This window comes from Chelativorans sp. M5D2P16, assembly GCF_034427935.1.
GTDB lineage: Bacteria > Pseudomonadota > Alphaproteobacteria > Rhizobiales > Rhizobiaceae > Chelativorans.
The window spans coordinates 280,644-337,915 of the sequence record NZ_JAXQNM010000008.1; the positions used below are offsets into that span (position 1 = coordinate 280,644).

Consider the following 57,272-nt stretch of genomic DNA (forward strand, 5'->3'; position numbering starts at 1 on the left):
TCCGAAATGGAAAGCACCGGCCGCGCCAGGCGCGGAACGCGGATAAGGGGCGCCAAAATTGCCGGGACCCTTGGTCTTCTATCTCTTTCCGTCGCTGTCACTGTCGGGTTCTTCGAAGCGCTTCTTGCGGCCTTTCCCGGGCTTCAGGTCCAGGCCAATGAAGGCGAGTACATCTTCTGTTCGCCTTACACCCGGCATGTGGAGCATCCGCGGTTCGGGCATACCGAAACGCCGGGCGCGAGCTATTTCGAGCGCAACAGCCCGCGCGATCCCTGGTATTACGTACATGTCAACGAGGAAGGCTTTCGCGACAATCAAAGGCATTCGGGCGAGCGGGTGATCGTCCTGGGCGATTCCATGACTCGGGGAACACTGGTCAACGAATATGAAAGCTACGGAGGCCTCATCAACCAGTGGCATCCCGATATGGGCTTCCACATCTACGGCGTCGGCGGCTATGGCCAGGCGAACACGCTGAGGATCTATCAGGACAAGGGTGCCGAAATACCCCATCGGCTGGTCATCCAGCAGATCACCCTTCCCAACGATTTGGACGACAATGTCGAACGCACCAGACGGGTCGGCGACGGCTTCGAGGTGGATTTCGCAAAGGTCACAGCCAAGACGACCGAGAGCACGCTGCTGCTTCTGAGAGTGCACCAGTTCCTCTGGCAGACGAGCAGCCTCTACCGCATTGTCTACGATGCAACTCTTCGCGCCTCGGTCCAAAACTGGGATGCCCGCCGCGACATCGACAACGCCCTGGACCTGACACGGCGGCTTCTTGCGGGGCTGGCGGCGGAAGCTGCGGCCAATCAGGCCGATCTGCTGCTTTTAGTGATCCCCGGCTGGCCCGAAATCGTCGGCCGCGACGACGGCATGGCGCCAGAGCGCCAGCGCGAGATGCTGCGCGCCTTTGTCGAGGACGTACCGAATGCCCATCTTCTCGACGCTACGCCCAGTTTGGCGCGCGCCGATCCCGATCTCACCTTCGGCGTCATCGACAAGCATTTGACCGCCTACGGCCACTTCCTCCTCGCCGAAACGCTCGACCAATGGCTTTGGCAAGACTGGCAGGGAAAATCGAGCGACGTCAGGCCACGGCGGACCTTCGTCCAGCAGCCCGCCATCGCGCCGGACTGCGCTCTCACGGAAGACTATCTCGATTGGGTAAGGTCTATCTGATCCAGAGCCGGTGTCTTCTTCTTTGCGGCGGCCGGTCCTTCACCTGCCGGATTCCAGATGGCCGGCTTGTGTGAAAATGCGCGCGGACGGCGTTTCGGCGGCGCATCCCCTGGACTTGCGAAGGCTCTGCCCCGCCTCCAGCGCTCGCGCAATGGTTTCAGCGGCGAGCATGGCACCCGCGCGGCTGAAGTGGGCATCCGGAGCATACATCTGCGCCGGCGTCGGGTGGTTGCGGAGAACCGGACTGAGATCGATGACATCGATCCCCTCCAGAGCGGCCGCATCGAGGACCTTTGCACGCAGGTCGTCGAAAGCCGCGTCCGACGGGAAGAGGCCGACATACCGGTCGATGCGCGGTATGTACATGAGGGAAAAGCAGCCGCCCCAGCTCTCGGCGATCTCTCTGGCGCGCCGCAGCGTTTGCCGAAACTCGGGGATATCGCCCGAGATCTTCGGATAGAGAAGCCCCAGCGATGTCCCGGTCATTTGCAGAGCGGCGAAATTGCGCAGGAACGATTTCTGCGCGACCAGGTCCGCCATCGTGACCTCGTCCTCATCGATCCGTTCGAGGATGGCGCGGGCCTTGTCGACGGTCTCGGTTGCGCCTGACGGCGCGCCGAAACGGGCGTTCGGCCGGAGCGCGGCCCTGAGCCAGGGTTGCTTCAGCGAATATTCGAGGTTTTCCCAGTCGTTGCCCTCGAAGAACGCCATCACGACATTCCTCGGTCGCAGCAGCGGACCGTAGCGGCCGAGCGTGGCAAGCTCGATCAAGGGGCCGTTGCCGCGTATTCCCATGCTCACGGTATTCGGACCGCGCCGGCGCAGTTGCGAAGCCAGGTCATCGCCCGGCTTGAGACAGAAGCCCTCCACGAAGGAATCGCCGAGAAGCATCACGTCGATCGGGGCATCATAGACCGTATTCGGATTGTTGAAGCCGTAGCGGTCGGCCTTGTAGGTAATGACCTGCCCGGGCGGGGTGCACAGAAGTGTCGTCGAACCGGGGAAGCCGGCCAGCATCGTTTCCGGCAGGCCGTCCACGCCGGCAAGAATGTTGAGCCGCCGCAGGGTGAAGCCACGGATGAAATCGTCCTCGTGCGACAACATCGCACGTTGGTCCTCGTCGAGGCGGCCGAGCATGGTGAAGTGCACCGAAAGCTGACGCGCCGTCAGGAACCCCTCGAAGAGAAACAGCCCGGCAAGCAGGCTCACGCCGTAAATGCCGACCGGCCTTGTCCATCGCGGTCTAGCAAACAGGGCGATCGCCAGAATGCCCATCCCCAGAAGTCCGGGTACGAGAACATAGCGCAAAAACTGTGGGGTGGCCGAGGCGTAGTGGTCGAAATTCAGCAGCGCATATAACGTGCTTCCCAGCAGGTAGAATGCGACGAGCATGCAGGCCGCAAAGGAAAGTCGGCTCTTTCCCTGGTGATCTTCGGTTTCTGGCATTCTTCCCCTCGCTGCGCCTGGGACCGGTCGACGGGTCTGCAACTTCGCGGTTCGCCGCCCGGAAACAGGAGAACTACCGTTCTGCCTTCGGCAGCGGTAAAAGCTTGGTGCGATCCGGAATGGTGCGGCCTGCCGCGTGCGCGACGAAACCGGCGAGCCGTTCCAGATGTTCGACGAAAACGGCGGAACTGATCTTCCCATCCCCGACCCAGCGCCCCTCCCGGTCGGTCGCCGCGAGGATTTGTTCGATCTCCGCCTCTGTCGGGATGTCGCGAGGCTTTTCGTCCTTGCCTGCCGCGTCCAGGCGCGCAAGCACGGGGGCGATGTCGAACCCGGCCTTGAAGCTATAGTGATCGGGAGCATCATCCACCGCGTAGGTGAGCCTGTAGTCGGTATCGAGATAAAGCGGCCTGTCGGTGCCGAGCTCGTAGAAGCGTGCCCAGTCTCCGTCGGGAAGGCGGACGGCGCGCAGCCATGCGGCGGCTTTCCGCGCGCCGGCAAGATAGCGGCGCTCCCCGGTTACTCGGTGAAGATCGATGAGTGCATCGACCGCGCCTGCCGTCTCGTTGGAGGCGATCGCCGGCGGCTCGAACCGGCGCCCCCAGATCGGCTCCAGATCGGCATTGTAGGTTTGTGCCCATCCGGGCTGCGGATCCGGCAATTGTGCGCGTAGCAGAAACTCGCCGCCGCGCCGCGCCGCGGCGAGGTAGTCCGGCTCTCCATAAAGACGATGGGCGAGCAGGAACGTGCGGATGACGTCGCGCTGGAGGTGGTCGTTGAGGATATAGACCTCTCCCTCCGGTTCGACATATTCCCGCGGCCAGCTCTCCGGCATGCGAGCCTGCCACGCCGACACCGTCAGCGCATCCGCCACCCGCCGGTCGGAGCGGACCGGCCAGGCACCGTTGGGATGCTGCATGGCGATGAATGCGCCGAGGCCGTAGACCACGGCCTCATGGACACGCTCGTGGCCACCTTCCAGCGTTTCGTCGACCAGCATCAGGAAGGCAAGCGCACTCTGGGACATGTTGTCGTCAAGGATCGTGGCGTCGCGTTCCTTGTTGCCGTCGATTGCCGTGCAGGGCGGGCGTTGGGCGCGGTTGGCGCGATAGCACCAGGATTGCCGCGCGGCAGGATCGAATTCGAGCAGAGCCCACCAGCCGCCGGATTCGAGCTGCGTTTCCACGAGCGCCTCGGCCGTCTCGACCGCCGCATCGAGATAGAGCCGCTCGCCCGTCGCATGAAACGCGGCGAGATAGGCCCGGCCCACCGCCGGCGTGCCCGGCGGCTGAAGCCAGCCCTGCGTCTCGGTGGTGACCCCTTCACCCGACCGCCAGGAAAGGTCCGTCGAGACCTCCCAGACATAGCTGCCGTGGCGCGCGACCCGGTCACGGAAGAAGGTTGCCGCCCTCAGCATGTGTTCCTGTGCGCGCGCGGCGAGATCGTCCGTGGTCGTTTGGGACCAGCAAGGCTGCGTCAAACCGGCCAGAACGATTGGAACCAGGAGCCATCGCATGAAAAACCGCCGCTGAGGTTGCTCGCCGCTGATCGGTGATGGTGACCTCGCGCATCCCCGAGGGCCGAAGTCGCCCAAAGTCGTCTTGGTGGAGTCTAGTGAAACCCATGCATGCTGCCCTTGCAAAAAGGAAAAACCTGACACCAGGCGCGGCTGATCCTAGTCGTTCGTGCACCCGTCTTTTCCGTAGCATCGTGAAACGCTCGGTTCGGCCTGCGCCCCATTGGCGGCATCGCCTAGGTGGCGGTCGGATGCAGTGTTACCCGGTCAGAGGCGGCCATGCAGACTTGCGACGTAGTGGAGATCAGCAGGAGAAACGGCCACATACCCTCCGGGCTGATCGAGGCCTGTTATAGGGCCAGTCAGAGTGGCCTCGTCGTGCTCGCCCTTCACGGCATCTCGCCGCAGGCCGTCAACCGCATCCTGGATCCGGTGGTTCCGACACTCCCCCTCGACATACCCGGCGTCCTCTACATCGACGCCGCCGATGCGGCGCGCGTGCAAGAGGCCGTTTTCGCCGCAGAGAGGATCTTCGTGGCGACGATCGCCTTCCGCGGCATGGTCCGCGCTCTGGGCGTCGCACCGCGGCTGATCGCTCCGGTCGACCTGGCGGGAAGCCGCCTGCTCGGCCTCGGCATGGGGCCGCGCACCGGCCATGCAACCGAGCCCCCGGGGGAACGGAACGGCGCCCGCGATCCCGTGCCGGCACGCGTCCCCGCGCAGTCGCAACCGGCGCCTCTCTATCTCGGGCGGTATTACGCGCTTTAGGTCTTGTGGACATTATGGTGGTGGCGGCGGCGCGGCCTGCAAGGCCGATGGCGAAGCGCCAAAAGACGCCGTAATGCCAGCCGCTTCAGGATCTTCTTCAACGGCCTCCATCAACCTCGCGTGCCTTGAGAGGCAGGCGAGCGAAGACACGCTCGGCAAAACCGAAATGCCGGCGGGGTTTTACTGACACGGCTTAGGTTTCGCGCTCCTTTGCAAGTCCAGGCGGTTCTCACAGGATGATGCAAGCTGAAACACGCCTGGGACCAGGCACGCATACGACATGCCGGCCCGGGAGGCGCGTGTGAAGGCACAGCACCGAATCTTTCCGCTGTTCGACAGAGGAGCCCGTCATGATGGACAACAATCTGGCTGCCAAGGATGCACGGGCGCACCCCTATGGCGCCGGCGCGCAGCAGCCGGTGCGCGACATGACGACCGCAACACGCTGGCCGCATTACGACGAGGAGCAGATTGGGGACGTGATCGCCGTCCTGCGCTCGGGGAAGGTCAATGCTTGGACGGGCGGCCGGGTGACCGAATTCGAAGCCGCCTACGCGGCACTGCTCGGCCGCCGTCACGCGATCGCGCTCGCCAATGGAACGGTCGCCCTCGACGTCGCGCTGCACGCGATCGGCCTGCAGCCGGGTGACGAGGTGGTGGTCACGCCGCGCAGTTTCGTCGCCTCGGCGGCTTGCGTGCCGATGGCCGGCGCCACGCCGGTCTTCGCCGATGTCGACCCGGAGAGCCAGGCCATCACGGCGGACACGATCGCTGCGGTCCTGACGCCGCGCACCCGTGCCGTGATCGTCGTTCACCTGGCCGGATGGCCGGCGGACATGCCGGCGATCATGCGCCTTGCCCGCCAGCATGGCATCGTCGTGATCGAGGACTGCGCGCAAGCGCACGGCGCGTCAATCGCCGGCCATCCGGTCGGCAGCTTTGGCGATATCTCCGCTTTCTCCTTCTGCCAGGACAAGATTCTCAGCACTGGAGGCGAGGGTGGCCTGCTTGCCATGGACGATGAGGCGATCTGGTCCAAGGCATGGAGCCGCAAGGATCATGGCAAAGCCTATGATGTGGTGCACGAGAAGGGGCATGCGCCCGGCTTTCGCTGGCTTCATGAAAGCTTCGGCTCGAATTACCGCATGACCGAAATTCAGGCTGCAATCGGGCTCCGGCAGCTCGATCGCCTTCCGGAATGGCAGGCGCAGCGGGCGGCCAACGCGGCGATCCTGATCGATGCCGTGCGCGATCTGCCCGGCCTGAGGACCCCCCTGCCGCCGCCACATATGCGCCATGCCTGGTATCGTTTCTACACCTTCGTGCGCCCCGAAAGGCTGAAGGCCGGCTGGAGCCGCGATCGGATCTTTTCGGCGCTCAACGTCCTCGGCGTTTCCTGCTTCACGGGCAGTTGTCCGGAGATCTACCTGGAAAAGGCGTTCCGGGAATCCGGCATGGCGCCCCGAAGACGGCTCCCGGTTGCCGCCACGCTCGGTGAAACGAGCCTGGCCTTCCTGGTGGACCCGTGCCAGAGCCTGGCTGCCATGCGCAAGACGGCCGTGACCCTGCGCGGGATCATGGAAGAGGCCACGGCCGAGGTGGCGCCGGGCATCGCCAGGAGGCGAGCGGCTCTCGCTTCGTGAGGACCGCGGAGACGGGGTGAGGCGAAACGGATGCGCATGACTCTTCTGGTTTCGTCGGCCGGGCGACGTGTCGGACTCGTCGAGTGTTTTCGTTCATCGGCGGCGGCGATCGGCATCGAGCTTGAGGTGCTCGCCTGCGATCGCGACCCGCAGTTCAGTGCCGCCTGTCAGGTGGCCGATCGGGCCTTTGCCGTGCCGAGATGCGACGATCCCGAATTCGTGGAAACGATGCTGGAGATCGTGCGTGAAAACGGCGTCAACCTCGTCGTGCCGACGATCGATCCGGAGCTGGCGCCGCTTGCGGGCGCGGCGCATCGTTTCAGGGCGAGCGGCGCCCACGTTCATGTCAGCCCGCCCGGCGTCATCGAAGTGGTCCGCGACAAGCTGAGGACGGCCCAGGTAATGGAAGCGGCCGGCGTGCCGGTGCCATGGACAGTGCCGCTCGAAGCGGCGCATGCCTCCGCCTATCCGATCGTTTGGCCGATGTTCCTCAAGCCTTCGGGCGGCAGCGCCAGCCGCAACATCAAGGTGGCGACCAGTTCCGCGGATCTGCCCGAAGCGCCGGAGGAGCCGATGATCCTGCAGCAACTCCTCATCGGCCCGGAATACACGGTCAACATGTATATCGACCGCGAAGGCGATCTGCGCAACGCGGTGGCGCACCGGCGCCTGCGCGTGCGCGCCGGCGAGGTGGAGAAGGGACGGACCGAGCGTGACCCGGTGCTGCGCCGTCTGGCCGAAGGAGTGGCACGAGCGCTCCCGCTGGCACGCGGCGTGCTGTGTTTCCAGGTAATTGCGGACGAGCGAACCGGGCCATGCGTCTTCGACATCAACGCGCGTTTCGGCGGCGGCTATCCGCTGGTTCACTACGCGGGAGGGGAATATACACGCTGGCTTCTGGAAGAGGTGGCCGGCTTGCCCTCCACCGCCCACGATAATTGGCGCGCAGGCGCATTGATGCTGCGCTACGACGCGGCCGTCTTCCAGGGGTGAGGAGGCATGGTGGCGCCGATCCTGGTCGTCTTCGATCTCGACGATACCCTTTATCTGGAGCGCGATTTCGCGTTGAGCGGCTTCGCCGCGGCCGACGCATGGCTGTGCCGGGCGGGTGGTGTGAAAGGGCTGGCACCGGTCTGCCGCGATCTCTTTTTCGCCGGGGAGCGCTTGCGCGTCTTCGACCGGGCGCTAGAGATGCTCGGCTTGCGAGCAGACCCGGCCCTCGTCGCCAGCCTCGTCTCCGTCTACCGCTCGCATGCGCCGGACATTCGCCTGGCCGACGATGCGGCACGCTATCTCGCATCGCGCTCCCCTGCGTTTCCCTGCGCCATGATCACCGACGGGCCGACCGCCATGCAGCGGGCGAAGGTGCATGCCCTGGGACTCGGCGAGGCTCTCAAGTGCATCGTCTGCACCGGCGCACTGGGTGAGGGTTTCGGAAAGCCGCATCCGCGTGCCTTTGCCATGGTCGAGCGCTGGGCAGCGCCGACGCGGCTCCCGCTCGTCTATGTGGCCGACAATCCGGTGAAGGATTTCGTGACGCCGCGCGCCCGCGGCTGGTGGACCGTACAGATCGCGCGTCGCGAGCGGGTCCATCGCCTGCCGGCGCCGGGTGCCGCTTACGAAGCGCATGCGCGCGTCACGACCCTCGACGCCCTGGACGATTGTCTTATCCGGTTGCAACGGGAGTCTGAGGATGCCCGGCCGGCGGCCGCCGTGGACCCTTAGGGTTTTTCCCGACGGCGGGAAGGTCCCGGCTGGTTTCCGTTGCGGTGCAGTTGGCCATTTGCCTGCTACAGTATCTTGCGGGGCAGGGCTCGCTGCCGTGCCCTTTAAGACGCGGCGCAGCCCGGCCGGACGCGGGCAGGACGCATTGTGGGGGGAGTAAAAGGTGTCTTCCTTGACTGGCTCCATGCAGACCATCGGCCGGCGTGCCCGCAGGTTCTGGCGCGACGAGGAGTCCTTGCGCGCGCGGCTCGCCAACATCGGCCATCTGGTGACCGGCAATATGATGGGCTCCGCGATGGGCCTACTCGCCTTCATCGTGACGGCCCGTGCGCTCGGTCCGAACGATTTCGGCATCCTCGCCCTTACGCTCAGCTACGCCCGCTCCATCCAGCTCCTGATCGCGTTCCAGACATGGCAGCCGCTCATCAAGTACGGCGCGGAGGAATGGGGCAACCAGGATAAGGGCGCCTATCGGGCCCTGATGAAGTTCGGCTTGCTCGTCGACGTCTCGGCCGCCTTCACGGCCTATGCGCTCGCCGTCTGCTTCGCCTTGCTATTCGGGCCGCACGTGGGCATCGGCGAAAGCAACCTGCAGCAGGTGCTCATCTACGCCACCGTACTTCTGTTTCAGATCGAAGGGTTTCCGACGGCCGTTCTGCGCCTGGCCGGCCGGTTCAGACTGGTTGCCTACAGTGCGTTGGTGGCGACCGTGCTGCGCCTTCTCCTTTGTACGATCGGACTCCTGATGGGCGCCGGCCTGTTCTATTTCGTGATCGCCTGGGCGGTAAGCCAGATTGCCGGCTCGCTCCTCTTCCTCACTCTGGCGCTGATCGAACTGCGCCGCCAGGGAGTGGGAGTTGGAGGGCTTCTGACAGCGCCGCTGGCGGGCATCACCAAACGCTTCAAAGGCCTGTGGACCTTTACCCTCGGCAGCAAGATCGAGCTGACGGTCCGCTCGAGCACGATGGAATTCGATACCCTCCTCGTCGGTGCGCTCGCCGGCGCGCCAGCAGCCGGCCTCTACCATGTCGCCAAGCGGCTGGGCCGACTCGTCCTGCAGATCGGCGTTCAGGTGCAGGCGGTGGTCTATCCCGACATCGCCAGGCTGTGGGCGCAACAGGCAATGACGGAATTCCGCCGCACGATCGTCCAGACGGAGGTGTTGCTTCTGACCTTCGGCGTGGCGGTTTTCGCCGCGACCGCTCTGTGGATCGGGCCGGTGCTCCACTGGACCGCCGGTCCCGCATTCGAGGCGGCGGGGCCGCTGGCAACCGTGCAGATGATCGCCGTGGCAATGCTGTTGAGCGGCAGCGCGGTGCGCTCGGCCCTGCTGGCGATGGGGCGCCAGCCCGTCGTTCTGAAGATCGTCGTCTTCTCGGCCGTGGCTTTCCATCTGACGGCCCTTGCGGCCATCCCGCTCCTGGGCGCCATGGGTGCCAACATCGCCCATGGCGTGATGGCGGGCCTCTGGCTCGCCGGCCTCATGACCGCCTTTCACGCAGAGCTCAGGTCCCACGCCGCCGCAACATCCTCCGCTACCGCAAGCGGTTCCGCGAGCGGGTGAGGGAAAGCAAAGGCGGCTTCGCGAATTTCCGGCCACAAGCTGCTGATTTTCCTGACGGAGGAACGGTTCCGGGTGAGGAGCATTCCACGTATCGTGCGGCACGATGACCGGCGTGGTCTTGCGCCGGCTTATTCATGGACGCACCGCTGCCGCGAGGAATTCCATGCCCGATCGGCCCATCTCCGTCTGTTTCCCGTTCATCGGCGACGAGATCGGGGGCAGCCATGTTTCGGCGATCAAGCTGATCCGGGCGCTCGATCGCCGGTCCGTGCAGCCGCTCGTGGCCCTGCACGTGATCAACGGCCCTCTCGCGGACTATCTGCGCGATTGCGGCGTGCCGTTCGTCGAGGCGCCGGCCGGAGCGCCGCCGGGGCGCGCAGGGCAGGGCGGCCCCTTTCCGCTCGGTGCCGGAACGCTCGCCTACGCCGCCCGTGCGACGGGGCCGCTGACACGCTTCCTGAAAAGCCGGACGGTCGATCTGGTCCATACCAATGACGGGCGCATCCATGCCGTGTGGGCCCTGCCGGCACGCCTGGCCGGGGCCCGCCAGGTCTGGCATCATCGCGGCGATCCCGAGGCCCGCGGGGTCAACTGGCTGGCGCCGCTGGCGGCGAGCCACATCGTGACGGTTTCCCGCTTCGCAAGGCCACAGCGGCCCCTTGTCGACGTTTCCCGCCGGATTTCCGTCGTTTACAGCCCGTTCGACACGCCGTCGGGGCATGACGACCGAACCGCCGCGCGCGCCATGCTGGTCGAGACGCTCGGCTGCCCCGGCGAGACGCGCTTCCTCGGCTATTTCGGCCTGCTTATCGAACGCAAGCGGCCGCTGGCCTTTGTCGAGGCGGTCGCCGCCTATGCGCGGCGCCATCCCGAGGTCCCCGTCATGGGCCTGCTGTTCGGCGTGCCGGGAAGCGAAGCCCCGCATCTGGCCGAGGCGGTCGTCCGGCGAGCCGAAGCGCTCGGCATCGGTGACCGGGTCCGGCTGATGGGCTTTCGCAGCCCGGTGGAGCCGTGGATGCAGGCGATCGATGTCTTGTTGATCCCGGCCGTGCGCGAGCCGTTCGGCAGGACACTGATCGAGGCGATGTTTCTCGGCACGCCCGTGGTGGCGACCGACGACGGCGGCAATCCGGAAGCCATCGAGCACGGTGTCACCGGCCTTCTCGTGCCGCCGGAAGCGCCGGAACAGTTCGTTGATCCGGTGCATGCGCTCCTGACCGACGATGCGTTTCGTGAACGCATCACCAAGGCCGCGCGCGACCGCGCGTTCGCCACCTACGGCGTGGCGACGCACGCACGCAAGCTGATGGCGATCTATCGCGCGGTTCTGAACGGCAGCGAACACACGCGCAGTTTCCGGCGCAGTCCCGACCAAAGGACGGTCCCATGAGGTTCGAAGATATCGATTTCCTGATTATTGGCGCGACCAAGAGCGCCACCACCTGGCTGCAGAGATCGCTTCAGGCCGATCCCATGGTCTCGATGCCCAATCCCGAGCTGCACTATTTCAGCCGTGAGTTTGCCCGGGGCGACGAGTGGTACCTGGCGCAATTTCCGCCCGATGCGCCCGAGCGCGTGGCCGGGGAGAAGTCGAACTCCTACCTGGAGCAGCCGGAGGCCGCCGAGAGGATTGCCCGCAAGGTTCCGGACGCCAGGCTCGTGGTGCAACTGCGCAATCCGGTCGAGCGCGCCTATTCCGATTATTGCATGATGTACCGGCGCGGCGACGTGAACGGCGATATCGAGCGCTATCTCGATCCGACCTGGTCGCACGACACGCGCCCGATCAGCGCCGGGCACTACCACCGGCAGCTTCAGGCCTATTTCGACCGGTTTCCGGCCGACCGCATCCTCGTGACCTTGTACGAGACCGCGACGGCCCGTCCGGAGGAGCACCTCGCCGCTGTCAGGCAGTTCCTGAGATTGCCGGGGAACGGTGCGACCGCCATAGCGCGCGGCAAGGTGAAGGACAAGACCGTCCCGATGCTGAGCCCCACCATGCGCCGCCTGCTGCGCCCGCTCAAACCGGTCGTCGCACCCTTGCGCGAGACGCTGCCGTTCCGACGCCTCCACACCGCACTGGCGAAGGAGATACGTTACCCGGCTTTTCCCGAATCCCTGCGGCAGCGGCTGATCGACCATTACGAACCCGAGGTCGCCGCCCTGGGGCAACTGCTGAGCCGGGACCTGTCCCATTGGCTGCACGGCTCGCCCGGGGACGGATCGGCTTACAGATGGAAACCATCGTCGGCGAGCGGCGCGGCAACTGCGCAAAACCGGAAATCCTCGCAGGGCTTTAACTGACGCGCCTTGGGCTTCCCGCTGCTTTGCAGACGTCTGCATTTCGCCCAAAATACTTGCAGTTACAACGGCTTCGGAAGAGCTGTTCGTTACATGGGGCAGGCCCGCACAAGATCCCGGAGCCTTCCGAGGCGAAGACGCGGCGCGCGCGGAGATTTTCACCAGGGGCCGGTGGCTGAGAAGCGCCGACGTCCTCTTTCGCTTCATGCTTCGAGGGCCGTCTGAAATGGAAAACGACTTGGTCGCCAAAGGGGCGCATTCGAGAAACGTTCACAAGATTCCTCTACCGCTTCCGCCGCTTGCCGGCGGGCCGGGCTTTTATCGCACGATCCGCTCTAGGGTCGATTCCCTCGTAAAGTCAGTCATCCGCAACCGTCATCTTTTCGCGGTCGACCTCGGACTGAGCGCACTGGCGCTCGTGCTCGCCATGTGGTTGCGGGTCGGTTCGCAGGCTCTTCTGGCAGACACCGCGATCCTCGGCGCCGTAAGCTCGATCACGGTCTTGTTCGTGGTGGTCTGCGCGATAGCCTTTCCCGTCGCCGGCCTCTACAAGCGGAAATGGGAATTCGCTTCGATCCTGGACTACATCGTCCTCGTGCTCGCCGTTCTCTTCGCCTCCGCGATATTAACGGTCTTCCTGCTCTTCGACGCTGAATCCGACCTCGTGCCGGGCTCGGTGATCGCCATCGAAGTCGTCACGCTCGTGCCGCTCCTGGCAGCCGTCCGGCTCAGCTTTCGGCAGGAGGATCTGAAATTCCGCATACCGGCCGTGCGCACGACGGCGGATCACTCCGGCGCCATGCTGCCGGTGTTGCTCGTCGGTGCCGGTCACGAGGCCGACCTCTATCTGAGGGCCCTGCAGCGCGACCGCAACTGCACCTACTGGCCCGTCGGCTTTCTCGGCAATTTGTCCGCCGAGATCGGCACCATGCTGCGCGGCGTTCCGGTGCTGGGGACGACCGGCGATTTCGAGGCGGTGATGGAAGAACTCGAGGCGCGCGGGCAACGGCCGCGACACCTCATCTTCACTGCTCCGCCGTCTTCCTTCTCCGGCCAGGCGGCCGAGCAACTCATCGAGAAGGCAGACAGGATGGGCATGGCGATTTCCCGGCTCAACCCCGTCACCGAGTTGCGCAACACCCGCGTCATGAAGGAGTTCGAACTGCGCCCCATCGAGCTGACGGACCTGCTAGAAAGGCCGCAGGCGGCCCTCGACGTCGCCGCCCTGCAGCGCTTTATCCGTGGCCGCCGCGTGCTCGTGACGGGTGCCGGCGGTTCGATCGGCAGTGAACTGACCAAGCAGGTGGCTGCCCTGGGGCCGGCGCACCTTGCCGTCGTCGACAATTGCGAGTTCAATCTCTATTCGATCGATCTGGAACTGTCCGAACAATTTGCGGGCGTCCCCCGCAGCGCCCATCTTTGCGACGTGCGCGACCAGCATCGGATCAACGAGGTATTCCTGCGCCACAGGCCCGAGCTCGTCTTCCACGCCGCCGCGCTGAAACACGTGCCGATGGTCGAGTTGAACCCCTGTGAAGGCGTGCTGACCAATGTCTGCGGCACCCGCAACGTTGCCGACGCCGTGCGGCGATGCGGCGCGCTCGGCATGGTGCAGATTTCCACCGACAAGGTGGTGAACTCGACCAGCGTGATGGGCGCAACCAAGCGGCTTGCAGAGCTCTATTGCCAGGCGCTCGATCTGGAAGGACTGAACTTGCCCGGCGCCCCCCGTTTCATGACGGTACGCTTCGGCAATGTGCTTGGCTCGAGCGGCTCCCTCGTCCCGCTCTTCAAGCGCCAGTTGGCACATGGCGGGCCGCTGACGGTCACCCATCCGGAAATGAAACGCTTCTTCATGACCATTCGCGAGGCGGTGGAACTCACGCTCCAGGCTTCCGCCTACGGGCTGGAGAAGGAGCTTGGGCAGGGCGAGATCTTTGTCCTCGACATGGGTGAGCCGATCAGGATCGTCGACATCGCCCGGCGCATGATTCGCCTAGCCGGTTTCACGCCGGATAAGGACATCCATATTCAGATCATCGGCTGCCGTCCGGGTGAAAAGCTGTTCGAGGAGCTTTTCGATGCGAACGAAAAGCGTGTTTCACCGCCGGTCCCGCGGGTTCTCGGCGCTGTGCCAACCCCGGTGCCCGTCCCGGTTCTAAAGGAGGTCTTCATAAGGCTCCAGGCATGCGCAATGGAAGGCGACACCGATGGCCTCTTTGCCGCCATGCGCACGGTTCTGCCGGGATTTCGCGCAATCGAGTGCGAAGAACCGGCCGTTGTTCCCCTCACCGAGATGGCGGATGCGCCGTATAGGCATGCCGCCAATATGTGAGGCCGGCCGGAGAGCTAGACTTCACTCGGTTTAAAAAAGCTCCGTAAGGTATCGATTCGGCGTAGTCCCATGCGGGAAACCGCCGGTTTCGGCCCGCTGGCCGGGAGCGAAACATGGGGCCGCTTATCCGAAAGCCGCAGGCGAAGGTTTTCCGGAAACCGCGTGTGGGTCTCCATTTCCGGAGCAGGTCCGGCTTCCGCCTGCGCGCCGGCTTCGGGATGAGGCGGGTGGCCGGCGGCTCCGCACGATTATCCCATCCCCTCCAGACACATTCTTTCAGGTGCGTGTCCCCGCAGATCTCAAGAAAAAGGCCGACACCGCGCCAGCGGCGATGTCGGCCATCAGGCATACCGCGCGGGCGTGGTCACACGGCCTCGACCAGTCGCTCGCGGGCGGCCGCCAGATCGGCGATATGCATGGGGGCACCGGATCGCGACCCGATGCCGGAATAGACGAAGCCGAAGCGCGTCACGTCCTCTTCGGAATAGATGTTGCGCAGGTCCACCAGAACCGGTTGCGCGACGAGCTTCTCGAGCCGCTGCAGGTCGAGCGCGCGGAACTGCTCCCACTCGGTGAGAATGCAGATCGCGCTGGCGTTCTCGGCAGCCTCGTAGGGGCTGGCATGAAAGGCGACGTCGGTCCACAAGGCCCGCGCCTGCTCCATGCCCTTGGGGTCGTAGGCGCTGACACGGGCGCCGGCGTCCTGCAGCGCCTGGATGACGGAGATCGACGGCGCCTCGCGCATGTCGTCGGTGTTGGGCTTGAAGGTCAGCCCGAAGATGGCGATCTTCTTGCCGCGCACATTGCCGCCGGCGGCCTGGATGATGCGGCGCGCCATGGCACGCTTGCGCGAATCGTTGACGGCGATCGTCGTTTCGATGAGGCGCAAGGGGCTGTCGTAGTCCTGGGCGGTCTTGACGAGCGCCATGGTGTCCTTGGGAAAGCAGGAGCCGCCGAAGCCCGGACCCGCATGCAGGAATTTCGAGCCGATGCGATTGTCGGCGCCGAGTCCCAGCGCCACGTCCTGGACATTGGCGTCCACCTTCTCGCACAGATCCGCGATTTCGTTGATGAAGGTCACCTTCATCGCCAGAAAGGCGTTGGATGCGTACTTGATCAGCTCCGCCGAACGGCGCGCCGTGAACAGGATCGGCGACTTGTTGAGGAACAGCGGCCGGTAGATCTCCGCCATGACGGCGCGCGCGTGCTCGTCCTCCACGCCGATGACGATCCTGTCGGGATGCTTGAAATCCTGGATCGCCGAACCTTCGCGCAGAAACTCCGGATTGGAGGCGACCGAGAAGTCGCGGTTATGCCGTTCGTCACGGATGATGCGCTCGACCTCGTCTCCTGTGCCCACGGGGACGGTCGACTTCGTCACGACCACGGTATTGCCCTGCAGGGCCCGGGCGATCTCGCGCGTTGCGTGGTAGACATAGGAGAGGTCCGCGTGCCCGTCGCCGCGCCGCGACGGTGTGCCGACGGCGATGAAGACGGCATCGGCTTCCTTCACCGGGCCGGTAAGGTCGGTGGTGAAGGACAGGCGGCCGTCGCGCACGTTCTGCGCGGCGATGCCTTCGAGCCCGGGCTCGTAAATCGGCATTTCGCCGCGTCGCAACCTGTCGATCCTCGCCGCATCCTTGTCGACACAAGTGACCGTGTGGCCGAAATCGGCCAGGCACGCCCCCGTTACGAGTCCGACATAGCCGGAGCCGATCATGACCAGTCTCAAGGCGCTTCTCCAGTTCCGTCGATTGAGCCAATGCTTCGCGGCGCACGTGGACGTCTCATCCCGCTTCCGCGGCGACGCTCCGTGGGCCGGGTGCCCGGGTTTGCCATTGAAGAACCTCCGCCTGCCTTGGCGGCAGTTCTTCACGCGCCCGCAACCATTTGATTTTAGAAAGAAAAACGGAGATGGTGGAGGATTAAAACCCTGACGAGCCATCGCGGCAAAACCGCGGCTTGACGGGCGGAATTCCCGACAGGTGGCACGTGGGATTTGCCGGCAGCCCGGACTGTTTCACCGTTTCCGCGGACGGTAAAAACGGTTCAAGCACCTGATCTTGCCAAGCAAGTGCCTGTTTTCGGAGTTGTGTTGAGAGGAGACGCGCTGTCGCGGGCTCAGCCGAGGGTGCCGTCGCGCAGGCCGACGAAATAGTCGTCGCCGCCGATCTGCCCGCCCTTGAGCGCCAGTTCCAGCGTGGAGCCGTCGTTGCGATGCGCGGTGCAGAGGGGTGAACCGGGACTGTCGGGGATGGGATGGCGCAGCGTCAGGGCGAAGACGTCGAGTTCGGCAAGGGCGTGGCTCGATGTGTCGCCGCCGGCAATCACCACGCGCGGCAGGCCATAGCGGTCGGTCAGGGTTTGCAGCAGCCGGCCGAGCGCACGCCCAACGCGGTCATGTGATGAAGCGATGCTGCGGGCAACACTGTCTGGGCCGCGCGCCGTGTAAAGAAGCGGACTGCGACCGCATTCCAGAGCCGCGCAGGCCTGGTCTCTGGCCTCCGCCAGAGCCGCGTCGGCTCCCTGGCCGGTGGCGAGCGCCCGGAAGTCCACCGGAACGCCCGCAAAGCCGTTGGCGCAGGCGGCATCGATCTGGCGCGCCGTCGTCGGCGAACAACTGCCGGAGACGACTGCGATACGGTCGAACTTTTCGAGCGGCGGCGAGGCTTGCGCTGGCAGCGTCTGCCCCGCCTTCCGCCAGGCATGCAACAGCGCGTATTCCACGCCCGACGAGCCGACCACGAACGGGCCGAAATGTTCGCGTTCGTTGTAAAGGAGTTTGCCTGTCCTCTGCTGCGAGGGCGTGTCGTAAACGTCCAGGAGCACGCAGCGGGTTTCCCCGTCGCGCAACCGCCGTAGCGCCTCCACCGCGTGCTCGGTGCTGTCCATCTGCGGGCCGAGCAGCGCCGTCGGCAGTTCGGTCTGCTGGCCGAGGTGGCGCAGGAGGTCGGCTTCCCCCATGGGGGTCGCCGGATGGTCGCGCATGACGGGATGCCGGTCGAGCCGGTAGACGCAGTCACGATAGCCGACGAAGAGATTGCCAAAAAAGCTGTAGCGGCGCAGCTGCGGGGCGCCGACCACCAGCGCGGTCATCTGTTGGTCGAAGACGGCAAGGCCGATTTCTATCGCCCGGCCGATGGAACCATGCCGTGGTGCGCTGTCGAAGGTCGAGCAGACCTTGTAATGGCAATGATCGGCGCCGAGTCCCTCCAGCCAGCCGAAGATCGCCGGCAGATGCGTGTCCATCCATTCCGGTGTCTGGCTGCGGCTCGTGCCGGCGATGCCGACGGCGCGGCAATCGGCGAACCGGGCGGTGCGTGCCGCGTCCGGAATGCCCGTGTAGAGGACCGTCGGCACGCCGTTCGACGACAGCGCCTCCATGACGTCCGTGGAACCGGTGAAATCGTCCCCGTAATAGGACAGGAGCGGCCGGCCGGTCATCGTGTCCTGGCTCCGAACAGGTCCAGTGCCTGGCGGAGCTCTTCGTGCTCCGCCGCATGGTCGTCCAGCGCGATGCCGTTCATTGCGGCCTCGGCCGCCTGGCGAAGGCTCTCGACGCCGCCGCGCACACCACCCGGATGCCCCATGATGCCGCCGCCCGCGCAGTAGATGAAGTCGGCGTTGCCGAGCGCAGCATGGGTTTCGGGCATCTGCACCGCCGTCTGACCGGAAGAGAAGACGGGCATGGCGGTGTAATGGGTATCCGCAAAGAGCGGTTCGCCGGTGGCGCGCGCCGAATCGATCACCGATGCGTCGCTTTCGGTGAACTTGTTGGCGATCCCGTTGACATGCAGGTGATCGGCGCCGGCCAGCCGCCAGAACTTCTGCCAGGCGCGGAAGCCGATCCCGATATGCGGCGAGCGGGAATAGAGGCCCCAGCCGTTGCGGTGGCAGTGCAGGGGCAATTCGCAGTGCGCGCGTATCGCCGCGAGTCCGGCGAGCCCGACGGAGAAAAGGCTGACCATGACGCAGGTGCCGCCGGCATCGCGGACGATATCGGCGTTGCGTTTCATTTCATCTACTTCACCGGTTATATTGAAGGCATACATCACCTTCTTGCCGGTGCGTTCGGCATGGTCGTTGAGCGCGCGCATCACGTGGCGCACGCGTTCGGCGAGAGGGCAGTGCGGACCGTTGCCCTGCAGTTCGTCGTCCTTGATGAAATCGATGCCGCCTTCGGCCAGTTCCTTGGCGAGCGCGGCCGTCTCCTCCGGCGACAGTCCGACGCTCGGCTTGATGATCGTACCGATCATCGGCCGCTGCTCCACCCCGGCCAGCCGACGCGTGCCGGCAACGCCGAAGGCGGGACCCCGATAGGCGCGGGCGAAGGCCGGGGGAAAGGTTATGTCGGTGAGGCGCAGGGCTGAGACCTCCGCCAGCTCGAAGAGATTGCCGGCGACGGTTGCCAGCGTGTTGGTAAGCGAGGCTCCCATGTTCTCGAGCGGCCAGGAGAGTACCATCTCTCCGCGGTGAAAGCGCGCCCCCGCATGGCGGCAGGGCAGTCCCGGCGCCGACAGGACCGTGCGTTCGACGATCTCCTCGATGCGGGCGCCGGAACGTGCGCGCAGGCTGTCGGTCTCGCCGGGCAGCTTGAGGAAGGTTCCCGAGGATTGCTCGCCGGCAATGACCGTCGCCGCGCGCTCCAGCCCCAGCGGGCTCTCCAGTTCATAGCGGGCGAAAAGCCGTTCTTCGACCATGGGGCTCCTCTCTCAAGCTGGTTGTTGATTTCGCAATATCATCTCATCATACCAGTTGACAAGATGATGATCTTGCCTAGGATCGGCGGCGAAGAAGGGGAGAGTTCATGAAGATCGCGCTTGTCGGGGCTGGTGGAAAAATGGGTGTGCGCCTGTCGCGCAACCTCAAGGGGTCGCGCTACTCGGTGGCGCATGTCGAGGTCAGCGAGGCGGGACGCCGGCGCCTGAAGGATGAAGTCGGCGCGGACTGCCTGGCACTGGAAGAGGCGCTTGAAGGCGCACGCGCCGTCATTCTGGCCGTGCCCGATACGGCGATCCGGAAGGTCGCGGAAGGACTGATCCACAAGGTGGCCCCGGGGACGATGCTGATCGCGCTCGATGCTGCCGCACCTTTCGCCGGTCATCTTCCCGGGCGCGAGGATGTCACCTTTTTCGTCACGCACCCCTGCCACCCGCCCATTTTCAACGACGAGACGGAGATGGCGGCCAGGCACGACCATTTCGGCGGCATTGCGGCCAAACAGGCCATCGTCAGCGCCCTCATGCAGGGGCCGGAGGAGGATTTTGCGGTTGGTGAGGAGATCGCCAAAACGATCTTCAAGCCCATTCTTCGCTCCCACCGGGTAACGGTCGAGCAGATGGCGCTCCTCGAGCCTGGGCTGTCGGAGACCGTCTGCGCCACGCTTCTGGTGGTAATGAAGGAGGCCATGGACGAGGTCGTCCGGCGCGGCGTCGACCCCACGGCCGCGCGCGATTTCCTGCTCGGCCATCTCAACGTTCTGGGTGCCGTCGTCATGGGCGAGGTGGACGGCGTCTTCTCGGACGCCTGCAACAAGGCGATCGCCAACGGCAAGCCGCGGCTGATGCGCGACGACTGGCTTGGCGTGTTCGAGCCGGAGGAGATCGCCGAAAGCATCCGCCGCATCACCTGACGGCAGCCGGTCTGTCCGGCCGGTGGAGCGGCATTCGAAAGATTGATTGGAAGTCGAACAAGGGAGGAACTTATGGATTTCAAACGCAGAACCTTGCTTGCGGGCGCGGCCGTCGCCGTGTCTCTGGCCTGTTCCGGCAGTGCCTGGGCGGCCGATCTGATGGCCATCATCACGCCGTCTCACGACAACCCCTTCTTCAAGGCGGAGGCGGTTGCCGCGGAAAAGAAGGCGCAGGAACTCGGCTACGACACGCTGGTGCTCGTCCATGACGACGACCCGAACAAGCAGAGCGAGATGTTCGATACGGCGATCGCCCGCGGGGCAAAGGCGATCATTCTCGATAATGCCGGGGCGGACGCGACGGTGGCGCCAGTGCGCCGTGCCAAGGAAGCCGGAATTCCCTCCTTCCTGATCGACCGGGAGATCAAGGAAACGGGCATCGCCGTCTCACAGATCGTTTCCAACAACTATCAGGGCGCACAGCTCGGTGCGGAGGAGTTCGTCCGGCTGATGGGCGAGGAAGGCAAATATGCCGAGCTTCTGGGGCGTGAGGCCGACACGAATGCCGGCATCCGCTCCGCCGGCTACCATGATGTCATCGACCAGTATCCGGACATGGAGATGGTGGCGCAGCAGTCCGCCAACTGGAGCCAGACGGAAGCCTACGAGAAGATGGAAACCATCCTCCAGGCCAATCCGGACATCAAGGGCGTCATTTCCGGCAACGACACCATGGCCATGGGTGCCTGGGCGGCGCTCAAGGCGGCGGGACGCGAGGACGTCATCCTCGTCGGTTTCGACGGTAGCAACGACGTGCGCGACTCGATCCTCGATGGCGGAATCAAGGCGACCGTTCTCCAGCCGGCCTACCGGCAGGCGGAACTGGCGGTCGAGCAGGCGGACCAGTATCTCAAGACGGGTTCGACCGGCCAGGACGAGAAGCAGCTGATGGATTGCATTCTGGTCACTTCTGAGAATGCCGGTCAGCTCGACAACTTCCGTCTGCAGTAGCCGCTAAGGGTTTATCCCGGCCTCTCCGGTCCGCGGACCCCAGCGAACGAGGTCCTGCGGCCGGGGAGGCGCGGACAACTCCGTTTCACGTTCACGTCGAGGAGGCGACCGTATGGTTCGCACTGCATTCCCGACGCTTTGCCTGATTGTTGCCGTCGGCGGGCTCGTCGGCTGCAAGCTGGTGAAGAACACGGATGATCCCGCCGGCGAGGGCGGCATGGTGTCCAGCGCGCCGGACGGCGACATGACCAGAATGGTGGAGGAGATCTGGACCCCCCGGGTTCTGCCCTATCTCCAGGAAAACGCGACCGACTTCGCCACCCTCGGTCCCGCCATCGAGGCCGACTTGGATGCGGCCGGCGAGGCCCATGGCTACAGGCCTACGAGCGAAGGCACCCCGTGGAATTTCGCGACCCTCGTCACGGGCACCGTCATTGCCGCCGAAACCGACACGCGCGCCGCCACGGCCGATGTCGACGTCGACGGTGACGGCACGGCCGACGCCGTCCTGCAGCTCGGCCCTGTCATTCGCGGCACGGCACTGCGCGACGTGCTGGCCTTTGTCGATTTCTCCTCCTTCACCGACCAGATCGAGTTCGCCCAGCTCTCAAGGGCGTTGAACACGAAGGCCTACGAGACGGCGCTCGAAAGCCTGTCTCGCGAGGGTCTGGTGGGGCGGAAAGTCGAGGCATTGGGTGCGTTCACCGTTCGCGGCAAGGGTGGCGCTGTGCTGGTGACGCCGGTCGAAATCGCGTTGGACGAACAATGAGCGAAGAACACCAGATCGGTCTTTCCGTGCGCGGTGCCAGAAAGGTCTATCCCGGCACGCTGGCGCTCGACGACGTCGACTTCGACGTGCGGCTGGGGGCCGTCAACGTGCTGGTGGGCGAGAACGGGGCCGGCAAGTCCACGCTGATGAAGATCATCGCGGGCGTGGAGCAGCTTACGGCGGGCGAAATCCGCATGAACGGCGAGCCGGTCACCTTCGCCGACACGCGCGCGGCGGCGCGCCACGGCATCGGCATCGTCTTCCAGGAACTCAATCTGTTCCCGAACATGACGGTCGCGGAGAATATCTTCATCGCGCGGGAGAAGACCCGCGGTCGCATCGACATCAAGGCCGATGAGCAGCGCAAGGCCGCGGCCGCGCTGATGAAACGGCTCGAGCACGATATTCCGCCCGACGCCCTGGTGGGCGAATTGCGCATCGGCGAGCAGCAGATCGTCGAGATCGCCAAGGCGCTCGCCCAGGACGCGCGCATCCTGATCATGGACGAGCCGACCTCGGCCCTGAGTGCCTCGGAGGTCGAAATCCTGTTCCGCGTGATCACTGACCTCAAGAAGCGCGGCGTCGGCATCGTCTACATCTCGCACCGACTGGAAGAGCTGATCCGCATCGGCGACTACATCACGGTGCTGCGCGACGGCCGGATTACCGGTGCGCGCAGCATGAACGGGGTCGACGTCGACTGGATCGTCCGCAGCATGATCGGCGCTTCCTCAAAGGACTACGCACGGGTGGAGGACCACGCGTTGGGCCCCGAGCTTTTCCGGGCGGAAGATATCTGCCTGCCGCGCAAGAGCGGCGGCTACGCCGTCGATCACGTTTCGCTGTCCTTGAGGGCCGGGGAGATCGTCGGCATCTACGGCCTGATGGGGGCAGGGCGCTCGGAACTCTTCGAGTGCATCATGGCGCAGCATCGGCATGCGATCGGCAGGTTCTACGTCGAAGGAAAGCCCCTTGACGAACCGGACGTCGCCGGGCGCATCGCGCGCGGGCTCGCCCTGATCCCAGAGGACCGCAAAGCCGAGGGGCTGGTACAGATCCTGTCCATCCGCGAAAACATGTCGCTGTCCAGCCTGGGTGCCTTTGCGCGCGGCTTCCATCTCAGCCTCAAGCGCGAGCGTGAGGGAGTTCTGTCGTTCGTGCGCGACCTGGCCATCAAGATCGCCAGTCCGGAAAACCCGGTCAGTTCCCTTTCGGGCGGCAATCAGCAGAAGGTGGTGATCGGCAAGGCGCTGATGACGCGGCCGAAGATCCTGCTGATGGACGAGCCGAGCCGCGGCATCGACGTCGGTGCAAAGGCCGAGGTCTTTCGCATGATGCGGCGGCTGGCGGCGGAAGGGCTCGGCATTCTCTTCGTCACATCGGACCTGGAAGAAGTGATGGCTCTGTCCGACCGCATCATCGTGATGTCGAACGGCCGCATCACTGGAGAATTCGATCCCGCGCAAGCGGACGAAGCGCAGATCGTCGCTGCGTCCGCCGTCGGCCACGCGCCCGCGGGCCATGAGGAGGAAAGCCGAACATGACGACCAATGCCGCAGCGCTGAGCGCTCCGGGCCAGTCCCAGCCGTTGATCCTGCTGCTGTTGAAGCTCAGGACCTTCATCGCGCTGATCGCCGTTTTCACCTTCTTCGCCTTTGCCGCGCCGAACTTCCTCAGCACGGCGAACATGGTCATCATGTCCAAGCATGTGGCGTTGAACGCCTTTCTGGCGATCGGCATGACCTTCGTCATCATCACCGGCGGCATCGATCTGTCGGTGGGCTCGATTGTCGGGCTTTGCGGCATGGTGGCCGGCTGGCTGATCCTCAACGGCATCGACCTCGGCATCGGCTATACGCTCTATTTCAACCTCTTCGAGATCATCCTCATCACGCTGCTCGTCGGCACCCTGTTTGGGGCGATCAACGGATTGCTGGTGACGAAGCTCAACGTCGCCCCGTTCATCGCCACGCTTGGAACGCTCTATGTCGCGCGCGGTCTGGCACTCCTATCCTCGGACGGCGAAACCTTCCCCAATCTGACCGGCAATCCGGAATACGGCTCGACGGGCTTTTATCTCATAGGCTCGGGCTCGTTTCTGGGCGTGCCGGTCTCCATCTGGATTCTCATCGCAGTGGGATGTGGCGCCGCCTATCTCGCCGGCCGCACGCCGCTCGGCCGGTACATCTATGCCGTCGGCGGCAATGAACGGGCGGCGGCACTGTCGGGCGTGAAGGTGAACCGGGTCAAGCTGTTCGTCTACATGTTTTCGGGGTTCTGCGCGGCGATTGTGGGTCTTATTATTTCCTCGCAGCTCGTCGCGGCGCACCCGGCCACCGGCGAAACCTTCGAGCTGAACGCCATCGCGGCGGCCGTTCTGGGCGGCACGTCCATGTCCGGCGGGCGTGGGCGCATCGGCGGCACCATCATCGGCGCGTTCGTCATCGGGATTCTATCGGACGGGCTGGTCATGATGGGCGTGAGCTCGTTCTGGCAGACGGTCATCAAGGGCCTAGTGATCATCGCCGCGGTCGTGGTCGACCAGGCACAGCAGCGGCTGCAGGCGCGCGTCGCCCTGCAGCAGCAGACCGCGCTCGGCCGCTAAGGGAGGTTACATGAGAAAAGGTGCATTGATCGGTTGCGGGTTCTTTGCTCAGAACCATCTGCACGCCTGGCGTGACGTCGACGGTGCTGACATCGTCGCCCTTTGCGACCGTGACCGGACGCGGCTGGAGGAGACGGCGCGTCGCTTCGGGATCGAGCGGGTCTATACCGAGGCAGACGCCATGCTTGCAGCCGAGGGTCTGGATTTCGTCGATATCGCCACCACGGTGGAGACACATCGGCCCCTGGTCGAACTGGCGGCTTCCCGGGGCCGCCACATCGTCTGCCAGAAACCGTTCGCCGCCAACCTCGACGACGCCGGCCGCATGGTCAGCGCGGCCGAAAGGGCCGGCGTTATGCTCATGGTGCACGAGAACTTTCGCTGGCAATCGGCCCTTCGCGCGGCAAGGACGGAGATCGACAAGGGCGCCATCGGCACCCCTTTCTGGGGGCGTGTCAGCTTCCGTTCCGCCTATGACGTCTACAAGGCGCAGCCCTATCTGGCGACGGACGAACGCTTCATCATCCAGGACCTCGGCATCCATATCCTTGATGTCGCACGCTTCCTCTTCGGCGATGTGGCCACGATCTGCGCCAGCACGCGACGGGTGAACCCAAGAATCCGCGCCGAGGACGTGGCGACCATGATGCTGATGCACCAGGGCGGCGTCACCAGCGTCGTCGACTGCAGCTATGCGACCGAACTGCCGCAGGAAAACTTTCCCGAAACACTTCTCGAGATCGACGGAAGCGAGGGCACGCTGCGCCTGTCGGCCGGCTACCGTATGGTCGTGCACAACGGCGGAGAAACGGTGGACAAGGACGTGTCGCCCCCCGTCCTGGCCTGGGCGGAGCGTCCCTGGCACGGCATCCAGGAAAGCGTCTTCAACATCGAGCGCCACTTCATCGAATGCCTCGAATCCGGCCGGGCGCCGGAAACCTCCGGCCGCGATAATCTCGAAACACTGGCGCTCGTCGAAGCGGCCTACCGCTCCGCCGCGGAAGGCAGCCGGTCGATCGCGATGGCGGAGTTTGCGTGATGGCTCCGGAAGCGGAAGAAGCGCTCAGGCTGTACGGCACGGCAGTACCGCCGACACCCTGCAGGATATTGCGGGCCGGGGCGCTCGAAGCGCGCCTCGAGGGCGGCAATTTGCGCTATCTCCGCTATGACGGTCACGAGGTGCTGCGCGCCGTCTCCTATGTCGTGCGGGACCAGGACTGGGGCACGCTCCAGCCCGAAATCGACCTCGCCACGGTCGAGGAGAACGAGGACGGTTTCCGCGTCACCTATCGCGGCACCTGCGTGAATGGCGACGCACGGCTGGCCTACGGTGCAGAGATCCGCGGCACGGCCGACGGACGGCTGCGTTTTTCCGTCGATGCGGTGCCGGAGGGCGACTTCGATACCAACCGGTGCGGCTTCAACGTGCTGCACCCGATTACGGGTCTTGCCGGCGCTCCCGTCACGGTGGAGCATTGCGACGGGTCGGTGGAGAGCACGGTCTTTCCAGAGCTGATCGACCCGTGGCAGCCCTTCAAGTCGATCCGCGCCATCACCCACGAGCCAGCGCCCCATCTCAAGGCGACGTGCCGCATGGAGGGGGACGTGTTCGAGATGGAGGACCAGCGCAACTGGTCCGACGCTTCCTACAAGACCTATGTGCGGCCGCTGGAACTGCCTTGGCCATATACGCTGCACTCGGGCGTGAAGAACAGCCAGAGCGTCGAGGTCGTCGTCGCGGCCAAGCGGGATACGCCGGCGCCCGTCCACCGTTCGCCGCGCGATGCGCGCGTGCGCATAGACCTCGGCGGCACGTCCCACCGGCGCTTCCCCGACGTCGGACTCGTGATCGCACCGGAGGAGGTGAGGGACGCGCTCTCCCGTCTCGAGCAGCTCCGTGCGGTCGGACCGCAGGCGATCCTCTGCCATTTCGATCCGACCGCGGGCCACGGGCCCGAGGCGCTGGCGGACTTCGCCGCCTTGCAGCAGGCTTATCCGGCGCGCTACGAGCTGGAATATGTGGCGGTCTGCGCGGGCGATCTGGACGCTGAGATGCAGACGCTGGCGCGGCAGGTGCGCGAGATGCTGCTGGCGCTCTCATCCATCGCCGTGTGCCCGGCGGTCGATCGCCAGTCGACACCGCCGGGCAGCGTCTGGCCGGACTGTCCGCCCCTGGAGGCGGTCTACGCGGCGGCGCGGGAGGCCTTTCCGGGCCTCCTGCTCGGCGGCGGCATGTTCAGTTATTTCACGGAGCTGAACCGTAAACGGCCACCCGTAGACATGCTTGATTTCGTCACCCACGCCACCAATCCGATCGTCCATGCCGCCGACGACGAAAGCGTGATGGAGACACTTGAGACGCTGCCGCACATCACGCGCTCGGTCCGGGCGATCATCGGCGCCGGCAAGCGCTATCGCCTCGGCCCTTCCACCATTGCCATGCGGCAGAACCCTTACGGCAGCCGCACCTTTGCGAACCCGAACGCCGAGAGACTCTGCATGGCCGACGACGACCCGCGGCAGCGCGGCCTGTTCGCCGCCGCCTGGACGGTCGGCTATGCAGCCGCCATCGCACCGGCGGGGATCGAGCGCTGGGTGCCGGCCGGTTTTACCGGACCCCGAGGGCTCATCGACCGGCGGTCGGGCGCGCTTCTTCCGGTTGGGCAGGCGGTTGCCGATCTTGCCCGTTGCACCGGGGCGCCACTGATCGATTGTCGCACCGCGAGTGGGCGGGTCGCGGCCATCGCCGCCGAGGCGGAGACGGGTCCGGCCGTTGTCGTGGCCAATCTGACGCCGCAGCCGATCACTGTGGACTTTGGCCCCACGCACGAACTTGCGGCCTTTGAAACGCGTGTTTTCCGTTAGCGAGGGTGTCGGAGTCCGCGTAAATTCGATAGGTGGATGTTCGAAGCGCTTTGATAAAATGAAACCGACAGGCTGACGAAAGAGGATGCCCGGTGAATCGACGCGAAGCATGAGCTCGATGGATAGATGGAACGGCTCGAACGCCGAAGATAGCAAGATCATACGGCGCAAGCTGTCGGACCAGGTTCTGGAGCGGCTGCGCGAGATGATCGTGCGCGGCGAGCTGGGGCCCGGCGATCTCATGCCGTCGGAGCGTGAGCTCATGGAGCGTTTCGGCGTTGGCCGTCCCGCGGTCCGGGAGGCCATGCAGTCCATGCATACGCTGGGGCTGATCACGATTTCGCATGGCGAGCGGGCGCGCGTCAGCGAACTTTCGGCTGACATGATGTTCCGGCAGATGGACATGGTGGCACGCATGCTCCTGTCGGCGTCGCCCGACAATCTGGAACATCTGAAGGAGGCGCGCCGCCTGTTCGAGCTCGGCATGATCCGCATCGCCACGGAACGGGCGCAGCCGGCCGACATCGAAGACCTGAAGCGGCTGGTTGAGGAGCAGAGGTCCAAGCTTGGCGACGCGGCGGCCTTCATAAAGACGGACATGGCCTTCCACCGCAAGATCGCCAGCCTGTCCGACAACCCCATCTTCGCGGCGATCAGCGATGCCATGTTGAACTGGCTTTTCAACTATCACACGGACCTTCTCTTCTGGTCCGGCCAGGAGAACGTGACGCTGAGCGAGCACGAGGAGATCGTCGCCTGCATCGAAGAGGGGGACCCCGAACGGGCGGCCGCGGCGATGCGCTCGCATCTCGACCGCTCCGCCGACCTCTACAGATATCACGACTGACACGTTTTAAGTGGCGCGTTGCGGCGACCGAGCCTCGTCCTGGCAGAAGACCGTCGGCTTGCGCCGTTAATCGAGCATGTCCATCAGGATGTGGAAGGCGGCGTCGATATCGGCGCGGATGGCGGCCTGTACCGCCTCGGCATCGCGATTGGCGAGCGCGGCAAACATCGCCTGGTGGTGCTCGTTGGCGGTCGAATAGTTTCCCGAATCGTCGAGCATGTTGAAATAGGGGCTGATCTGCAGCCACAGATTTTCGATGATCTTCAGGATGTTCTCCGAACCGGCCGCGCGGTAGATGGCGAAATGGAAGGTGTAGTTGGCGCGCAGATAGGCTTTCACGTCGCCTGCCGCATTGGCGCTTTCGAGGGCGTCCAGATGCTGGCGCAGGACGGCAAGGCCATCAGCGTCGATACGCTCGGCCGCCCAGCCTGCGGCGATGGGTTCGATGGCGCTGCGCACGTTCCTGAGATCGGTCAGGCGGGCGCGGCTGAGCGCCGGGATGCCGATGGAGCGGCCTGAAACGACCGTCAGCGCGTTGGCGGCGGTGAGCCGTCTCAGCGCCTCGCGCACCGGCATCGGGCTCACGCCGAAGGCATCGGCAAGGCTCTGAATGGTGACGGTCTCGCCCGGAACGATGCTGCCGTCGAGAATCAGTTCCGTGATGTAGCGGTGGACCCGGTCCTGCAGGGTCTCCCGGGACAGGGGCGTGATCTCCACGCCCGCCTTCTTGAACACCACTCCAGCCCCTCTTCGTGTCTGCCTTCCCGGCCGGTCGCCTTCCTTTCCGATGCAGGCTTTCGCCCGGCGCAGTCAAGGTTTTCCCGTTCGTTCGATCAAAGTTTTCCATCATTGATCTTTGATCAAAAGATGCTACGGTCAGAAACCGCGAATGGCAAGGGCCCCGTTCAGAGGCCGACGGGAGGCCGTTCGCAGGATCAACCAGGGAGGACACGACATGGATTTCGCATCGATCGCCAGACGACTCGCTTTGCTGGCGGGAACGGCGGCTGCGGCCCTCGGCGTCGCCGGAGCCCAGGCCCAGGAGGAAAAGCACAAGATTTTCCTTAGCATGAGCTACATCGGCAACGATTGGCAGGCTGAAGCCGCCAACATGATCAAGGCCATGGCGGCGCATCCGAATTATGCCGACAGGGTCGACCTCCAGGTGCAGGTGGCCGGCCCCAACGCGCAGCGTCAGATCCAGCAGATCAATGCCATGGTGCAGGCCGGCGCCGACGCCATCCTCGTCTTTCCCATTTCCCCAACAGCCCTCAACCAGGTGGTCAAGAACGCCTGCGACAAGGGCGTGAAGGTCTTCGCCTATGACGGCGAGATCACCGAGCCTTGCGCCTACAACATCACGATCGACCAGGAGGAAGCCGGCCGCGTGACCGCAAAATGGCTGGTGGACGAGCTCGGCGGCGAGGGCAACATCATTGCCGTGACCGGGGTGCCCGGCACCTCCGTCGACGAGCAGCGTACCAGGGCGGCAAAGGAGGTGTTCGCCGAGCATCCCGGTATCAACATCGTCGGCGAGGCCGTCGGTATGTGGAGCCAGGCCGTCGCCCGCACGGAACTGTCAAAAATCCTTTCCACCCGCAACTGGGATGAGATCGACGGATTGTGGATGCAGGTCGGCTGCTTCACCGCCAATGCCATGCAGCTCGAGGCGGGCAGGGCGCCCGAGGACCTGCTGCCGTGTGCGGGCGAAGGCTCCAATGGCGGTCGCATCCAGATGCTGCCGCCCGACACCGAGGTGGAAGGTGCCTCGATGCCCTATGCACCGCTGGGCGCGCCGCGCATCTCCTATGCCTCTCCGCCTTATTCCGGCGCGCTCGCCCTGAAGCTCGCGGTTGCCGCCCTCGAGGGAGAGGACGTGCCGAAGCGCACGACGCTGCCGCTGCCCGTCGTCACCAACGAGACCATCGAGCTTTGTGAGGAAGGAAGCTGGGAGGAGATGAAGGAGGGCTGCAACGCCTTCAAGCCGGCGCTCGTCTCGAACCCGGGCTGGTTCGCCTCGATCTTCTCGGGAGAAACGCCGGAGATCGGCCTCAACGCCGCGCTGGTCGGCCAGCCCGAGGAATAATCGCCGCAGGGATGGACGACCATCCCGTGCCTGGGATGGGGCGGGTGCGCATGCGCCCGTCCCGGAAAAGCGGACAGGACGAATGAGCGAGGCGAAACGGGTGGCGGTCGACGTCGCCGATATCCACAAGGCCTTCGGCGCCACGAAAGCCGTCGACGGTGTTTCCTTCAAGATCGCCGAAGGCAGTGTTCATGCGCTGCTCGGGGAAAACGGTGCCGGCAAATCGACAGTCGTCAAGCTGCTCTCCGGGCTTCTGCGGCCCGACCGGGGGCGCATCGAGATCTGCGACAAGAAGGTGGCGTTGAACAACCCGCGGGTGGCCCATCGCCACGGCGTCCAGACCGCGTTCCAGGAAATGACCCTGGTGCCGGATCTCAGCGTGCTGGACAACATGCTGATGCCCTATGCGCCGATGGGCGTGACCGGCCTGATCCGCCGCGCGGCGGCACGGCGGGACGTTCGCCGCCATTTCGAGGAGCTGGCCCTTGCGGTCGATCTCGACGCGCGCGCCGATACGCTGGATCTCGCGGTCCAGCAGAAGATCGAGATCGCGCGGGCGATCTACCGCAAGCCGCGCATCCTGCTCCTGGACGAGCCGACATCCACGCTCGCCGGCAGCGATGTGGACTGGTTGGCTGATATCATTGCCAGATTGAAGGCAGACGGCACGACGATCGTCTTCATCACCCATCGCATGCGCGAGGTCCGCGCCTTCTGCGATACGCTGACCATCCTGCGCAACGGCCGGCACATCGTCACGAGCCCGGTCGATGCGATCACCGACGCGCAGGTGATCGAGAATATCATCGGCCGCAGCATGGCGCAGACCTTTCCCGTCCGACCCGACACGCAAAAGACGGGCGAGGCCGTGCTCGGCGTGCGGCAGCTCAAGGTCGGCGCCAAGCTCCGCGACGTCAGCTTCGACCTGCACCGCGGCGAAATCCTCGGCGTCGCCGGCCTGCAGGGCATGGGACAGCTCGACCTCTTCCTGGCCTGCTACGGTATGGAGCGGGTGGACGGCGGCGAAATCCTGGTGGATGGGCGAAAGGTCTCCTTCGCCTCGCCGGCCGACGCCATCCGGCCGAACATCGCCATCGGCTTGGTGCCGGAGGACCGCAAGACCGAGGGCCTGTTTCTCAAATTGAACGGTAAGACCAACGCGTCCCTTCCGGTGATCGACCGGTTTACCCGCCGCGGCTTCATCCGCAACGATGCTGAAACCCAAGCCGTCCGGTCCGCCTTTTCGACCGTCGAGGTGGACGAGCGGGCGCTGTGGACACCGGCCGGGGCGTTTTCCGGCGGCAACCAGCAGAAGATAGCAATTGCCAAATGGCTGGTGGCCGAGAGCCGCATCCTGCTCCTCTTCGATCCCACCCGCGGAATCGACGTCGGCACCAAACACGAGCTTTACCAGATGATGCGCGACTATGTGGAGGCGGGTGGCTCGATCCTCCTGCACTCGACCGAGATCCCGGAACTCGTCCACCTTAGTGACCGGGTGTTGGTGCTTTACGACGGGCGTGTGGCCGCGGAGCTTTCCGCAGGGGATTTGTCGGAAGGGGCGATCATGCGCCCCGCTTTGGGCCATGATGCCGTGGCCAGGGAGGCGGCGGAATGAGCAGCGCCACAATTCGTTCGCCCGGCGGAAGGGCGACCATTGCCCGGTTGGGCGCGGACAATAGGGGGGTGCTGATTGCACTCTTCGTCTTCCTGGCGCTTTTGGGCCTCGTCAATTTCGTCAGCAGCGGGCCGCTCACTTATTTCGACATTTCCTTCCTGTCGAGCGGCGGCGCCACGCTGGCGCTGGCCTCGGTGGGCCAGACCCTCGTGATCCTGTCCGGCGGCTTCGATCTTTCGGCAGGCGCGGTGATCTCGCTGGTCAATGTCGTGCTCGCCCAGAGCATGGACCCGATGACGACGGGCACGAGCGTCGTCCTGTGGACGCTTGCAGGCATCGGAATCGGCATGCTGACCGGCGCCTTCAACGGCTTCTTCGTCGCCGTTCTGCGGCTCCAGCCCATCGTCGTCACGCTGTCGACCATGTTCATCCTCCAGGGTGTCACGCTGCTCGTCATGGACAAGCCCGGCGGCTTCGTCTCGCCCGACTTCGGCACCTTCTATCTGGGCGATGCGATCCCCGGTTTCCTGCCGATGCCTGTGGCGCTGATCCTGGCCGTCGTCGCCGTCTGGCTGTGGCTGAAGAACACGCGTTTCGGCCCCGCGCTCTATGCGGTCGGCAGCGATCCTGACGCAGCCGCGGCGGCCGGCGTGCGCGTCGTCTTCGTGCGCTTCATGGTCTATGTGATCGCCGGTGGCTGCTACGGCCTGGCCGGTGTCTTCATCAGCGCCCAGACGGGCAGCGGCGATCCTCTGGTCGGCAATTCTCTGCTCCTGTCGATGTTCGCGGCGGTGGTCGTCGGCGGCACACGGCTCGGCGGCGGCAAGGGCGGGCCGGTGGGTACCGTGTTCGGCGCCTACATCCTGATGATGGTCGTCAACATCCTGCTCGTCCTCAACGTGTCGGCCTATTATTCGACCATCGCCGAGGGAACGATCCTCATTCTCGCCGTGCTCGCCGGCTCCGCCTCGCGCAGTTCCGAGCTGGCCAATCACCTGCGCACGCTTGGCGATTATGTCTCCGCGCGCCGCCGGGGCACATTGCCCGGGCAGCTCGACCGGACAGACCGGCGCCTGAAAACGTTTCTGGGTCCGCCGAAAACCGATCCCGCCGAGTGGCACGGCTTCATCGAGCGCCACCGCGAGACGCTCCGTTTCGCATTGCCCGCCTATGTCTGCCTGGTGCTCGTCATCCTCGTCACGCAACTGTGGCTGGGCCGCACCGTCTTCAGTCCGACCTACTGGAACTCGCTCGCCGTCCTGTCGAGCTTCCTGGCGTTGCTGGCGCTCGGGCAGGGCACGGTGATCCTGACCGGCGGGCTCGATCTTTCCGTGCCCTGGGTCGTCGGCATCAGCGGCATCGTGCTGGCCGGCATGGTGAACGGCTCGGATGCCGCGCTCGTCTACGCCCTGCCGCTCGTATTGGCGATGGCGGCGCTGATCGGTTTCGCCAACGGTGTCGGTGTCGTCTTTCTGGGCATTTCGCCGATCGTCATGACGCTCGCCATGAACGGCATCCTGCAAGGCTTTGCGCTGCTTTACTCGCAAGGCACGCCTGCCGGTTTCGCCGCGCCGATGCTGCGCTGGTTCATGACCGGCAGGATCGGCCCGGTCACCCCGGTCGTCCTGTTCCTGTTTCTCTTCGTGGTGGGGGCCGTGCTGCTTCTCGGCAAGACTGCCTTCGGACGCCGTGTCTACGCCATCGGCAACCGGCTGCGGGCGGCAAGGCTGTCGGGCATCTCGGTCGATCGGACCCTGCTCCTGGTCTACACGCTTTCGGGCTTTTGCGCTGGGCTCGTGGGCGTGCTTCTGACGGGTTTTTCCGGCCAGGCGAGCCTCGGCATGGGCGACGACTACCTGCTGCCTTCGATCGCCGTCGTCGTGGTCGGCGGCGCGCTGATCACCGGCGGGCGCGGGCACTATCTCGGCATGCTCGGCGGCGTCCTTCTTCTGACGGCCCTGCAGATGCTGCTTGCCGGCACCAACCTGCCTTACGCGACGCGGGCGATCCTCTACGGTCTCGTGGTGTTGCTTGCCGTGGTGGCGCTGCGCGAGAAGCGGACATGAAAGTGAGGGATGAGGAATGACCAACAAGGCGCCGGTATCGGCTGAGGAATTTCTGGGTGGCCTTGCCGGCCAGCGTATTGTGATCACCGCCGGCGGGGCCGGCATCGGCTTCGCGATCGGCGAGACGCTCGCAAGGCTCGGCGCGCGGATCGCCATCTGTGACGTTTCCGGGGCCGCGCTTGACGATGCCCGGAAGGCCTATGTGCCGGAAGTCGCTCTGCATGCCGACGTCACCGACGAAGCGGATGTCGACCGCCTGTTCGAGGCGGCCGCTTCCACCTTGGGCGGCCTTGACGCCCTGATCAACAACGCGGGCATCGCCGGTCCGACGGGCGGCGTGGACGAGATCGACCCTACGGAGTGGCGGCGCTGCATCGATGTCTGTCTCACCGGTCAGTTCCTGTGCGCCCGCCGCGCGGTGCCCCTGCTGAAGGCTGCCGGCGGCGGGTCCATCGTCAACATGTCGTCGGCGGCCGGCCGGCATGGATATGCCTACCGCACGCCCTATTCCTCGGCAAAGTTCGGTGTCGTCGGGTTCACCCAGAGTCTCGCCAAGGAACTCGGCCCGCACGGCATCCGGGTCAATGCCATCCTGCCGGGCATCATCGAAGGGCCGCGCATCGAGGGCGTCATTTCCGCCCGCGCCGGCCAGCTCGGCATTTCGCAGGAGGAGATGACCCAGCGCTACCTCCAGAACATCTCGCTGCGCCGCATGACAAGTCCCTATGACGTGGCGACGATGGTCGCCTTCCTGCTGTCGGAAGCCGGCATCAATGTCTCCGGCCAGTCGCTCGCTGTCGACGGCAACGTGGAAACGCTTTGAGGAGGCGAGGGCAATGAAGACCGCCATCATCGGCAGCGGCTTTATCGGCAGGGCGTGGTCCATCAGCTTTGCCCGCGCCGGCCACGCGGTGCACCTGTGGGACCGGGACTCGGAGGCAGGGCGGCGGGCGCACGACTATATCGCCGGGGTGCTTTCGGATCTGCAGCGCAACGACCTCCTGAACGGGCAGGCGCCGGACACTGTCCTCGGGCGCATCGCCGTTGCGGGCGATCTCGCGGAGGCTGTGGCCGAGGCCGATCACGTGCAGGAGAACACGCCGGAGGTGCTCGACACCAAGATCGAGATCTTCAAGCGCCTGGACGCGGTCGTGGCGCCCTCGGCCGTTGTTGCAAGCTCCACCTCGGCGCTGCTGCCTTCCGCCTTCACCGAGAGCCTGAAGCACCGCGCGCGCTGCCTCGTCGTCCACCCGATCAATCCGCCTTACCTCGTGCCCGCCGCTGAAGTCGTCCCGGCGCCGTGGACATCCGCCGAGACGGTCGAGCGCACCCGCACCTTCCTGGTTTCGGCCGGTCACGCTCCGCTGGTCATGAAGCGCGAGCTCGACGGCTTCATCATGAACCGTATGCAGGGCGCGCTTTTGGAAGAGGCCTTCCGGCTGGTGGCCGAAGGCTATGCGAGCGTGGAGGACGTGGACACCGGCATTCGCGAGGGGTTGGCGCTGCGCTGGTCCTTTATGGGACCCTTCGAGACCATAGACCTCAACGCGCCGGGCGGCGTGCGCGACTATGCCGAGCGCTACCAGAAAATCTATGAGCGCATCTTTGCGCAGGTGCAACACCGGGTCGATTGGGCGGGCGCTGTCATGGATCGCGTGGAGGCCGAACGCCGTGCCCGGTTGCCCGCCGACGCCCTACAGGATCGCCAGGTCTGGCGCGACCGCCGCCTGATGGCGCTCGCCGCCCATAAGAAGAAAGCTGCCGAGGAGTTTGGAGAATGAACGCTGAGACCAAGGCCGCACCGGCCGGCAAGGTGGTCATCACCTGTGCGATCACCGGTGCGATCCACACACCCACCATGTCGCCCTACCTGCCGATAACGCCGGACCAGATTGCAGAGGAGGCGGTGGCGGCCGCCGAAGCCGGCGCGGCCATCCTCCATCTTCACGCCCGCGACCCCGAGACCGGCAGGCCGGACCAGACGCCGGAGGCCTTCGGCCGTTTTCTGCCGCGCATCAAGCAGAACACCAATGCCGCCATCAACATCACGACCGGCGGCAGCCCCTATATGAAAGTGGAGGAGCGGGTGAGGCCGGCCGCACAGTTCAAGCCGGAGGTCGCCTCGCTCAACATGGGCTCCATCAATTTCGGCCTCTACCATCTGATCGACAAGTACAAGGACTTCAAGTTCGATTGGGAAAAGCAGCACCTCGAGGCTACCCGCGACCTCGTTTTCCGCAACAGCTTCAAGGATATCGAGTACATCCTGTCGACCTGCTACGACAACGGCACACGCTTCGAGTTCGAGTGCTACGATATCGCCCACCTCTACAATCTCGCCCATTTCGCCGATCGCGGCCTGGTGAAGCCGCCTTTCTTCGTGCAGTCCGTTTTCGGCCTGCTCGGCGGCATCGGCACGCATCCGGAGGACGTGGCGCATATGAAGCGCACGGCCGACCGGCTGTTCGGGAAGGACTTCCGCTGGTCCGTCCTCGGCGCCGGTGCCAGCCAGTTGCGCATCGCCGCGCAAGCCGCCGCCATGGGCGGCAACATCCGCGTCGGGCTGGAGGACAGCCTGTGGGCGGGCAAGGGCAGGCTGGCCAAATCCAACGCGGAGCAGGTTCTATTGGCCCGCAAGATCATCGAAGGGCTCGGCATGGCCGTCGCGACGCCCGACGAGGCGCGCGAGATCCTGGAACTGAAGGGTGGAGACAAGGTGGCGTTCTGAAGCTTCATGAACGCTCGAAAGGAGGAATTGCAATGAAGATCGATGTTGTCGTGGACGTGAAGACAACCCTCGGCGAGGGGCCGCTGTGGGACGTGGAGCAGGAGCGGCTCTACTGGATCGACAGTTTCGACGGCCGCGTCTTCCGCGCCACCGCCGACGGCCGCGAGATCCGCGCCTGGGACGTGCCGATGAAGATCGGCTCGATGGCTCTGCGCAAGGACGGCGAGGGCGCGATCGTCTCGCTTGCCCGCGGCTTTCACACGCTGGACTTCAAGACGGGCGCGGTGGAACTGATCCACGATCCGGAGCCGGATCTTTCCACCAACCGCTTGAACGACGGCAAGGTGGACCGGCAGGGCCGGTTCTTCGCCGGTTCCATGGACACGATGGAGGAGGGCCCCTCCGGCGCGCTCTACCGGCTCGATCCCGATTTCACCGTGACCAGGATCGACAGCGGTATCATCTGTTCGAACGGCCCGTGCTGGAGCCCGGACGGGGACACCTTCTACTTCGCCGATACCTGGACGGGCGAGATCTGGGCCTACGATTACGATCAGCGGACAGGCAACGTCTCCAATCGCCGGACCTTCACGAAGGTCGACACCAGCAATGGCGGCGCGGCCGACGGCTCGACGGTGGATTCGGAAGGATGCCTGTGGAATGCGCTCGTCTATGACGGGAAGATCGTCCGCTACACGCCGGACGGTGCGGTCGAGCGCGTCATCGAGATGCCGGTGAAAAAGGTCACCAGCGTCATGTTCGGCGGGCCGAACCTCGACATCCTCTACGTCACCTCCATGGCCAAGCCGCCCCTGCCGCGCTTTCCCGGTGACGGCGTGCTGCGCGGCAGCCTGTTCGCCATCACCGGGCTGGGGATCCGGGGCGTGGCCGAGCCGCGCTTTGCCGGCTAATTGCGATACGGGGCGGCTCTTGCGTCCCGATCATGAAGATGCGCGGAGTTCTTGAGGAGAAGGCGTCTCAAGAGCTTCCCGGTCGACTTTGTCCGACTCGGCCATTCCCGCTATGCTGGCATCCATCTTCCACGAACAATGGAGAGGGATCATGGAGGGGCTTTACGAAGAGGCGGGCGCATACTGGCCGCTGCTCATCAACGTCCTTCAGGCACTGGTATTCCTGATCGTCGGGTGGGTCGTCGCCAGCGCGGCAAGCGGGCTCGTTCGGCGCCGTGTCGAAAGAAGTCCGCGGATCGACGATACGATCGGCGGCTTTTTCGCGTCGATGGTGAAATGGCTGATCCTGGCGGTTGTCCTCATTGCGGTGCTGCAGCTGTTCGGATTCCAGGCGACCAGCCTTGTGGCGGTGCTCGGCGCTGCGACACTGGCCATCGGCCTCGCGCTCCAGGGGACGCTCTCGGATCTCGCCGCCGGCGTCATGCTGATGGCGTTCCGTCCGTACCGGATCGGCCAGTATGTCGACATCGACGGCACCGCCGGAACGGTGAAGGATTTCAACCTTTTCATGACCGAATTGGTGACGCCCGACAATGTCCAGATCATCATGCCCAACGGGAAGGCCTGGGGCGCCGTCATCACCAATTTCTCGGCCCATGCGACGCGCCGGCTCGATCTGACCTTCAACATCGATTACGACGATGATGCGGACAAGGCGATGAAGATGATCACCGACCTCGCGGGCAAGGACGAGCGTGTTCACGACGACCCCGCTCCCTGGGTGCGGCTGGTCAATCTTGGGGAGTCCTCGGTGGATCTGGGCGTGCGGCTCTGGTGTAGCGCCGCCGATTACTGGGATCTGAAATTCGATATGACCAAGCGCGTGAAGGAAGCCTTCGACAAGGGCGGCGTGACCATTCCCTACCCGCATTCGGTCGAGATCCAGAAGAAAGCGTCATGAGAAACCGCCGCCCGGCACGGCTGTTGCACGCCGGGTGACCGCTCGGGCGGCGCGCCCCCTACGGCTTCAAATAATCGCTGACCGCAAACGGTGCCGAATGCCGCGCCAACGCGTGGGCGGCAGGGAGCGGGGTCGAGACCGTGGTCATGGCGTGAAATGGGGCCCGGAAGGACGGCCATAATGCTTCGCGCCTGGCAGAACTGCTGTGACCGGGTGCCCGCGCCGGAGCGTTCTTCTGTCCACTGGATGAGGAGGTGCCGGTGCCCACTGGATGGGGAGATGCCGGAACAAACCATCGGCCGATTGTAGAAAGCCGGAAAATTCCGCGCGCGGTTGCGGCCGCCGCCGATGGGAGGGTCGGCGCGTTCCGCCTTACGCGTCGAGGATGGCCACCTTTATGGCCTTACCGCTTTCTGCCGTTGCGAAGGCGTCGTGAACGCGATCAAGCCCATAGCGATGGGTGATGAGCGGTCGAAGATCCAGCCGTCTCGACGCGATCATGTCGAAGGCACGGTCGTAGTCGCGGCGCGACAGGCCGAACGCACCGGTGATGGTCAGCTCCCTGTAGTGGATGGCGTTCACGTCCATCTCGGCAAGTTCGCCTTTGGAGAACCCCGCGAAAAGGCTTATCCGACCACCGTGGGCGGCAAGGTCGGTCGCCTGCCGCGCGAGCGCTGGAACGCCGATGGCGCAGATCACCACGTCCGCGCCGTGCCCGTCCGTTTCCGCGCGCACGCGTTCCACCACGTCTTCGGCGGTGGGATCGACAACCGCGTCGGCACCGCCGGCGAGGGCGGCCGTCCGTCGATGCGCGTTTGGGTCCGAGGAAATGATTCGCGCCGCCCCCCGCAACCGCGCAAGCTGTACGTGCAGGAGCCCGATCGGCCCGGCGCCCAGCACCGCGACCGTATCCGCGCTCGACAGCCCGATCTTGTTCTGTCCGTTCAAGACACAGGCAAGCGGTTCGACCAGCGCGGCCTCATCGAAGCCCATCTCGTCGGGCAGGTGACGCAGGTTGCCCGCAGTCACCGCCTGCGCCGGGATGCGGATGATCTCGGCGAAGGCCCCGTCGATCTCGTAGCCGACGGCAACGCCGTTCGTGCACAGGTTTTCCATCCCGTGCTTGCACAGGTGGCACCGCCCGCAGGCGATAAAAGGGCACAGGCCGACGCGGTCTCCCTTTTTCAGTGAAGCGTGGCCACCCGTGTCGATGACCTCTCCGGCAAACTCGTGCCCGAGGATAGAGGGATAGCGTACGCCGGCCGTCTTCCGCCCGCGAAAGATGCGGATATCCGTGCCGCAGATGGTTGCGGCGCGTACCCGGATCAGTACGTCCCCCGGTGACGGCTGCGGATCTTCGGTCGTACGCAGACCGATCTCGTTGGGAGCCGTCAGAACTGCAGCCTTCACGATCGTTATCCTTTCCGTGTGACCGGCAAGCTGTCTCACTGTGTGGAGACGTGCCGGACCTTCGGACCCCTATCCTTGGCTTTTCATCCGTCGCGGAGGGGACGCCGGGGGAAACTTCAGGCCATTATCCGACAGAAAAATGCCGGGTGTTGTCCAATTCGGTGTTTCGCCGGCAAAGAGTTCCAGGAAGGCGATGGCCGAATTCCGGTCCTCGAACGTGTTCTCGCGAAACGACCACCAGGTGCGGATATCGCCAAGCTCGGGCGCGATATCGGAGGCAATCGAGAAATCCTGTTCGATAACGGCGGCGCGCACGGCGAGGCAGAAGGACAGATAGACATACCCTTCGGGCCAGAAATGCGCGGGCTCGTCGGGATCCTCGCGCGAGTGCGTAGCGGCGGACAGCGGCGCGAAGCGTATCAGTTCCCTCAACATCAGGCCCGCCGCGAAGGTCACGTATTCCAGCCTGTGGTCCTGTGCCTTGTCTTTCTGGCTCTCGAAAGCGCGATACCAGCTCGTGAAGGCGGAGATCAGCTTCGCTTCGTCAAGGGTGAAGTCCTGTTGGGTTTCTTCGCCCACGGCATCCACGAAGTCGCGAAAGGAGGAGACGAACCAGCGTGCGCGCCGGATCGCCTTGCGGATCGGCAGCGGATTGTCCTCGAGCAGGCTGAGAGACCGCTTCATGTCAGATCCTCTCGGCGTGCTCGCGCAGCAGGCGTTCCAGCCGGTCCGGCTGATGCCGGTAAGAATCGACCTCATCGGCGACATCGTCCGCAAGCCAGCGGGAAATGTTCAGCAGATCCGCTTCGGCCACGCCGGAGATCGACCGGTCCGCCAGGAGCCACAGAACCAGTGCCAGATAGATTCGGCGATGGTCCGCTTCGCCAAGGTGAATGGCGCCGTGCGCCAGCCCGGGCGCCGTTCCGACAAGTTCCCGCTCGTTCAGCGCGTGCATGTAGGTCGTGGCACGATGGGGGGAGTGCCTTGCCTCGTGCCAGCAAATCGCCGCGACGGTTTCGCTGATCAGCAGGTCGGATTTGCCCGCGGTTTTGAGGAGAACCGCAGTGGCGAACGCCGTGGCCGCGGCCATTTCGGCGCTCGCCACGTCCGCGCCTTTGAGACCTGCCGCAGCACGGGCGATCACCGCGTCCCCGGGATTGCGAACCCGCATGGAAGCGACTTCGCCCTCGGAGAAATCGCGGGCGATCTGCTCCAGCCGGTCGCGCAACGGCGTCGGCAGGAGTTCCAGTGCGGGTTTCAGGCGCGAACGGGACGGAGCCGTCTTCTGGCGCAGCCCGCGCACGAAGTCTCGCAGCGGCAACGCAAGTTCGCCCGGATCTGGCAGCGTAGGCAGATGTCTCATACGGGCCTCCTGGATTTCAGACGGAAGCATATTCTCGCACGGGCGTTTTTTCCATAAACGAAAGCGTGGTTTTAAGATCCTTCACGACCGCCTGCGAGCCGAGGCCCATCGCATTCTGCGCCGAGCTCGCCTGGCCGAGGCGAATGCAGGTCTCGATGGGCCGGCCGAGATGCAGACCCGTTGCAAAGCCCGCGTTGAAACAGTCGCCGCAGCCGCAGGTGCAGACCACATCGATGTCATAGGCGGGAATGTCGATCCTGGTTCCCTGGCGACTGCGGTACATCGCACCCTGGGCACCCATCGTCAGGATGACCGCACCCACGCCCTGGTCCAGCAGGAATTCGGCGATTTCTTCGAAATCCGTGAGGCCCGACAGCGCCATGGCTTCCTCTTCGGACGGCATGAAGAAATCCGTGCTGGCCAGGAGCGGCCGGATCAATGGCAGATCGTCCGGCGTCGAGGCAAAGACGTCGAGCGTGGTGATACAGCCGCGCTTCTTCGCTTCGGCCATGATTTCGGCATTGCGGCCCTTGTCCATCCGGTCCATCAGGCCAACCCCGCCGATATGCAGGATCTTGGTGTCGAGCACCCGGTCGATCTGGCTCTCGTCGACGAAGAAGCCGCCGGTCGCACCCTTCCTGTGCAGGGCGGGGCGGGCGCCGTCGGGGCGGGTGGTGACGATGCTGGAGGAGGTGTAGTAGCCGGCACAACGCTGCATCAAGTCGGTATCGATGCCGAACGTCCCGAGTTTCATGAGCACCCAGTCGCCCATGTCGTCGCAGCCGACTCCTCCCACGGCTTGCACGCTGAGACCGTGCTTGGCGGCCACGATCGCCGCCGAGCCCGCGGCGCCTGAAACGGCGAGCGTGAAATCGTCGACGAAACGCGTGCCGCCGCCCGGCGGGAGATCGTTCACCGGACGACAGAGCGCGTCGAAGGTGTAGAAACCCATGGACGTGTAGTCGAACATTCTCTTCTCCTCCCTCAGCGAAGGCGCTGGCCGGTCTCGGTATCAAAAAGGTAGATGCGCCCGGAATCGAACGTCACGCGCGCTTCGGCGTCGAGTTGGGCACGATAGTCGCGACCCGCCTTGACCTCGATCAGCTTCTCGCCGGCCTTCACCGTAAGATAGGTTACGTCACCGGTCGGCTCGACGCCGTAGACCGTGCCCGTCAGCTGTGCCCCGTCACCGCCGGCACTGCAGTCCTCGGGCCGGATCCCCAGGATGACGCGGCCGTGATGCCTCTGGCTCAGGCCCGCCACCCTGATGCCCTGCGCGGTATAGACGCCGTCCTCAAGAGTGCCTTCGATCAGGTTCATGGGCGGAGAGCCGATGAAGCCGGCAACGAACGTATTGGCCGGTTCGTTGTAGATTTCGTCCGGCGTCCCGACCTGCTGGATCATGCCCGATTGCATGATCACGATGCGGTCGGCCAGCGTCATCGCCTCGATCTGATCGTGGGTCACGTAGACGGTGGTGATCTTGAGCTGGCGCTGGATGTGCTTGATCTGGACGCGCATCGCCTGGCGCAGCTTGGCATCGAGATTCGACAGGGGTTCGTCCATCAGGAACACCTGCGGTTGCCGGACGATGGCGCGCGCAAGGGCGGCCCGCTGACGCTGACCGCCCGACAACGCACTGGGCTTGCGATCCAGATAGTCGGTCAGTTCGACGAGGCCGGCCGCGCGGCGTACGAGGACATCGTGCTCGGCTTTGGGTACGCCGCGCATCCTGAGCGGGAAGCGGATATTGTTGTAGATCGACATGTTGGGGTAGAGGGCATAGCCCTGAAAGACCATCGCCACGTCGCGGTCGCGGGCGTCCACGTCGTTCATCACTTCGCCGTTCATGCGGATCGCCCCATCGGACGGTTCCTCGAGGCCGGCGATCATCCGCATCGTCGTCGTCTTGCCGCAACCCGAAGGCCCGAGGAAAACAACGAACTCCTGATCCGCAATGTCGATGTCGACATCGCGTACGCCCCAGACCGAGCCCCATCTCTTTTGAATGCCGGAGAGCTGGATGTGCGCCATCGTGGTTATCCTTTCACCGCGCCCATCGTCAGACCGCGCGACAGGTGTTTCTGGATGGCCACGACCACCAGAAAGACCGGCACGAAGGCGATGAAGGCAACGAGTGCGATTGCGTTGTAGATCACCCCGTCCGAGCCGCCGGTGAAGTTCGCCAGTGCCACCGACATCGTGTAGGCGCTCTTGGTCGAGGCGATGAGAAGCGTGAAGAGGAATTCGTTGATGGCGAAGATCCCCCCGATCACGCCGGCGGTGATGATACCGGGCAGGATGGCGGGAATGATGATCTCCCAAAGGATGCGCAGGTCCGAGGCGCCGTCGGTCCGCGCGGCGTCCTCCAGCTCCTTGGGAATGTCCAGCATGTAGGAGCGGATGATCCAGGTGACGACCGACAGGTTGATCGCGGCATAGATCAGCATCAGCGCCCAGACGGTGTCCAGGAGGTTCATCGACTTGAACAGGAAAAAGATCGGGATCGCCACGATGGCGGGGGCCATCATCCGTGTCGAAAGAATATAGAAGCCGATGTCCTCGCGGCCCCTGTATCGGTAGCGGGCGAGGGAATAGGCGGCCGGGATCGCCAGAACCAGGTCGATCGCCACCGAGCCGAGGATCGCCAGGACCGAATTGCGCAAATAGTAGCCCATCGGCCAGTCTTTCCAGATCATATGCCATGCATCGAGACTGAAGGTGGGCATGTAGATGGGTTGCGGGGTGATGATCTCCGTGCGCGGACGCAGGCCGATGGACAGAAACCACAACACGGGTACCAGACAGAACAGCGCCCAACCGCCGAGGACGAAGTAGCGCAGGATCAGGCTTTCGCCTTTGGAGCGGCGTTGCGAGGCCATGTCTCAGTCTCTCCCCGAACGAAAGGCGCGTTTGACCACGAATTGCGCGGCGACGAGCGTGATGACGAGCATGACGAACGAGGCCGCCGACGCGTAGCCGAAATTGAAGGTCTTGAAGCCGATTCGGTAGATGAAATAGCTGATCGTCTCGGTGCTACCGCCGGGCGTGCCCCGCGTCATGATGAAGACGTTGGCGAACATCGTGGTGATGTCGATGCCGCGCAGGACGACCGCCACCGCGATCACGGGCCGCATCATCGGCAGACTGATGTTCCAGAAGATGGCGGGCCAACTGGCACCGTCCAGGCGGGCGGCCTCTTCGATTTCCTCGTCCTGCCCCTGGAGGGCGGCGACGAAGATGATGAACAGGAACGGCGTCCACTGCCAGACGTCGGCGATGATGAGGGTCAGGCGCGACAGCCAGACGGAGGAGGTCCAGCCGATGTTGGACTCGATCAGACCGATCCGCATGAGCAGATCGGAAATCACCCGCCCGTCCATGAAGGCCAGCTTCCAGATGAAGGCGACGGCGGAGGGCATGAACAGCATCGGGACGAGGAAGATGATCCTCCAGCCCTTCACCCAAGGGTCCCGGTAGGCATAGTACGCGATCAGGAGCGCCAGTGCACATTCAAGGATCAGTGCGGTGCCGCCGATCACTAAGGTGTTCCACAAGGCGGCCCAGAATTCCCGGTCGGCAAACAGATCCCGATAGTTGTCGAGGCCGACGAACTGCCAGGTGTTGAATTTCACATAGAACAGGGACTGGTAAATCGCGTAGGCGCCCGGATAGAGCGTAATCATCAGCAGAAAACAGACCGCAGGGGCGACGAGAAGGTAGGGGAAGGCCCTCCTGAGCGCCCTGCTGCGGCGTCTAAAACGGTATCCGGCCCGTGCCGGGGCAGCGGATGCCGCCCCGGAGCCGTCGAGTGTCGTGTCGATCATCGTGCGTCCCTAGAATGGGAGGGCCTTGCCCTCACCGATCCAGAGGCCCGGCGCGACCGCGGCATAGTCGACGGGTGGCTGACCGCCGTAAAAGCCGTTGCGATCCATGATGTTTCGAACGGTCGCGGTTGCATTCTCAAGCGCTTCCTTGCCCGTGATCTGACCGACCAGCGCGCGGTTGATCTCGTTGCCGATGGCCTGCTCCATCTCGAACATCCCGGGCAGGCGCGGCGCGCACCAGGCATATTCGAGCGACTTGGCCCAGACTTCCGCCGGTTGCGAGACCTCCTGCAGGTTCGGATTGTTCAATACGGACTTGTAGCCCGGCGCCACGCCGTTGGCGTTGGCCTCGTTCATCGCCATGATCGACGATGTGGTGAGAAAGGCGAGCATGAGGAAGGCGCCTTCGGGGTTCTGGCTGTTGGCCGCCACACATGACGTCGAGCCGGCGATGTTCGGCGGTGCGAAACGGCCACCGTCGATGCGCGGCTCGTAGATGGTGACGAAGTCGTCGACGATCTGCGACTGGTCCGGACGCATGGCCTGCGTACCGGAATCCTGCCAGCTGATGTTGGTGGCCACCTGTCCGCCGAGCCACGCCGCACGGTTCTCGCCCCAGCCTGCACCGGCAAAGCCTTCGATGGCGTTCTTGGAAAGCGCGAGCAGGGTATCCATGCCCTTCATGCCCGCATCGCCGTTGAAAACCGGTTCCCAGTTTTCATCGAACAGCACCATGCCGGCCTGGGCGGCGATATGCTCCCAGGTGTAGGTGGACCAGAAACCGCGCGCGCCCAGCAGGCCGACACCGGCGACACCGGCCTTCTTGCCGTTGAGTTCGGCGGAAAGGCGGATCAGCTCGTCGTAGCTGGGGACCGAGTTCCACTTGTCGATCGGCCCACCCAGGACCTCTTCCACCAGCGACTTGCGCAGGTGGACCATCTGGATGTCGCAGTCGAAGGGGATGCCGTACATCTGGCCGTTGAAGTAGCCGTAGTTCAGCCGGTAGGTGTCGTAGAAGTCGTCGAGCGGCAGTTTCCATTTGGCGGCATAATCGTCGAGCGGGGCGAGGAAGCCCGGCGCGGCGAAGTCTCCCAGCCAGGGCGAAAAGAACTGAAGAGCATCGAAGGAGGCGTTGCCCGAGATAAATTCGGCGATCGCCTTGTCGTAAAAGCTGTCGTCCGGAATCGGAACAAGCTCGACCTTGATCCCCGACAGGGCCTCGAACGGGGCGAGGGCTTCGGCGGCCGATTCCTGATCCGCCGCGCCGATGGCGAAGCGGACGGTCGTGCCGGAAAGTTGGCTGCGAACCGCCTCCCAATCCGCCGTGCGGATCCAGTCCTTGCTTTTGTCCCAGATCGGCTTGTCGTCCGACATGCCGTAGAGATCACGGTAATCGGCGCGGACGTATTTCGAGATCGAGATGTCGTCGAGGACGCTTTGCGGATCGGGCAGTTGCGAGGCCGCCAAAAGCCTGCCGCCCCAGCTTGCCCCGATGGCTGAAAGACCCAGGGCCGAGCCGCCCTTCAGAAGAGAGCGCCGCGAGAGCTTTCCAGAGATTCTCATTGTTTCCTCCTCCCTCGATTAGTTGCCGTAGCCTCAACCACTCTCCCTCAAGGCCGACCTTACACAAAGTGTTTTGAGCCGGTTCCTGCGGCTGAGGAGAACATATGAATGTTCGGTATCACCATTGTTCATATCGAACCCATCGTCAACCGGGAATCTCCGTATATCAAGAACAATTGCATTGACAAAATTACCAACGTTCACGATCCTGCAGCCACACTGATGTACGGAAGGGCTTCAAAAAGAATGGCATCAAACATCGCCTTGACCGGTCTTGCAAAGGATCTCGCCGCACGCGCCGAGGCTGGACGGCCCGTCCGCATCGGACTTATCGGATCGGGCGAAATGGGAACCGACATCGTCACCCGGGCGACGATGATGGATGGCGTCGAGGTGGCCGCCATCTCGGAAATCGACCCCGCCGCCGCGCACAAGGCGGTGGCGATCGCCAGGCAGGATGCCGGCCACAGCAGGGACGCCGCCACGCCGGACGCGCTGAACGCGGTGATCGAGAGCGGCAAGATCGCCGTTACAGGCAACGCCGATGCTATCCTGGAATCGGGGCTGATCGACGTCATCGTCGATGCCACCGGCGTTCCCGCCGTCGGCGCCGAGATCGGCTTGCGGGCGATGGAGCGCGGGAAACACCTCGTCATGATGAATGTCGAGGCCGACGTCACCATCGGCGCCTATCTGCGGCGCGAAGCCGACCGCATGGGCGTGGTCTACAGCCTCGGGGCAGGGGACGAGCCTTCGTCCTGCATGGAACTGATCGAGTTCGTTTCGGCCATGGGCCACAGGATAGTCTGCGCGGGAAAGGGCAAGAACAACCCGCTGAACATCGACGCCACCCCGGACGAATATGCCGCCGAGGCGAAAGAGCGCAACATGAACGCCCGCATGCTGGTGGAGTTCGTGGACGGCTCCAAGACCATGGTCGAGATGTCCGCCATCGCCAACGCCACCGGCCTCATCCCGGATTGCGACGGGATGCACGGCCCTGCGGCCGGCCCGAGCGAGATCGCCGGCACGCTCGTTCCTGAAAGGGACGGCGGTGTGCTCTCCGATATCGGCCGGGTCGACTATTCGGTCGGCAAGGGTCTGGCGCCCGGCGTGTTTGTCGTGGCCGAGGCTGAACATCCCCGCGTCTGGGAACGGATGAAGGATCTGAAGATGGGCAACGGACCCTACTTCACCTTCATTCGCCCCTACCACCTGACCTCGCTCGAGGTGCCGCTGACATGCGCCCGCGCGGTGCTTTACGGCAAAGCCGACATGATCCCGCTGGACCGCCCCGTTGCCGAGGTCTGTGCGGTCGCCAAGCGCGATCTGAAGCCGGGAGAAACGCTCGACCAGATGGGCGAATATACCTACCGCGCCTGGGCGATGGAGGTTTCGCGCGCCCGCTTTACCGGGGCTCTGCCGGCTGGATTGCTGGCCGGTGCCAAGGTGACCCGGGCGATCCGCAAGGGCGAACTCATCACCAGCGAGAACGCCACGCTCCCGGAAAACGCGCGCATCGTCGAGCTGCGCCGCCGCCAGGACGAAATGCTGCATGGAAAAGAGCCCACCTATGCCTGACAGCAACGTTTCCTACGCGATCCGTGCATACAGTCCGGAAGCGCTCAAGGAAGCGCTGCGGAAGATGTATCTGATCCGCAAATTCGAGGAGGGAGCCGAAGACAGTTACATGCGCGGCCTCATTCACGGCACCATGCATCTGTCCATCGGCCAGGAAGCTTCGGCCGTCGGCTCCTGCATGTCGCTGACGGACGAGGACAAGATCACCTCAACCCACCGTGGGCACGGCCACTGCATCGCCAAGAATGCCGATCTCGGCCGGATGTTCGCTGAGTTCTTCGGCAGGGAAACCGGCTATTGCCGGGGGCGCGGCGGCTCGATGCACATCGCCGATGTCGAGAAGGGCAATCTCGGCGCCAACGGGATCGTCGGCGGCGGGCTGCCGATTGCCGTCGGCGCGGCCCTTTCGGCCAAACGGCTTGGCACCGGGGCGGTCACCGTCTGCTTCTTCGGCGACGGTGCCAACAACGAAGGCGCCTTCCACGAGGCCCTGAACATGGCCGCCATCTGGAAGCTGCCGGTGGTCTTCGTGTGTGAAAACAACAAATACGGAATGTCCACCTCTACCGAGCGCTCGACTGCGGTGAAGAACATTGCCGAGCGCGCCGTGGCCTATTCGATGCCCGGCGTGACGGTGGACGGCAATGACTTTTCGGCAGTGGCCGAGGCGGTGGATGCCGCGGTCGCCCGGGCGCGTTCCGGCGACGGACCGAGCCTCGTGGAGAACATGACCTACCGCTGGCGCGGTCACTCCAAGTCCGATCGCAACCGCTATCGCACCAAGGAAGAGATCGCCGCGTGGACCGAGCGCGATCCGATCCCGCGCATGGCCGAACTGCTGATTTCTAACAAGATCGTGACGGCGGAAGAGGTCGAGGCGCTCGAGGCCGAAGCCGAAGACACCATCAAGCAAGCCATCGAATTCGCCAACGCGAGCCCGGCGCCGAAGGTCGAGGAAGCCGCCCGTTACGTCTATACCGAAGAGCCTGTGGCATGAACGTCCAGAACACGCCTGAAGTGCGCGAATTGTCCTATGCGGAGGCCATCCGGGAGGCGATGGACATCGCGCTCGAACGCGATCCGAGGGTCGTCCTGATGGGCGAGGACATTGGTGTCTATGGCGGCGCTTTCCAGGTGACGGGGGATCTGGTCCACAAATATGGAACCGACCGCGTCATGGACACGCCGATTTCGGAGCTGGGCGGTGCCGGAGTGGCTGTGGGCGCGGCGTTGACGGGACTGCGGCCGATTTTCGAGTTTCAATTCTCCGATTTCGCTGCGTTGGCGATGGAGCAGATCGTCAACCAGGCCGCCAAGCTGCGCTACATGCTGGGTGGTGCGGTATCCATTCCCTTGGTGATGCGCTTTCCCGCCGGCTCCGGCACCGGGGCTGCGGCGCAGCACTCGCAAAGCTTGGAAGCCTGGCTTGGCCACGTGCCCGGGCTCAAGGTGCTCCAGCCTTCGACACCGGAAGATGTGAAGGGCATGCTGCTTGCCGCTCTCGAAGATTCCGACCCGGTCATGCTCTTCGAGCACAAGGTCCTCTACAAGATGAAGGGCCATGTGCCCGAGGGTTACTACACCACCCCGATCGGCAAGGCGGCGGTCCGGCGCGCTGGAGAAAACGTGACCATCGTGGCGACCTCGCTGATGGCGCACAAGGCCTTGAATGCGGCGGAAACGCTGGCTGGCGAGGACATCGACGCCGAGGTGATCGATCTGCGCACCGTCCGTCCCATGGACCGGGAAACCGTTCTCGCCTCCGTTCGCAAGACCGGGCGGCTGATGTGCGTCTACGAGGGCGTCAAGACGCTCGGCGTGGGGGCGGAAATCTCGGCAATGGTCGCCGAAAGCGACGCGTTCGATTTCCTCGATGCACCGATCCTGCGGTTGGGCGGAGCGGACTGCCCGATTCCCTACAACCCGGAACTTGAAAAGGCGGTCGTGCCGCAGGTGCCGGATATTGTCGATGCGGCCCGCAACCTGGTGAAGGGCCGCGTCTGATGCCGGTCGAGGTCATCATGCCGAAGGTCGACATGGACATGGCGGCCGGCAAGGTGATGTCCTGGCATGTCGCTCCTGGCCAGAAGGTCGAGAAGGGCGATCCGCTTTTCGACATCGAAACCGACAAGGCCGCGATGGAGGTGGAAGCGCCCCATGGCGGTTTCCTCCATCATCCCGTGGCAGAAGGTACGGAAGTTCCGATTGGTCAGCCCGTTGCGTGGCTCTATGCCGAAGGAGAAGAGGTGGATGCTCCGCCTGCAGGCGCCCTGTCCGATGCACCCGGTCCCGCATCGGTGGAAGAACCGGAGCCCGCGCCGAGAGCGGGGCCAGCCCCTGAACCGGAGGCCACCCATGCCGCGCCTGCGCAGCAACCAGGCCACGGCATTCGCGCCACGCCCCTGGCCCGTTCACTGGCACGAGAGTCCGGGGTCGAGCTCGGCGGCATCGCCGGCACCGGCGTTCGCGGCCGTATACAGGCCGAGGATGTGCGTGCATTCCTGGACAGTGCAAGACCCGGCGCCGGGCCGGCCCGTTTCACGCCCGAAGCGGGTGCGCTCGCCGTCACCCGATCGAAGGGCGGCGAGGGTACGCCTGTGGTTCTCCTCCACGGCTTTGCGAGCGATGCGGCATCCTGGGCGCCGTTGGAAGCGCATTTCCATCACCGCCCGGTCATCCGGTTCGATCTGCCCAATCACGGCAAGTCGCCCAAGCGCCGGATCGTCGATTTCGCGACACTCGTGTCCGAGCTGCGCCATGCCTTCGATGCGCTCGGTCTGGACAAGGCGCATCTTGTCGGACACAGCCTGGGCGGGGCGGTCGCCCTTGCCCTTGCCGATACGCGGCCGAGGTCCGTCGCTTCCCTGACCCTCATTGCGCCCGGCGGACTGGGGCCGGAGATCAATGGCACGGCCTTGTCCGGAATCTGCAGGGCATCCCGGCCCGAAAGCCTCGGCCCCTGGCTGAAAACGCTGGTCGCAAGGGAAGAACAAATCACCGATGCCTATGTTCGTGCCGCCATGGCTGCCCGGAAAGATGCCGAACTGCGCGCGGCTCAGGCGGCCATGTGCGATGTGCTTTTCCCCGACGGCGTCCAGGCCTTCGACCTGAAAGCCGCGCTCAAGCGTGTCGAGATCCCTACGCGAATCCTCTGGGGCAGGCAGGATCAGATCATTCCGTGGCGTCATGCGTTGCATGCGCCGGGGCGTGTAGCACTGCACCTCTTCGACGACCTGGGCCACATGCCTCAATTCGAAGCGGTGGACGAGGTTGGTAACTTACTGCGCACGCAACTATGGTGATCTGGTGGAAAATCGGATCGTCAGGAAGCGACAAATGCCAGAAGACCAAGCCGCTATAACGAACGGCACGCGAGAACGCGCGGCAACAGATCCGCACAATCAGATGCGGATCCGGGCGGCCTGGCTCTATTTCGTGGAGGGCGTGACCCAGTCGGAAATCGCCAAGAAGCTTGGCGTGAACCGCATCCTGATTACCCGGCTCCTCTCCGAGGCCCGCAAGCGCGGCGAGGTGATCATCCGCATCAAGTCCGATCTGGCGTCGCTGGTGGAGCTCCAGCAGGGTCTCGAGGATAGGTTCGGTCTCTCCAAGGCGATCGTCGCTCCCTTCGAGGACCCGGAGGGCGATCCCACACGCGTAATCGCCCTGGCGGCCGGAGGCTATGTGTCCGGGCTGATGATTCACAACATGACGATCGGGGTCGGCTGGGGGCGAACGCTGCACACCATGCTTCCCTTCGTGGAAGGACGCGCGCTCAGAGGTGTCCGTGTCATCTCGCTTCTTGGCGGCATCGCCCAGGCCCGCCGTTTCAACCCGGCCGAGTTCGCATGGCAGTTCGCCGAACTGTTCGATGCCGAGGGATTCCTGATTCCGGCCCCGGCCATCGTCGATTCGGAGCAGACCAAGCATGCCCTGCTCGAACATTGCGGTCTGGAGCAGATCATGCAGATGGCGGAGACCTGCGATGTCGCTCTCCTGTCCTGCGGCGGAATCTCCACCCTGACCACATCCTACCGGTTGGGACATGTCTCGGAGGCGGAAAGGCAGTCGCTGATCAAGGCAGGAGCCGTCGGAGACATTCTCTACAACTTTCTCGACAAGGACGGCCGGCCCGTGGACCACCCCGTGAACGAGCGGTCCATTTCCATTTCCGTCGATAGGCTCGCACGGGTTGCAAACAAGGTTCTGATTTCCGGAGGCGTCGAGAAAACCGGGATCATGCGCGCGACGTTGAAGTCACTGCGGCCGAGCGTCCTGGTCACCGACGAGATGACCGCTCTGCGCCTGCTGGACGAGACCCGCTGAGCATTTCGCGAGTGCCCGCCTGCGGTGACGCGTTTGTCCGGACGCCGCCGACCGCGAGTTCAGGCGTGCCGATCCTCAGCCCGATCCGGCCTGGAAAGCCGCCCCGAGAAGGGTGTTTAGGCCCGCTTTCTCCTCGGCCAGAATAATCAAATCCTGCAGCCGATGCCGTTCCCCGTAGTAGAAGAATCATACAGGATCGTGCTAACTCATCATACAATTTCTACAAAGCATAGTACCACTTGTGCTCCCGCCGGCATGACTCGAGACCCGGCAAGCGACTCCGACTCCCCGCACGGCTGTGTCAAAGTGTTCTGTCACGTAAACGAAGCAATCTGTGGCCTGACTCGAGGATGGGGTGGGGGCGGCGCGTAGCCTCTTCGGCGGGTCGCTCAGACGCTGCCGCATGCCGAGTCGGCGTGTGAGTGTGGCTTTCAGTGGCAACGGAACTTGACCACTCTGCAAAGTCATCATATGACTTTTGATCACAATGAATCGGACGGCCCTTTCCGGTCGCCGTTGCACACCGTCGGAGCGTTTGGCTCGTCGGCGGAGAGGAGGGGAGCGGTCTTGGCGGCTCCGCCGCATGGGATCGGTGACCTGAAGGCGCGTTCGCATGGCTGCGGCGCGTGCAACGACTGCGAACTGCAATTCAGGGAGAGAGAGATGTACGGAAGATTTCTGACACTGCTGGCCGTGGGGACCATCGGTGCGCTCATGTCCTCGGCGGCACTGGCCGACTATCCGGAGAAAGACATCCGCGTGATCGTGCCGTGGGGCGCGGGCGGTGGCACGGACGGTATCGTGCGCAAGCTCACCTCGATCGCCGAGAAGAACCTCGGCACTTCCATGTATGTGGAGAACATCGAAGGCGGCATCAGTGCCACCGGCGTCTCCCAGGTCATGAATGCGCGCCCGGACGGCTACACGATCGGTGCGCTCACCTACGACAGCGTGGTGACCGTGCCCTGGCAGGGGTTGTTGCCGAGCTATGATCTGGACAAGCTCAAGCTGATCGCCCGCGTCACCAGCGAGCCGGATGCCATCATCGTCGGTTCCGATACGCCGTATGAAACCTTCGACGACCTCGTCGCCGCAGCGAAGGAAAACCCGGGCTCCGTGAAGGTCGGCATCCAGAACATCGGTTCGCGCTTGCACCTGGCGGTCCTGCAGCTTCAGGACGAGACCGACACCGAGTTCAAGATCATCGCCTATCCGGGCGGAGCGGCACCCCAGAAGGAAGCCGTCCTCAATGACGAGGTCGATGTGGTCGCGACCAGCCTCGGCGATTTCGCACCGCTTCTGGAAAGCGGCGACGTGCGCGGTATCCTGGAGTTTTCCGAAACCACCAATCCGACCTTCAACACCGTGCCCACGGCCAAGGAAGCGGGTCTCGATCTGCGCATCGGCAGCTTCATCGTGTTTGCAGCACCCGCCGGCACGCCCGATGAGGCCGTCGAGGCCATCGAACAAGCCTACAAGGAGGCACTGGAGAGCGACGAGTTTCAGAATTGGGTCGCCAGCGTCGGCGTCACCCCCGACTGGCTCGGCACCGATGAGGTCACGCGGTGGGCTGACGAGACGAGTGAGACCCTGTTCGACCAGATGGACATGCTGGTCGAACAGGGTGTCATCAAGAAGTAGACCCGCTTGCGGCCGCCGGCGGATGGCCTGCCGGCGGTCGTGCCTCGGCGCATCGCCCGGACCGGATCAACCGGACCCGGCCTTCAGTGGGCGGGATGCGCCGATCCGATAGTCCGCAGCATGTCCGGAGGGCACCCATGGCGATGCGAGAAATGCGCTGGCGGAATCGGCTTTTCGTGCCTGTGTTCCTGCTCGTTCTGACGACGATCTATGTGGCGGCCGCGTTCCGCATCTCGCCGCAATTCAGCGAGGGGCTTGTCGGGCCGCGCTTCCTGCCGCTGGTTTCCGCCCTGCTCATGTATGGCGCGCTTCTTCACATCATCCGCAACGAACTTGTTTCCGGCGAGGAAAGCGAAAAGGGTGGTTTCTGGCGGCCGGCGGCGATCGTCGTTGCGACGGCTGCCTATATCGCTCTCTTCAAGCCGCTCGGCTACAGCGTTTCGACCCTCGCTTATGTCTGTGTCCTGTTTCACATCTTCCGCTATCACGAAGGTCGGCCGCTGCGCCGTCTCATTTACGCGATCGCCGTGACGGCCGTCTTCTACGGACTGTTCGCGCTTGTCTTCGGTGTCCGGCTGCCAACGCTTCTGGATCTCATCTGATGGATTTTTTTCTCGAGCTTTTCCAGGGCTTTGCCGTTCTCGCCCGCCCGGATGTCCTGGCATACATGGTGCTCGGCTTTTTGATCGGCACATTCTTCGGCGCCGTTCCCGGCCTGACCTCCGTCCTGGCGATCGCCCTGCTTCTACCGATCACCTATTCCATGGACGTGGTGCCCGCGCTGGTGATGTGTGCGGCCATCTTCATGTCGGGCATGTATGCCGGCAGCATCACCGCGACGACGATCAACATTCCCGGCGCGCCGTCCTCCATGATGACGGCCATCGAGGGGCACGCGCTGATGAAGAGGGGGGAGGGCGCCAATGCGCTCGGCCATGCCGCCGTTGGCTCGATGGTCGGCGGCAGTCTCGGCGCACTCCTTCTCATGGCCCTGATGCCGCTTGCCGCCAAGGCATCACTGCTGATCCAGACGCCGGGAAAATTCTCGCTGGTCCTGTTCGCCCTGGTGGTGATCGTCATTGTCCAGCGCGACGCTCTCGCGAAGGGGCTGGTCGCAACCATGCTCGGCGTCATGATCGGCACGGTAGGCATCGATGTGATGCAGCCTATTCCGCGTTTCAATTTCGGCACCGAGATGCTGGTCGAGGGCATCGACATGATGCCCATAATCATCGGCACCTTCGCCATCAGCGAGGTGCTCTACCAGGCACACCGGAATCACGGCGATATCCGGTTTTCGTCTTCTGCCTCCACCGCTATTCGCCGGCGCGATTTCCTGCCATCCTTTGCGCAAATCCGTCAGATCGGCCTCTTCACCTATCTGAAGAGCGCGCTGCTGGGATACGGCATCGGCATTCTGCCGGGTGTGGGAGGGTCGATGGCGGCGTTTGTCGCCTATGCCGACGCCAAGCGCCGCTCCCGCGCACCCGAGGAATACGGAAACGGCAGCCGCGAGGGCATCGCCGCGGCGGAAGCGGCCAACAATTCCATGTGCGGCGGCGCCTTCGTGCCCATGCTCATGTTCGGCATCCCGGGCGACCCGACCACGGCTATCGTTCTGGGGGTGTTGGTCATCAACGGACTGCAGCCCGGACCGCGCCTCCTGGAGAACCAGACGGAGCTGATCGCCCCCATGTTCGCTTCGCTCTTCATCAGCGCGCTCGTCCTTGTCCCGCTGACTCTCTTTCTGCTGGGGCCGTGGTTCGTGCGCATCGTGTCCATTCCCAAGGGGTTGCTCTACGCCTGCATCGCGGTCGTCGCCCTGGTCGGCAGCTATGTGGCCACCTTCTCGGTCTTCCAGATGGCGCTGGCATTGCTGTTCGGCATCCTGGCTTTCTTCCTGCGCCGGCAGAACTACCCGACCGTGGCTCTCCTTCTGGGATTCATCCTCGGCCCCGACCTCGAACAGTATCTGCGCCGCTCGCTCTCGCTCAGCGACGGAAATCCGACGGTCTTCCTGACAAGCCTCGACAGCCTGTTCTTCCTCATCCTGGCGGCCGTCTTCATCTACTTCATGGCCATCAGGAAATCGAAGAAAGCCGGGATCGAAAGGAAAGCGGCAGTCGAACGCGAGCCCTAGCGAGCGGGCCTTGGCCTGCAGCGCAGCGCATGATCCCGGGCATTCCCGCTCTCGGGCTTTTGGGACCGAGCCTGGCAATCGGGCCATTGCAGCGCCGATCCCTCCAGCACGCGGTCTGAATGGCGAAGTCGACGCATGAAAACGAGGTCGACGGTCTCCAAAACATTGTCAGATTCCAAGAAGCGGTGCTAGCGTTGAAACAAAGAACAACCGGGGCTGAACCCGGTCCCTGATTTGGGGCGGACGGCAGTTGGACCGACGCAGATCTGAAGGGAGGAGCAATCATGACTGGGAAACTTGGCATGAACCGTCGGGGCGCCACCGCACCTGCGGTGACCCGGCGCACGATGATCGCCGCCCTGGGCGGCATGTCGCTGGCAGCCTGCGCGTTGACAGGGCTGGCGCCGGCCGCCAAGGCGCAGAACGCCGAGCCGGTAAAGGTGGGTGTAATGGGCCCCTTCACTGGCCCGGCAAGCCGCACCGGCGAGGGCATTCAAAAGGGCGCCAGGATGGCGCTGGAAGACGCGCGCGCGGACGGCATGCTGCCCGTCACCATTGACGGCGAGGAGCGCGACATTGAGTTCGTCTGGGTCGACAGCCAGTCGAGCCCCGAAAAGGCGGTGAAGGCCGTCAGTGACGCGGTGAGCCGCCAGGGCGTGCAGATCATGGTGTCGGGCTGGCATTCCTCGGTGGCCATGGCCGTTTCCGAAGCAGAGATCGGAATGGACATCGTCCATATCGGCCACGGAGGAGAATCGCAGTTCATCTGCGAAAAGATCAATCAGGATCCGGAGAACTACAGACACTGGTTCAAGGGCTGGTCCTCGCCGCCCATTTTT

The 57,272-nt window shown here is 64.3% G+C and carries 48 protein-coding genes (1 of these 48 only partly in view); 34 read left to right on the forward strand and 14 right to left on the reverse strand.

Translation table 11 applies throughout. From position 1 onward, the window contains the following. Positions 1-6: 6 nt before the first annotated feature. Positions 7-1,185 carry a hypothetical protein gene (locus SIN08_RS04315; protein ID WP_322450330.1) on the forward strand — a complete coding sequence of 393 codons (1,179 nt, stop codon included), beginning with the start codon at positions 7-9 and terminating at the stop codon, positions 1,183-1,185. Positions 1,186-1,224: 39 nt separating this feature from the next. Here SIN08_RS04315 and SIN08_RS04320 read toward each other — a convergent pair whose 3' ends face one another. Both SIN08_RS04320 and SIN08_RS04325 read right to left on the reverse strand, forming a co-directional pair. Next, on the reverse strand, positions 1,225-2,631 hold the full coding sequence (locus tag SIN08_RS04320; protein ID WP_322450331.1) for a GDSL-type esterase/lipase family protein: 1,407 nt from the start codon (positions 2,629-2,631) through the stop codon (positions 1,225-1,227). A gap of 73 nt (positions 2,632-2,704) precedes the next feature. Continuing rightward, positions 2,705-4,048, reverse strand: a complete 1,344-nt coding sequence (locus tag SIN08_RS04325) for a hypothetical protein (RefSeq protein ID WP_322450332.1) — start codon at positions 4,046-4,048, stop codon at positions 2,705-2,707. Positions 4,049-4,426: 378 nt separating this feature from the next. Here SIN08_RS04325 and SIN08_RS04330 point away from each other — a divergent pair, with 378 nt between their 5' ends. From SIN08_RS04330 to SIN08_RS04365, 8 genes are all read left to right on the forward strand, one after another. Then, a complete protein-coding gene (locus SIN08_RS04330; RefSeq protein WP_322450333.1) occupies positions 4,427-4,915 on the forward strand; it encodes a hypothetical protein in 489 nt (162 codons plus the stop codon). Between the two features lie 428 nt (positions 4,916-5,343). Further along, positions 5,344-6,558: a DegT/DnrJ/EryC1/StrS aminotransferase family protein gene (locus tag SIN08_RS04335; protein WP_322450525.1), complete on the forward strand. Its 1,215-nt coding sequence runs from the start codon at positions 5,344-5,346 to the stop codon at positions 6,556-6,558. Between the two features lie 30 nt (positions 6,559-6,588). Beyond that, a complete protein-coding gene (locus SIN08_RS04340; RefSeq protein ID WP_322450334.1) occupies positions 6,589-7,551 on the forward strand; it encodes an ATP-grasp domain-containing protein in 963 nt (320 codons plus the stop codon). 6 nt (positions 7,552-7,557) lie between these two features. Continuing rightward, entirely contained in the window at positions 7,558-8,283 is a 726-nt protein-coding gene (locus tag SIN08_RS04345; RefSeq protein ID WP_322450335.1) for an HAD family hydrolase, read from the forward strand. A 184-nt stretch (positions 8,284-8,467) separates the two neighbouring features. Continuing rightward, positions 8,468-9,847 (forward strand): lipopolysaccharide biosynthesis protein, encoded by a 1,380-nt coding sequence (locus tag SIN08_RS04350; RefSeq protein ID WP_322450526.1) that lies wholly within the window; start codon positions 8,468-8,470, stop codon positions 9,845-9,847. Positions 9,848-10,010: 163 nt separating this feature from the next. Further along, positions 10,011-11,237: a glycosyltransferase family 4 protein gene (locus tag SIN08_RS04355; protein ID WP_322450336.1), complete on the forward strand. Its 1,227-nt coding sequence runs from the start codon at positions 10,011-10,013 to the stop codon at positions 11,235-11,237. Then, positions 11,234-12,151, forward strand: a complete 918-nt coding sequence (locus tag SIN08_RS04360; protein WP_322450337.1) for a sulfotransferase — start codon at positions 11,234-11,236, stop codon at positions 12,149-12,151. Before SIN08_RS04355 ends, SIN08_RS04360 begins: the two co-directional genes overlap by 4 nt. 223 nt (positions 12,152-12,374) lie before the next feature. Then, positions 12,375-14,483, forward strand: coding sequence for a nucleoside-diphosphate sugar epimerase/dehydratase (locus SIN08_RS04365; RefSeq protein WP_322450338.1), 2,109 nt, complete (start codon positions 12,375-12,377; stop codon positions 14,481-14,483). Positions 14,484-14,847: 364 nt separating this feature from the next. Here the strand turns inward: SIN08_RS04365 and SIN08_RS04370 are convergent, their stop codons facing one another. The 3 genes from SIN08_RS04370 to SIN08_RS04380 all read right to left on the reverse strand — a co-directional run bounded on the left by SIN08_RS04370 (position 14,848) and on the right by SIN08_RS04380 (position 19,183). Further along, positions 14,848-16,215 (reverse strand): UDP-glucose/GDP-mannose dehydrogenase family protein, encoded by a 1,368-nt coding sequence (locus SIN08_RS04370; RefSeq protein WP_322450339.1) that lies wholly within the window; start codon positions 16,213-16,215, stop codon positions 14,848-14,850. Between the two features lie 389 nt (positions 16,216-16,604). Continuing rightward, positions 16,605-17,927, reverse strand: a complete 1,323-nt coding sequence (locus tag SIN08_RS04375) for a four-carbon acid sugar kinase family protein (RefSeq protein WP_322450340.1) — start codon at positions 17,925-17,927, stop codon at positions 16,605-16,607. After that, a complete protein-coding gene (locus SIN08_RS04380; RefSeq protein WP_322450341.1) occupies positions 17,924-19,183 on the reverse strand; it encodes a ribulose-bisphosphate carboxylase large subunit family protein in 1,260 nt (419 codons plus the stop codon). Before SIN08_RS04380 ends, SIN08_RS04375 begins: the two co-directional genes overlap by 4 nt. A gap of 107 nt (positions 19,184-19,290) precedes the next feature. On the opposite strand from SIN08_RS04380, the gene SIN08_RS04385 reads away from it, so the two are divergent. From SIN08_RS04385 to SIN08_RS04420, 8 genes are all read left to right on the forward strand, one after another. Beyond that, entirely contained in the window at positions 19,291-20,115 is an 825-nt protein-coding gene (locus SIN08_RS04385) for a phosphogluconate dehydrogenase C-terminal domain-containing protein (RefSeq protein ID WP_322450342.1), read from the forward strand. A 72-nt stretch (positions 20,116-20,187) separates the two neighbouring features. Further along, a complete protein-coding gene (locus SIN08_RS04390) occupies positions 20,188-21,126 on the forward strand; it encodes a D-ribose ABC transporter substrate-binding protein (RefSeq protein ID WP_322450343.1) in 939 nt (312 codons plus the stop codon). 112 nt (positions 21,127-21,238) lie between these two features. Beyond that, the gene (locus tag SIN08_RS04395; protein WP_322450344.1) at positions 21,239-21,895 is read left to right on the forward strand and encodes a DUF2291 domain-containing protein; all 657 of its coding nucleotides are present in this window, start codon (positions 21,239-21,241) and stop codon (positions 21,893-21,895) included. After that, positions 21,892-23,439: a sugar ABC transporter ATP-binding protein gene (locus SIN08_RS04400; protein ID WP_322450345.1), complete on the forward strand. Its 1,548-nt coding sequence runs from the start codon at positions 21,892-21,894 to the stop codon at positions 23,437-23,439. The genes SIN08_RS04395 and SIN08_RS04400 overlap by 4 nt, the downstream gene beginning before the upstream one ends. Then, the gene (locus SIN08_RS04405; RefSeq protein WP_322450346.1) at positions 23,436-24,500 is read left to right on the forward strand and encodes an ABC transporter permease; all 1,065 of its coding nucleotides are present in this window, start codon (positions 23,436-23,438) and stop codon (positions 24,498-24,500) included. The genes SIN08_RS04400 and SIN08_RS04405 overlap by 4 nt, the downstream gene beginning before the upstream one ends. Before the next feature lie 10 nt (positions 24,501-24,510). After that, on the forward strand, positions 24,511-25,539 hold the full coding sequence (locus SIN08_RS04410; RefSeq protein ID WP_322450348.1) for a Gfo/Idh/MocA family oxidoreductase: 1,029 nt from the start codon (positions 24,511-24,513) through the stop codon (positions 25,537-25,539). Next, a complete protein-coding gene (locus tag SIN08_RS04415) occupies positions 25,539-27,365 on the forward strand; it encodes a hypothetical protein (RefSeq protein ID WP_322450349.1) in 1,827 nt (608 codons plus the stop codon). Before SIN08_RS04410 ends, SIN08_RS04415 begins: the two co-directional genes overlap by 1 nt. A 118-nt stretch (positions 27,366-27,483) precedes the next feature. Beyond that, positions 27,484-28,212, forward strand: a complete 729-nt coding sequence (locus SIN08_RS04420; RefSeq protein ID WP_322450350.1) for a transcriptional regulator NanR — start codon at positions 27,484-27,486, stop codon at positions 28,210-28,212. 66 nt (positions 28,213-28,278) lie between these two features. On the opposite strand, the gene SIN08_RS04425 is transcribed toward SIN08_RS04420, so the two are convergent. Next, the gene (locus SIN08_RS04425; protein ID WP_322450351.1) at positions 28,279-28,950 is read right to left on the reverse strand and encodes a GntR family transcriptional regulator; all 672 of its coding nucleotides are present in this window, start codon (positions 28,948-28,950) and stop codon (positions 28,279-28,281) included. A 217-nt stretch (positions 28,951-29,167) separates the two neighbouring features. Between SIN08_RS04425 and SIN08_RS04430 the strand changes: the two genes are divergently transcribed. The 8 genes from SIN08_RS04430 to SIN08_RS04465 all read left to right on the forward strand — a co-directional run bounded on the left by SIN08_RS04430 (position 29,168) and on the right by SIN08_RS04465 (position 38,582). Further along, positions 29,168-30,298, forward strand: a complete 1,131-nt coding sequence (locus SIN08_RS04430) for a sugar ABC transporter substrate-binding protein (protein WP_322450352.1) — start codon at positions 29,168-29,170, stop codon at positions 30,296-30,298. 82 nt (positions 30,299-30,380) lie between these two features. Continuing rightward, positions 30,381-31,916 (forward strand): sugar ABC transporter ATP-binding protein, encoded by a 1,536-nt coding sequence (locus SIN08_RS04435; RefSeq protein WP_322450353.1) that lies wholly within the window; start codon positions 30,381-30,383, stop codon positions 31,914-31,916. Beyond that, on the forward strand, positions 31,913-33,982 hold the full coding sequence (locus SIN08_RS04440; protein WP_322450354.1) for an ABC transporter permease: 2,070 nt from the start codon (positions 31,913-31,915) through the stop codon (positions 33,980-33,982). Before SIN08_RS04435 ends, SIN08_RS04440 begins: the two co-directional genes overlap by 4 nt. Positions 33,983-33,998: 16 nt before the next feature. Then, on the forward strand, positions 33,999-34,805 hold the full coding sequence (locus tag SIN08_RS04445) for an SDR family oxidoreductase (protein ID WP_322450356.1): 807 nt from the start codon (positions 33,999-34,001) through the stop codon (positions 34,803-34,805). 13 nt (positions 34,806-34,818) lie between these two features. Further along, positions 34,819-35,763, forward strand: a complete 945-nt coding sequence (locus SIN08_RS04450) for a 3-hydroxyacyl-CoA dehydrogenase (RefSeq protein ID WP_322450358.1) — start codon at positions 34,819-34,821, stop codon at positions 35,761-35,763. Next, positions 35,760-36,710 (forward strand): 3-keto-5-aminohexanoate cleavage protein, encoded by a 951-nt coding sequence (locus SIN08_RS04455; protein ID WP_322450360.1) that lies wholly within the window; start codon positions 35,760-35,762, stop codon positions 36,708-36,710. The genes SIN08_RS04450 and SIN08_RS04455 overlap by 4 nt, the downstream gene beginning before the upstream one ends. Positions 36,711-36,742: 32 nt before the next feature. Further along, positions 36,743-37,621 carry an SMP-30/gluconolactonase/LRE family protein gene (locus tag SIN08_RS04460; RefSeq protein ID WP_322450363.1) on the forward strand — a complete coding sequence of 293 codons (879 nt, stop codon included), beginning with the start codon at positions 36,743-36,745 and terminating at the stop codon, positions 37,619-37,621. Positions 37,622-37,772: 151 nt separating this feature from the next. After that, positions 37,773-38,582 (forward strand): mechanosensitive ion channel family protein, encoded by an 810-nt coding sequence (locus SIN08_RS04465; protein WP_322450365.1) that lies wholly within the window; start codon positions 37,773-37,775, stop codon positions 38,580-38,582. Positions 38,583-38,954: 372 nt separating this feature from the next. Here SIN08_RS04465 and SIN08_RS04470 read toward each other — a convergent pair whose 3' ends face one another. The 8 genes from SIN08_RS04470 to SIN08_RS04505 all read right to left on the reverse strand — a co-directional run bounded on the left by SIN08_RS04470 (position 38,955) and on the right by SIN08_RS04505 (position 46,745). After that, entirely contained in the window at positions 38,955-39,992 is a 1,038-nt protein-coding gene (locus SIN08_RS04470; RefSeq protein WP_322450366.1) for a zinc-dependent dehydrogenase, read from the reverse strand. Between the two features lie 69 nt (positions 39,993-40,061). Continuing rightward, a complete protein-coding gene (locus SIN08_RS04475) occupies positions 40,062-40,676 on the reverse strand; it encodes a hypothetical protein (RefSeq protein ID WP_322450367.1) in 615 nt (204 codons plus the stop codon). 1 nt (position 40,677) lies between these two features. After that, complete coding sequence (locus SIN08_RS04480) at positions 40,678-41,355, reverse strand: hypothetical protein (protein ID WP_322450368.1); 678 nt, start codon at positions 41,353-41,355, stop codon at positions 40,678-40,680. Between the two features lie 16 nt (positions 41,356-41,371). Continuing rightward, positions 41,372-42,325: a carbohydrate kinase family protein gene (locus SIN08_RS04485; RefSeq protein WP_322450370.1), complete on the reverse strand. Its 954-nt coding sequence runs from the start codon at positions 42,323-42,325 to the stop codon at positions 41,372-41,374. A 14-nt stretch (positions 42,326-42,339) separates the two neighbouring features. Further along, on the reverse strand, positions 42,340-43,389 hold the full coding sequence (locus tag SIN08_RS04490) for an ABC transporter ATP-binding protein (RefSeq protein WP_322450371.1): 1,050 nt from the start codon (positions 43,387-43,389) through the stop codon (positions 42,340-42,342). A gap of 5 nt (positions 43,390-43,394) precedes the next feature. Then, positions 43,395-44,237: a carbohydrate ABC transporter permease gene (locus SIN08_RS04495; RefSeq protein ID WP_322450373.1), complete on the reverse strand. Its 843-nt coding sequence runs from the start codon at positions 44,235-44,237 to the stop codon at positions 43,395-43,397. Between the two features lie 3 nt (positions 44,238-44,240). Continuing rightward, positions 44,241-45,182, reverse strand: coding sequence for a sugar ABC transporter permease (locus tag SIN08_RS04500; protein ID WP_322450374.1), 942 nt, complete (start codon positions 45,180-45,182; stop codon positions 44,241-44,243). A 9-nt stretch (positions 45,183-45,191) separates the two neighbouring features. Next, positions 45,192-46,745 carry an ABC transporter substrate-binding protein gene (locus SIN08_RS04505; protein ID WP_322450376.1) on the reverse strand — a complete coding sequence of 518 codons (1,554 nt, stop codon included), beginning with the start codon at positions 46,743-46,745 and terminating at the stop codon, positions 45,192-45,194. 246 nt (positions 46,746-46,991) lie between these two features. Between SIN08_RS04505 and SIN08_RS04510 the strand changes: the two genes are divergently transcribed. The 9 genes from SIN08_RS04510 to SIN08_RS04550 all read left to right on the forward strand — a co-directional run. Then, positions 46,992-48,326 carry an SAF domain-containing protein gene (locus SIN08_RS04510; RefSeq protein WP_322450378.1) on the forward strand — a complete coding sequence of 445 codons (1,335 nt, stop codon included), beginning with the start codon at positions 46,992-46,994 and terminating at the stop codon, positions 48,324-48,326. Then, positions 48,319-49,323, forward strand: a complete 1,005-nt coding sequence (locus SIN08_RS04515) for a thiamine pyrophosphate-dependent dehydrogenase E1 component subunit alpha (protein WP_322450379.1) — start codon at positions 48,319-48,321, stop codon at positions 49,321-49,323. The genes SIN08_RS04510 and SIN08_RS04515 overlap by 8 nt, the downstream gene beginning before the upstream one ends. Then, complete coding sequence (locus SIN08_RS04520; RefSeq protein WP_322450381.1) at positions 49,320-50,330, forward strand: alpha-ketoacid dehydrogenase subunit beta; 1,011 nt, start codon at positions 49,320-49,322, stop codon at positions 50,328-50,330. Before SIN08_RS04515 ends, SIN08_RS04520 begins: the two co-directional genes overlap by 4 nt. Next, positions 50,330-51,628 (forward strand): acetoin dehydrogenase dihydrolipoyllysine-residue acetyltransferase subunit, encoded by a 1,299-nt coding sequence (locus SIN08_RS04525; protein ID WP_322450383.1) that lies wholly within the window; start codon positions 50,330-50,332, stop codon positions 51,626-51,628. The genes SIN08_RS04520 and SIN08_RS04525 overlap by 1 nt, the downstream gene beginning before the upstream one ends. Before the next feature lie 34 nt (positions 51,629-51,662). Next, a complete protein-coding gene (locus tag SIN08_RS04530) occupies positions 51,663-52,652 on the forward strand; it encodes a sugar-binding transcriptional regulator (protein WP_322450384.1) in 990 nt (329 codons plus the stop codon). Between the two features lie 663 nt (positions 52,653-53,315). Next, positions 53,316-54,293: a tripartite tricarboxylate transporter substrate binding protein gene (locus tag SIN08_RS04535; protein ID WP_322450386.1), complete on the forward strand. Its 978-nt coding sequence runs from the start codon at positions 53,316-53,318 to the stop codon at positions 54,291-54,293. A gap of 137 nt (positions 54,294-54,430) precedes the next feature. Further along, positions 54,431-54,895, forward strand: coding sequence for a tripartite tricarboxylate transporter TctB family protein (locus tag SIN08_RS04540; RefSeq protein WP_322450387.1), 465 nt, complete (start codon positions 54,431-54,433; stop codon positions 54,893-54,895). After that, positions 54,895-56,433 (forward strand): tripartite tricarboxylate transporter permease, encoded by a 1,539-nt coding sequence (locus SIN08_RS04545; protein ID WP_322450388.1) that lies wholly within the window; start codon positions 54,895-54,897, stop codon positions 56,431-56,433. Before SIN08_RS04540 ends, SIN08_RS04545 begins: the two co-directional genes overlap by 1 nt. 284 nt (positions 56,434-56,717) lie before the next feature. Beyond that, positions 56,718-57,272 carry the start of an ABC transporter substrate-binding protein gene (locus SIN08_RS04550; protein WP_322450389.1) on the forward strand. 783 nt of this gene lie beyond the right edge of the window, so 555 of the gene's 1,338 nt are visible here — the first part of the coding sequence; its start codon is at positions 56,718-56,720; the stop codon falls past the right edge of the window.

What these genes read in the sequence shown, in the direction of transcription:
- SIN08_RS04535 (WP_322450386.1), top strand. Translation starts at nt 53,316, where the DNA reads ATGTACGGAAGATTTCTGACACTGCTGGCCGTGGGGACCATCGGTGCG.
- SIN08_RS04545 (WP_322450388.1), top strand. Translation starts at nt 54,895, where the DNA reads ATGGATTTTTTTCTCGAGCTTTTCCAGGGCTTTGCCGTTCTCGCCCGC.
- SIN08_RS04435 (WP_322450353.1), top strand. Translation starts at nt 30,381, where the DNA reads ATGAGCGAGGCGAAACGGGTGGCGGTCGACGTCGCCGATATCCACAAG.
- SIN08_RS04450 (WP_322450358.1), top strand. Translation starts at nt 34,819, where the DNA reads ATGAAGACCGCCATCATCGGCAGCGGCTTTATCGGCAGGGCGTGGTCC.
- SIN08_RS04350 (WP_322450526.1), top strand. Translation starts at nt 8,468, where the DNA reads ATGCAGACCATCGGCCGGCGTGCCCGCAGGTTCTGGCGCGACGAGGAG.
- SIN08_RS04400 (WP_322450345.1), top strand. Translation starts at nt 21,892, where the DNA reads ATGAGCGAAGAACACCAGATCGGTCTTTCCGTGCGCGGTGCCAGAAAG.
- SIN08_RS04325 (WP_322450332.1), bottom strand. Translation starts at nt 4,048, where the DNA reads ATGCTGAGGGCGGCAACCTTCTTCCGTGACCGGGTCGCGCGCCACGGC.
- SIN08_RS04340 (WP_322450334.1), top strand. Translation starts at nt 6,589, where the DNA reads ATGCGCATGACTCTTCTGGTTTCGTCGGCCGGGCGACGTGTCGGACTC.
- SIN08_RS04530 (WP_322450384.1), top strand. Translation starts at nt 51,663, where the DNA reads ATGCCAGAAGACCAAGCCGCTATAACGAACGGCACGCGAGAACGCGCG.
- SIN08_RS04420 (WP_322450350.1), top strand. Translation starts at nt 27,484, where the DNA reads ATGGATAGATGGAACGGCTCGAACGCCGAAGATAGCAAGATCATACGG.
- SIN08_RS04320 (WP_322450331.1), bottom strand. Translation starts at nt 2,631, where the DNA reads ATGCCAGAAACCGAAGATCACCAGGGAAAGAGCCGACTTTCCTTTGCG.
- SIN08_RS04380 (WP_322450341.1), bottom strand. Translation starts at nt 19,183, where the DNA reads ATGGTCGAAGAACGGCTTTTCGCCCGCTATGAACTGGAGAGCCCGCTG.
- SIN08_RS04525 (WP_322450383.1), top strand. Translation starts at nt 50,330, where the DNA reads ATGCCGGTCGAGGTCATCATGCCGAAGGTCGACATGGACATGGCGGCC.
- SIN08_RS04345 (WP_322450335.1), top strand. Translation starts at nt 7,558, where the DNA reads ATGGTGGCGCCGATCCTGGTCGTCTTCGATCTCGACGATACCCTTTAT.
- SIN08_RS04360 (WP_322450337.1), top strand. Translation starts at nt 11,234, where the DNA reads ATGAGGTTCGAAGATATCGATTTCCTGATTATTGGCGCGACCAAGAGC.
- SIN08_RS04490 (WP_322450371.1), bottom strand. Translation starts at nt 43,389, where the DNA reads ATGGCGCACATCCAGCTCTCCGGCATTCAAAAGAGATGGGGCTCGGTC.
- SIN08_RS04520 (WP_322450381.1), top strand. Translation starts at nt 49,320, where the DNA reads ATGAACGTCCAGAACACGCCTGAAGTGCGCGAATTGTCCTATGCGGAG.
- SIN08_RS04465 (WP_322450365.1), top strand. Translation starts at nt 37,773, where the DNA reads ATGGAGGGGCTTTACGAAGAGGCGGGCGCATACTGGCCGCTGCTCATC.
- SIN08_RS04475 (WP_322450367.1), bottom strand. Translation starts at nt 40,676, where the DNA reads ATGAAGCGGTCTCTCAGCCTGCTCGAGGACAATCCGCTGCCGATCCGC.
- SIN08_RS04430 (WP_322450352.1), top strand. Translation starts at nt 29,168, where the DNA reads ATGGATTTCGCATCGATCGCCAGACGACTCGCTTTGCTGGCGGGAACG.
- SIN08_RS04495 (WP_322450373.1), bottom strand. Translation starts at nt 44,237, where the DNA reads ATGGCCTCGCAACGCCGCTCCAAAGGCGAAAGCCTGATCCTGCGCTAC.
- SIN08_RS04355 (WP_322450336.1), top strand. Translation starts at nt 10,011, where the DNA reads ATGCCCGATCGGCCCATCTCCGTCTGTTTCCCGTTCATCGGCGACGAG.
- SIN08_RS04480 (WP_322450368.1), bottom strand. Translation starts at nt 41,355, where the DNA reads ATGAGACATCTGCCTACGCTGCCAGATCCGGGCGAACTTGCGTTGCCG.
- SIN08_RS04335 (WP_322450525.1), top strand. Translation starts at nt 5,344, where the DNA reads ATGACGACCGCAACACGCTGGCCGCATTACGACGAGGAGCAGATTGGG.
- SIN08_RS04485 (WP_322450370.1), bottom strand. Translation starts at nt 42,325, where the DNA reads ATGTTCGACTACACGTCCATGGGTTTCTACACCTTCGACGCGCTCTGT.
- SIN08_RS04385 (WP_322450342.1), top strand. Translation starts at nt 19,291, where the DNA reads ATGAAGATCGCGCTTGTCGGGGCTGGTGGAAAAATGGGTGTGCGCCTG.
- SIN08_RS04500 (WP_322450374.1), bottom strand. Translation starts at nt 45,182, where the DNA reads ATGATCGACACGACACTCGACGGCTCCGGGGCGGCATCCGCTGCCCCG.
- SIN08_RS04315 (WP_322450330.1), top strand. Translation starts at nt 7, where the DNA reads ATGGAAAGCACCGGCCGCGCCAGGCGCGGAACGCGGATAAGGGGCGCC.
- SIN08_RS04330 (WP_322450333.1), top strand. Translation starts at nt 4,427, where the DNA reads ATGCAGACTTGCGACGTAGTGGAGATCAGCAGGAGAAACGGCCACATA.
- SIN08_RS04540 (WP_322450387.1), top strand. Translation starts at nt 54,431, where the DNA reads ATGGCGATGCGAGAAATGCGCTGGCGGAATCGGCTTTTCGTGCCTGTG.
- SIN08_RS04395 (WP_322450344.1), top strand. Translation starts at nt 21,239, where the DNA reads ATGGTTCGCACTGCATTCCCGACGCTTTGCCTGATTGTTGCCGTCGGC.
- SIN08_RS04455 (WP_322450360.1), top strand. Translation starts at nt 35,760, where the DNA reads ATGAACGCTGAGACCAAGGCCGCACCGGCCGGCAAGGTGGTCATCACC.
- SIN08_RS04515 (WP_322450379.1), top strand. Translation starts at nt 48,319, where the DNA reads ATGCCTGACAGCAACGTTTCCTACGCGATCCGTGCATACAGTCCGGAA.
- SIN08_RS04390 (WP_322450343.1), top strand. Translation starts at nt 20,188, where the DNA reads ATGGATTTCAAACGCAGAACCTTGCTTGCGGGCGCGGCCGTCGCCGTG.
- SIN08_RS04440 (WP_322450354.1), top strand. Translation starts at nt 31,913, where the DNA reads ATGAGCAGCGCCACAATTCGTTCGCCCGGCGGAAGGGCGACCATTGCC.
- SIN08_RS04505 (WP_322450376.1), bottom strand. Translation starts at nt 46,745, where the DNA reads ATGAGAATCTCTGGAAAGCTCTCGCGGCGCTCTCTTCTGAAGGGCGGC.
- SIN08_RS04415 (WP_322450349.1), top strand. Translation starts at nt 25,539, where the DNA reads ATGGCTCCGGAAGCGGAAGAAGCGCTCAGGCTGTACGGCACGGCAGTA.
- SIN08_RS04405 (WP_322450346.1), top strand. Translation starts at nt 23,436, where the DNA reads ATGACGACCAATGCCGCAGCGCTGAGCGCTCCGGGCCAGTCCCAGCCG.
- SIN08_RS04445 (WP_322450356.1), top strand. Translation starts at nt 33,999, where the DNA reads ATGACCAACAAGGCGCCGGTATCGGCTGAGGAATTTCTGGGTGGCCTT.
- SIN08_RS04410 (WP_322450348.1), top strand. Translation starts at nt 24,511, where the DNA reads ATGAGAAAAGGTGCATTGATCGGTTGCGGGTTCTTTGCTCAGAACCAT.
- SIN08_RS04375 (WP_322450340.1), bottom strand. Translation starts at nt 17,927, where the DNA reads ATGACCGGCCGGCCGCTCCTGTCCTATTACGGGGACGATTTCACCGGT.
- SIN08_RS04365 (WP_322450338.1), top strand. Translation starts at nt 12,375, where the DNA reads ATGGAAAACGACTTGGTCGCCAAAGGGGCGCATTCGAGAAACGTTCAC.
- SIN08_RS04460 (WP_322450363.1), top strand. Translation starts at nt 36,743, where the DNA reads ATGAAGATCGATGTTGTCGTGGACGTGAAGACAACCCTCGGCGAGGGG.
- SIN08_RS04510 (WP_322450378.1), top strand. Translation starts at nt 46,992, where the DNA reads ATGGCATCAAACATCGCCTTGACCGGTCTTGCAAAGGATCTCGCCGCA.